The sequence below is a fragment of the Prevotella sp. P5-92 genome (assembly GCF_002251245.1).
In the GTDB taxonomy this organism is placed as follows: domain Bacteria; phylum Bacteroidota; class Bacteroidia; order Bacteroidales; family Bacteroidaceae; genus Prevotella.
Window position 1 is genome coordinate 1 of sequence record NZ_NPJG01000082.1, and the last position, 57,671, is coordinate 57,671.

A 57,671-nucleotide genomic window follows, 5' to 3' on the forward strand; every position below is an offset into this window, starting at 1 on the left:
GGTTTGTTAACATACAGTATTACAGTATTACAGTTTGATTTTAAACCCACAAAATCTCTCTAACTAAGGAAAAATATTTACGTGGTTGGAGAAATATTTCGGGGTAGTTAGAAATAGTATAATACACATAGTGTATTATAAAAAATGTTAAAGAAAAGAAGGAAATTAAGTAAACACTTGCAAAATCGAGAAAAATGTTGTACCTTTGCACTGTGTAAAAGAAAATCGGAAGCGCGCACCGTGATTCGGATACACGAGTGAGACAAATTTTTCTGTGGCGGGCAGTAAGCCTAAGACGGTTCGCCACGCAGTGTGTAACCATTAATAATTCTTAGTTATGGCAATTAGACTTAAGGCAACAGAGCGAATGCTCAAGGTAGGTCCCAACGCGGGCAAGTATGCTTACATCCTCTCAGCGGAGCTTTACTCCGCGCTGGCGGAGAGCAAGGTGATTGAAGAGGCTGCATTGCGCAGCGGCATCTCGAAGGGTGCCATCCAGGCGGCATGGGCGGCATGTGGCGATGTGATAGTGGCGTGGGCCACTGAGGGACACTCGGTGCCCGTCCCGGGTCTCGGCACGATGCGCTTCGGCGTCAACGCCCAGTCGGTGCTCGACGTGAACATGGTGGCAAGTTCGCTCATCACCTCCCGAAAGATTGTGTTCACCCCGTCGGTGGATGTGAAGGCGGCCCTCAAGGCATCGCAGGTCACCATCACCTGCTACGACCGCAACGGCAAGGAGGTGAAGCGTGTGAACTCAAGCGATCCGGGCACGGAGAGTCCTGACGAGAGCGGAAGCGGCGGCGAGAGCGGCGGCGGAAGCGGCGGCAATGAGGACGGCGGCGGCAGCTTGATCTAAGCTGAGGGCAGGGTGCGCAAGCGCCCTTGCCCTAACAAAACCGGAGAGCGTCACGCCGCAAAACCGCGACAAATCGGGGCGCGGTCTTACACGAGGTAAGACCCTACAACGGAGATTAGCGGCGGCAATTATCAATTATCAATAATCAATTATCATTAATCATCATGAGTTCTACATCTAAATCAAGCACTTGGAAGCTGGTATTGCAGCTTATTGTGGCAGCGCTGTCTGCTATTGCTACAACTCTCGGAGTGACGAGTTGTATGGGAGTGAATCAGTACGTGTGACGAGTTGGCAAGTTGAATGTGATGCGATATCGAAACGATTCAACGGAAATGAAAAGGGAGTGGCGCCACGGCGTCGCTCCCTTTTATGATGATGTGTTGCTTTCTCGGCTATTATTTCTGGCCGTATTTCTTTATTATTCCGTATGCTTTGTACAGTCCTCGCTCGCCGGCTTTGCTCAGGTCGGCGACGGCTTTTTCAGTCTCTTTCTTCCTTAGATATACAAGGCCGCGGTTGTAGTATGCTTCGGCGAGGTTGGCGTCGATGGCGATGGCCTTTGTGTAGTCGTCGATGGCGCGGCTGAGGTCGTCGCGTCGCGCGTGGGCGTTGGCGCGGTTGTAGTAGAGACCCGCACCATCGCTGAATGGATGGTGCGGTAGAGAAATTATGGATTTACTTTATTTCCCAGCCTTCGATGAGTCTGTCGCCCTTATAGACTAATACGTGCATAAACCAGGCTTCCCCCCAGACCGCACTCCAAGGTAACTGATGTTCGGTCAGTTCATAATCTTGATATCCGTTGTCCAAATCGATTTCATAGCAAAAATGACAATTTTTTTCGAACAAACGATCCTTGATGCTCCAGCGGTTAATCCATACGTTAGCCGAGCATTTATCGATGTCACATCCGGTTCTTTCCAATAAAAAATCTCGGTAGTAATCCCATCCCCGACCTCCTTTTTCTTCAGGCTTGTTGAATATGTCTTGTATGGCCTTAGCAGTCTGTTCAGAGGGAAGCAGTGAGAAAACCTGTTCCATTATGCCTTCCTTGTCATTTATAAAGAACGAAGAAGTGCAATTGAAACCCACATAATAGGCTAACTCATCATCGGAGGCATGTTTGATGCAGTAGCAATCTACTTCTCCATCCGGCCATGGAAAATGGCCAGTATTATAATTATAAGAATCAACTCTAATAGCCTTTGCCCGTTTCTTTTCACCCATGAAGTGCTTCAGTGTGCTGTTCAGGGGCCATGCGCTGCTCAGCAGGAAGTTGAGTTGCGTAATGCCTTGTGGCTGTACGGCGGCATCGAAGGTTACCTTGGCTACCTGCCCTCCGGCGTTGTCGGTGGCGGTGAAGTAGGCGTTGCCTAATGTGTTGCCCTTCTCGTCTGTCAGTGTCCAGGTCAGGTTGTCTCCCGTGGTGATGACCTGCTTGGCATCGGGCATCCAGCGCAGGAAGGTGGCTTTGGCATCGTACAGGTCATTCACGCGCACGCTCAGCACGTCGGGACGTGCCGCATCGAGTGCCTGCCCCAACAGGGGTTGCTGCTTCCCGCTCTCGTCGGTAATGAAGAGGGCCTCTTGCAGGGCTTGGAGGTCGGATGCCTTTTCCGGTTCGGGCATGGGCGATGCGGTCTTCACCTGACCTGAGGCATCCACTATGTAGATGCTCTCTGCGCTGTCGAGCAGCTTCTGCAACGAGCGCAGGCTCTTTTCTATCTGGTCAGCCGGTACACCGCTCAACTTTTTGTCCAGACTGAAGCTGTTGGCCACGACTTGCCCCTTTGCGTTGGTCAGCGATACCTTGACCGAGAGGGTGAGGTCGTAGCTCGCCTTCTGCGTGTCGGGCTCTTCCTTTGGGGCAAGGTTGAAAATGGCACCCAGCGTGCAGGGGGCTTTCCCCGTTATCTTGCTGCCGATGCCGTTGCTCACTATGAGTTCCGGCTCGGGCATCTCCTCCTGGCCCTCATAGAGCGTGTAGGCTATGTTGGCCACGTTGAGCAGGTCATCGCTAGCTTCGATTTCCCAGTTCAGCGTCAGTTCGTTGGTTTGGTTGTCATTCTCATCGTCATCGCTGCACGAGGGCAGTGCGATGCAAATCATGAGGGCCAGCAGGCCCATAGCAAGTTGTCTGCAAGTTTTCATATATGTTTCATGTTACCCGTTGGCGGAATTAAATCAGTGCGTACTTAATCCTGCCTATGGGTTTGTTGTTAATGTAATTGATGTATTGTAGGGCGGTCATCGCACTGACTTTACCCACTCTTCGGGCAAAAAGACCGCAGGTTTTCTTTGGCGGGACAGGGGACAGGTCATGAAGTGAACCTGTCCCCGATGATTCTCTCAGATATGCCGCTTTTGCAGAGCTAATAGTTCCGTGGCTGACCTCCCATTTTATTAGGTGAACAGTGGACAGGCACCCTTCAAACCAAGCAAAAAAGTTGTTAAAGAATAAAAAGTTGCCGAAAAGTTTGACAGTTTCATTTATATTCCTTACCTTTGCACCGGCATTTGCAAGTCGCTCAACTCGCTTGGGCTTCTGAGCCAATAGAGTTTGGCTCCGCATTTGTCTCTATTTATAGGAGAGCGTCTTCATGCGCTTTGTTTCTGACTTCTCGAAATCAGGTAAACCAGAACCTCGAGAAGTGGAACGGGCAAGTGTCAGGTTCCACGCTTCTTTCATTAATAGGTTCACCTTATCCATATTATAACAACCTGCCGACTCCGAGAACCTATAGGCAACAGCGAATCAAGAAACAAAAAAAAATGGAAAAGAAAGAAAAGAAAATCTATCAATCTCCTACTATGACGGTTTATGAAATCAGCAGGACACAGATTTTGGTGGGAAGTCCTAATGGAGAAACAGAAAGAATCGAAGAATATGTGTTTGAGTATTAATATTGAAAATTTAAGGATTAAGATGAAAAAGATATTCAATACATTACCGTTGGCATTAATTGTGATGTCAATATATTCTTGTACTTCCGATGACGAAACAGTACAAGACGCAAATGACAATTCTTCCGTAGTTACTACATTTACTTGTACGCAAGAAAATGATGGAACTACTACTAAGGCGGCATTGGACTCGGATTGCAAAACGATTTTATGGAAGACTGGAGATGCTATAAGCATATTTGATGGCAATAAAGCGAATAATGAGTATATATTAGATTCAGAAAGCGATGGAAAGTCAACAGGCACTTTTTCTGGAACAGGAGCAGTGACAGGTCCATACGTTGCTGTTTATCCATATACAGCAGGAGCTACACTTAGCGATGATAGAAAATCTGTCAGCAATATAGTGCTCCCTGATGAGCAAGAAGCCGTAGCTGGTGGTTTTGACCCAAAGGCAGCTCTTATGATTGCGAAAAGCGAAACAACGACTTTGACGTTTAAGAATGCCGTTGGCTTCATTAAGGTAACTCCACAGTTCGATTGCAAAAAGATTATTCTACGTGCAGCCAACAAGACCAAACCTCTTGCAGGTAAGGGAACAATAAAGTTTGATGATTCTGGCAATCCTTATATTGATTTCACCGGTTCTAAAGAACTGTCTTATTCCATAACTCTTTCTGGCACAATCACAAGTGGAAATGCTTATTACATAGCAGTTCCTGCAGTAACATTATCTGCATATTGGACACTGACATTTGTTACTGAGAACAAAAATTATATGCGTCAAGTAACAAAACCTATTACGTTTGTTCGTAGCCAAGCATTGAATCTTGGAACTTTTGCTACAGATGGAGATTATTGGGTTGGTTCAAATGGTATCGTTAGTGCAGTCAATCAGGTTGATTTGGGATTGACAATCGAACAAGGTGGTAAAACATATAAAGTATATTTTGCCAAATCCAACCTGACAACCACAGGTCTTGCAGAAAATGAATATGATTATGGTGATTACTTTGCTTGGGGAGCTATTAAGCCTTGGTATTCTTCAATAGATAAATCGAAATCTCCTTGGACAGCCACATGGGAAAAAACAGGTGGATACATTCAAGCCAATGCCCCATATTACAATAATGGCTCTTATACCAAATACACCACCGATGGAGAAATCCTTAAAGCATCTGACGATGCCGCAAACGTTATTCTCGGTGGTGACTGGTGGATACCAACCCAAGCGATATGGCAGGCTTTAGTGGATAATTCTACAAAAGGTTTGGATAGTGGATTTAAATTTACAAATAATGGTCAAACTCTCTTCTTGCCTGAAGCTGGCTACGTCAATGGGACTTTGTTCAACGCTAACTCTGACGGCTACTACTGGTCAGGCACAGCCAACCCGAGCACGGACGCATATTACCTGCAATTATACAGCAGCGGCTATGTCAGTGCGCAGCAGGTCTGGGATCGCTACTGCGGGTACTCGGTGCGCCCGGTGCGCTTGGTTGAGTTATCTGCTGCTACTACAGAGGGATATAATGTAGAAGAAGATTTTAAATGGTAATTATTAAATTAAAAGAACAATGAAGAAATATATTCTACCTTTTATGTCCATTGCAATGCTGATGGCAATGGCAAGTTGCTCATCGTCAGACGATGCAGTGGAAGAAATAAAAGAAGAAAGTAAGTTGGTTCCAATGACTTTCACTGCCACACAAGAAAGTAACGCGGAAACTCGTACGGCTCTCAGTACAGGTAATAGTGTCATTTGGAAGACAGGTGATATGATTAGTGTATTTGACGGAAATGGTGAAAAAGTCAACCATCAATTTTCATTAACAGGCGATGCTTCATTAGGTAACTTTTCTGGCATAGCTTCGTCAGAAGCAACATCTTTCACTGCTGTTTATCCATATACAGAAGGAGCTACACTTGGAGAAGATGGTAGTGTAAGTGGTATAACTCTTCCTGCAGAACAAACTGCTTACAAGGATAGCTTTGATCCAAAGGCAGCATTGATGATGGCATATACGGAGGATAAGAGTCAGTTAAATTTCAAGAATGTCGTTAGTCTTGTTAAGGTAACGACAGATTTTGCTTGCAGGAAGATTGGACTGAGTGCATATGAAGATATTGCTGGAACAGGAACTCTATCTTATAACAATGGTGAACCTTCAATCGCTTTTGACTCAAACCAATCCAAGATCGTTACTTTGATACCTGCAGATGGCGAGAGTGTAATTGCTGCTGGCACTTATTACATAGCAATTCGTCCTCACACCTCGATTCGTTTCAGTATTGTTTTTATAAATTCAGATTATAGTAAGTTCTATACACGAACAAGCACCCAAGTAAATACATTTAGTCGTAGTAGGATAAAGAACTTAGGCATATTTAGTGAATATGATAATTCATGGTCTGAGATCGAAACTGTCCAATAAAATCCATTAACAATTCTCTGAAACACGCATAAATACTAATGTTTTGAGCAAAAAAACCACTCCCTACTTTTGAAATGAGTATCTTTGCACCAAACTTACAGTTTGAAAGCAAAATACTCATGAACAAAGGTAGATATATTTTCTCGCAATTGTGTGATTTCCTCCCTACTGACCACTTCAAGTGGCTTGTCAAGAAATACGATGGCAATAAATACGGATCATGGGGACAGGTTCCTTGGTTCGTTTCCACTTAGAAAACGGATTACTTATACATAGTGGATTCATCGACAATGCGTGTTTATCAATTCCTCCCTTTTGTCTAATTCACGTTGCATGACTTCAAGCCTTGCCCCTACCCTTTCTTCCCATTCTCTTTTACGTTGCTTTGCTCTGCGAAGAATAGAAAGGAAATTTTCATTGCCTATAGTCTTGTTTTCCATTATTCTATATTTTTAAATGATTTCGACTGCAAAGATATACAAAAAATCCCGAACTGCCCAAGGAATTCGGGAGTTTTTTTGTTATGTGTATGATTGCTATATGCGGGGGCGGTCTTACACGAGGTAAGACCCTACAAGAGGACTCATGATTATTGTTTCTTCTCCATCATCCACCTTGTTTTGCAATGAGACATACGGGCGATGTCTATTTTTATTTGTGGCAAAGATAAGGGTTTATTTGCAAACTGCCAAACAAATCGCACGTTTTTTTGAAAGAATGAGAGAATTGGGCTAACGAAAGAAAAATATTCGAGTTTCTTTCTTTTCTCTCACTCAGTTATTATGTTAATATTTGACACAACAGAATTAAACCATTACTTTTTCTACGATGAAGGTGAGCGAAGTGAGGTCGTGGAAGGCGAGCGTCACTTGTCGTAGCTGTTCATTGCAAAGATGATGTGGGTGAGCTCTTCGGTAGTGAGGGTCTGGTTGCAGGGAATGGAGACTTCCTCACGGTGGATCTGCTCGGTGATGGGGAGATGGAGCGCAGCCCAGGCCTGGTAGCATGCCTGCTGATGGGGCGGAATGGGATAATGGCGCATGGTGCCGATGCCATGATCTTGAAGATGGCGCTGGAGCGTGTCGGGCGACTTTACCAGAACGGGGAAGATATGGAACACATTGTCGTGGCAGTATTCTGCCGACGGCATGGTGATGAGTGGGTTGCTTACCTCCCCTATAAGACGTTGGGCTGCATTGCGGCGAAGGGCATTGTCGGCATCGAGGTATTTCAGCTTCACGCTCAGCACAGCCGCTTGAATCTCGTCGAGACGCGAATTTCTGCCGCAATAGTCGAAGACGTATTTGCGCGACGAGCCGTAGTTGGCTATCGTACGGAAAAGCGTTGCAAGTGTCTCGTCGTCGGTGGTGATGGCTCCTCCATCGCCGAGGGCTCCGAGGTTCTTGCCTGGATAGAAACTGTGGCATACTACTGATGGCGATGGTAGTGCGGCCGAGTGAAGGGTGCCGTGTGGCAGACTGAGTCCGTGGCCTTGGGCATTGTCGATGACGAGTTGAAGGTTGTATTTAGTGCATAGTCGGATAATAGTGTCGGTCAATGCGTTACGACCATAGAGATTTACTACGAGGATAGCACGAGTGCGAGGGGTGATGGCCTGTTCTATCAGGCGGTCGTCTATCTGGAATGTGTTGAGACGAGGCTCTACCAATACGGGTGTGAGTCGGTTTTCGGTGACAGAGAGTATAGAGGCTATGTAGGTGTTGGCTGGCACAATAACCTCGTCGCCCTCCCCCATCCTACCAAGGGTGATCAGGGTGCGAAACGTGAGTGTGAGGGCATCGAGTCCGTTGGCGCAGCCCACGCAGTGTTGTGCTCCGCAATACTTGGCATATTCCGCTTCAAACGTGCCGACAGCCTCTCCCTGGAGATACCATCCGCTGTTCACCACGTGGTTCACGGCTTGTTGTATCTCGTGGGCATGCATCGCCGTGACGCGTTTCAGTTCGAGATAATTTATTTTCATGCTGAAGCTGTATTTGAAAAAGAATAAGGATAGAGATTGCTCTTTTATAGACATACGCAGCACCTACTACAGTTCGAAATGGAACTTCGGCGACGGACGGCAACCTACGCTTTCCTTAAAGTCGATGAGTCCGTAGTTGGGTATGCCGTCGGTGGTGGATGGTCCAATGTCGAGTATTTTTAACGAGGTGTGGCTATAGTACTCAAAGAGGCGGTATGCCAAGAGATTCATAGGACGGAGGCTGGCACTGTCGTTGATATTTCCCCAATAGATGAGTTGGTAGATGTCTGGCTCTACGTGAAAAACCATTGCCGACGCCACGTCGCGACCACTGTGAGAGAGTAAGAAAAAGTCAGACTCGACGAGAGCTGTAGTCTTTTTGATTTCCTCCCAAGACATTCTCAGCAGGTAGCCTTTTTCTTCGCGGTTTCGCCTAATGACTTCGTAGGCTCGTTGCTTTGCGAGTGGTGTCTCCGCCTTGGAAAATACAAAGTCTTCCCGCAGCGAATGGCGTAGCTTCTGCTTGGCCTTGACGCCAATGACGCGGTCGTAAAAGTCGAAGTCGGAGAGCTGGAAGTGATAGCTGAGGTCTGCTGGAAGTATGTGTCCTGAACGCTGGAATGCCGAGAGCTGCATTGAAATGAAAGTCTCGTCATAGACGGAAGGCGGCAGAGCTATCTCCACCTTCTTGCCTATTCGTCGGGCATAGTCGCCAAGTAGTTCAATGGCGTTGTCGATGTGTTGCAATCGCTGTGTGTGGTGCTGGCAGAATCCTCCATAGGGAGCGGAGAAAGGCGAGTGTAAGGCACTGTCAGTCTCACCAAGGATGATGCCGAGACGGGTTCGAGAATCGCTGAAGACAAGGTAGTGTATATCGTTGACTTTATGGCGGTTGAGTTCGGCGAAGGAAGCCGTGAGAAAGATGTTTCGCGGCTGTATCGTTTGTTCGTAATAAGTGGCAGATACTCTTTCTATCTTCATCATGCGTTCAGCCTTTTACATACTTCACAAATTCGTCGTAGTCATACCAATAGTCGGCCTCGTCGAAGAGTTCGGAGGCGAGCACAAGACATACCGAACCAGAGGAGAAGTCTTCAAGTGTGCGCCAGATGCCAGTGGGCACGAGCAGTCCTTCCCAGGGATGATTGAGATGAAAGTCCTGTTTGTGCCCTCTGCCATCGTCGAGCGAGACCGTGAATGAGCCACTGACGGCGATGATAAACTCCACGCACTCCTTGTGAGCATGTCCGCCGCGTCTTTCTCCAGCCGGCACATCGTAAGTCCAATATACCCGTTTCACCTCGAAAGGCACGTTTTTCATCTGCTCCGCCACCGTCAGGTTGCCCCTCGGGTCATATATCTTCGGCAGTTCAATTATTTCTCCCAACATAATTATTATCTATTAAGCCAAATAGCCAAAAACTTGTCATATACCTCATACGCTCCATTTTCAGATGTCACCAACTCTTTGTCCAACAATCCCCTAATAGCCGACTGAACACTGCTTGAGGATGAAAGACTATGCTTGCGCACAAAAGCCGTGGATGTTATGGAGGAGGCCTTCCCCTCAGCACAGATTGCCATCAGAAGAGCTTTCTGCCTGGAGGGAATCTGATAGAGCAAAGCCTCGTATGCCATTTGGTTCTCGTCCAATATATCCTCTATCGCTTTGGGGATGTAGTGAGTGTCACACGTCTCGCTTGTTGGAGTTAGCATATATAGCTTGTTCATCACACGCTGTAGATACCAAGTGACACCTTCAAACATGTCATATACCTCATCCACTACATCCGGCGACAAACCTTTCCCACCTTTCTCAAAATGACTTACGGCAAAAGCACGGTATTTTTCAATGTCGAGTTTGGGCACGCTCATTATCGTTGTTGACTGATAAAACGGACGACTGTGCTTGCTGAACATCTCAACAATCATTGTGCGCTTTGAACCTGCAAAGATAAATTGGGCATTATGGCAATGCTGAACGTATGTGCGCAACAAGGCCTCAGCCTTGACGTCAGGATACTCTGATATTGTCTGAAATTCATCTATCGCCACTATACAGGGCTTGTCGGCATTTTCAATATATCGGAATATCTCATCGAGGGAATTTTGGGGGCTCTGTATCTCTCCTACACCTATACTCCAAGAAGGATTTCCCAAGTTGTCGAATGACATCGTAGGTCTCAGGGATTGTACTATTGATGAGAATGATTGAAGAGCCTTTTCGCTACGGCTCTTCAATGTTGACAAGATTGACTTTGCCATTTGGGCAACCATTTCCTCAATAGTCTTTGTGGCATAGATGTCAATGAGAAAAGTATAATAGTTTTCCTCCACCTCTTTCTGATGAAAAAGATGTTCTATAAGCCCCGTCTTCCCCACTCTTCTGGGCGAGACAAGGGTTACGTTGACTCCATTGGATATATGTTCCAGCAACTTCTGGACCTCGTGTTCGCGGTCGCAGAAATACTCCTTGCCTATGTACCCATTTAGGACAAATGGATTTCTCAACATACCTTGACTCTTGTTTGTTTTTCGTATTATTACTTTATAATAATCGTATTATAATAATCAGAATACGGAATAGGGATCGGTGCCGAGGATGGTAGTGGCAGCAGCCTTCGCCTTCTCACGGAGAGCATCGGTGCTCTCATTTACTTCGCCGTAACACAGTACTACGCCCATGCGGCGACCAACGTGAGCCTCTGGCTTGCCGAAGATACGTATGCGTGTGCGGTCTTGTTTTAGCGCATCGACAAGGTTGTATGGCAGCGGGTCGGTTGACTCTACGGGAGAGAGTACGACGGCCGATGCTCCAGCATGCTCGAGGTGTATGCCGGCGATGGGCAGACCCATCACAGCACGGAAGTGCAGCTCAAACTCAGAGAGGTTGGTGGTGTGGCCGAGTGTGACCATGCCAGTGTCGTGAGGACGTGGCGACAGCTCGCTGAAAATAACCTCGCCCTGCTTGGTGAGGAAGAACTCTACGCCCCAGATGCCAGCACCGGTGAGGGCGCGTGTCACCTCGTCGGCCATGTGTTGTGCCTGACGTAGTGCCTCGTCGGAAATGGCATATGGCTGCCATGACTCGCGGTAGTCGCCTTTTTTCTGCACGTGGCCTATTGGCGGACAGAAGAGTGTGGGACCGTCTTTCTGTGTGACGGTGAGGAGTGTGAACTCAGAATCGAAGTCGATGAATTCCTCGATGATCACCTCTTTCACATCACCACGGCTACCTTCCATGGCGTCGGTGAAGGCTTTCTCCAGTTCGTCGTCGTTATGGACATAGCTCTGTCCGTGGCCTGACGACGACATAAGAGGCTTTACCACACAGGGGAAACCAATTTCGTCAGCTGCCTTCTTAAACTCGTCGAAGGTCTTTGCGTAGAAATACTTGGCTGTGCGCAGTCCTAACTCGCGCGAGGCAAGGTCGCGTATGGCGCGGCGGTTCATGGTGAAGTTTACCGCCCTCGCACTTGGCACCACCTGGATGCCCTGACGTTCGAAGTCGAACAGTCGTTCGGTGCGTATGGCTTCTATCTCGGGTACGATGATGTCTGGCTGGTGTTTCTTTACCACTTTGTCGAGCGCATCACCGTCGAGCATAGAAAAAACTTCACGTTCGTCTGCCACCTGCATTGCCGGTGCGTTGTCATAACGGTCGCAGGCAATTACGTATTGTCCTGCTCTCTTTGCTGCAATAACAAATTCCTTGCCCAGTTCGCCTGAGCCCAAAAGCAATATCTTTTTCATTAATAATTGATTTCCTTGTTATCTGTTGTCGTACATCTTCTCGTAATACTTCTGATAGTCGCCTGAGGTGACATTGTCGAGCCACTCCTGATTCTCGAGATACCACTTCACGGTCTTCTCGATGCCCTCCTCAAATTGGAGGCTGGGCTCCCATCCGAGTTCGCGCTGCAGCTTGGTAGAGTCGATGGCATAGCGTGCGTCATGGCCAAGACGGTCGGTGACGTATGTGATAAGATCCATATCCTCGCCTTCCTTGCGGCCAAGCAGACGGTCAACGGTGTTGATAACGACCTTGATGATGTCGATGTTCTTCCACTCGTTGAATCCACCTATATTATATGTCTCAGCTATCTTTCCCTCGTGGAAGATGACGTCGATGGCACGGGCGTGGTCTTCGACGAAGAGCCAGTCGCGCACGTTCTCGCCCTTGCCATATACCGGCAGTGGTTTGCGGTGGCGGATATTGTTGATAAACAACGGGATGAGCTTCTCGGGGAACTGATACGGACCATAGTTGTTCGAGCAGTTAGTGACGATGGTCGGCATACCGTAGGTGTCATGGAAGGCGCGAACGAAATGGTCTGAGCCAGCCTTCGATGCCGAGTATGGAGAATGAGGATTATACTTGGTGGTCTCCAGGAAGAAGTCCTCGCCGTAAGCTTCATGATGCTGTGACGACGATGCCTTAGTGGTGAAGGGCGGTTCGATACCCTCGGGATGAGTCATCGACAGGGCTCCATACACCTCGTCGGTAGAGATATGATAGAAGCGCTTGCCCTCATATTTCTCTGGCAGCGACTCCCAATAGAGCTTTGCTGCCTGCAGCAGTGAGAGCGTTCCCATCACGTTGGTGCGTGCGAAAGTAAATGGGTCTTTGATTGAGCGATCGACATGGCTTTCGGCAGCGAGATGGATGATACCGTCAATCTGCTCGTCCTGCATCAGCTGGTAGAAAGCGTCGAAGTCGCAGATGTCCATCTTGACAAACTTGTAGTTTGGTTTGTCCTCGATGTCCTTGAGGTTGGCAAGATTGCCTGCATAAGTCAACTTGTCGAGGTTGATGATGCGATACTCGGGATATTTGTTTACAAACAAGCGAACGACGTGCGAGCCGATGAAGCCAGCACCGCCAGTAATTACTATATTCTTCATAACTATATGTTTTCTTTTGTTTTCTTATTTTTCGAGTAATGCCGACGTGCGCACTCGGCTGAGAGTCTCCGGGGTCATCTGCAGGAGGTTGGCGATATATACCAATGGAGCACGCAGAACAAGCTGCGGCTGAAGTTTTACCAGTTTGGCATAGCGGTCTTGTGCCGACTCGAATCGCAGCATGTCGGCATGGATTTGGCTATCGATGAGCGACTCTTCGAGAATCTTTCTGTAGAGAATTTGTATGTTGACGCTTTTCATTGCCACTTGTTCGAGCAATACGCGTGGAATGGCATAAACCAAAGAGGGTTCGATTGCCATTATCTGTAGCCTTGTTGGTTCTTCTTTGAACAAACTCTCGATACACATGACGATATTGTTTTCTACAGCCATGTGTTCTGTAAGTTCCTTACCGTTTTTGTAGTAGAATTGTCTGAGCAGTCCCTTAGCTATCCAATAAATGTTTTCGCACACCTCTCCTTCTACCAAGATTTTCTCGTTCTTGGCGAATTTCATAGGTCGTAATATACTTTCAAGCACGTCGAGCTCGTCGTGAGTCATTGTGCTGTATCGTCTTGCCAATTCTCTTGCCACATCTCTTGTGGTGAACAATAAGTTTGCCATAGGTTTTATTTCCTCCTCAAATTTAGGTAAATAATATATATAATGTTGATAATAATTCTCTTGTGACAGATAGAGAGCAGACTTAGTCGAGCTTGAGTACGGCGAGGAAGGCCTTTTGCGGCACTTCTACATTGCCAATCTGCTTCATTCTCTTCTTGCCTTTCTTTTGTTTTTCAAGTTGCTTGCGCTTACGGCTGACATCACCGCCATAGCATTTCGCCGTCACGTCTTTTCTCACGCATTTGATGGTCTCGCGTGCTATGATTTTCGCTCCGATAGCAGCTTGGATGGCGATGTCGAACTGCTGACGCGGGATGAGTTCCTTGAGTTTCTCGCACATGCGCCTACCGAAGGTGACTGCATTGTCTTGGTGTGTCAGTGTGGAGAGAGCATCCACGGGTTCGCCGTTGAGCAGGATGTCGAGCTTTGCCAGTTTTGAAGGGCGGAAGCAATCGACGTGGTAGTCGAACGAGGCGTATCCTTTGGATATGCTTTTCAGTTTGTCGTAGAAGTCGATGACTATCTCACCGAGAGGCAGCATAAAGTGTAGTTCCACGCGGTTGCCACTGACATACTGCTGGTCGATAAGTTCTCCGCGCTTGTCAAGACATAGCGTCATGATAGGACCGATATAGTCGGTTGCGGTGATTATTGTTGCTCTGATATAAGGTTCCTCGATATGGTCTATCATGGTCTGTTCGGGCAGTCCTGATGGGTTGTGTACCTCCTTGACGTTGCCCTGTTTGTCGTAGCACATGTATGACACGTTAGGTACGGTGGTGATGACATCCATATTAAACTCACGGTCGAGTCGTTCCTGTACGATCTCCATGTGCAGAAGTCCGAGGAAACCGCAACGGAAGCCGAACCCGAGAGCTATCGACGACTCTGGCTGGAACGTGAGAGAGGCGTCGTTGAGCTGTAGTTTCTCGAGCGAGGCGCGCAGGTTCTCGTATTCAGACGGGTCGATAGGATATACACCGGCAAATACCATTGGCTTTACCTCTTGGAAGCCCGATATGGCCTTGTCGCACGGACGAGCCACGTGTGTGATGGTGTCGCCCACCTTCACCTCCTTACTGTCCTTGATGCCGCTGATGATATATCCCACGTTGCCGGTAGATAGTTCTTTTCTTGGCAGCATGTCCATCTTCAGCACGCCCACCTCATCGGCCACGTATTCCATGCCGGTATTGAAGAATTTCACCTTGTCGCCTTGTCGTATGGTTCCGTTCTCGATTTTGAAGTATGCGATGATGCCTCTGAAGGAGTTGAACACCGAGTCGAAGATGAGAGCCTGCAGCGGTTTGTCCTTGTCGCCTTCGGGATGTGGTATTCGGTTGACGACGGCGTTGAGTATCTCCTCTACTCCTTCACCGGTCTTTCCGCTTGCCTTGATTATCTCGCTTCGGTCGCATCCTATGAGGTCGATGATTTCGTCTTCCACCTCGTCGGGCATGGCGCTGGGCATGTCGATCTTGTTTATGACGGGGATAATCTCCAGATTATGGTCGATTGCCATGTAGAGGTTGGAGATGGTCTGTGCTTGTACGCCTTGTGTGGCATCCACCACGAGCAGTGCTCCCTCGCAGGCGGCAATACTTCTTGACACCTCGTATGAGAAATCCACATGCCCCGGGGTGTCTATAAGGTTGAGTGTATATTTTGTACCATTATGCAGGTATTCCATTTGTATGGCATGGCTCTTGATTGTGATGCCTCTCTCTTTTTCGAGGTCCATATCGTCAAGCATCTGTCCTTCGGTTACTTTTATCGTGTTGGTATGTTCCAACAGACGGTCGGCCAAGGTCGATTTGCCATGGTCTATATGGGCTATGATGCAAAAGTTTCTTGTATTCTCCATTTGTTGTAGCTTTTGAAGTGCAAAATTACTGAAATTTATTCATTCTACAAAATTTTTTATTGACTAATTCGGTAGTTGGTGTTAAAATGGACCATTTTGGGCGGTTAAAAATATTTAAATAGGTGTTTTTTTGTATATGAATGCTTGATTTCTGTCAATAATCTGCTTCCTTCCTATTTCATATTTGAAAAAAAGAGAGTAATTTTGCAGTCGGAAATAAACAAAAACAAATATCAAAGAAGGATGAAAAAAACATTATCATGCATGATGGCTGCAATGCTGATTGCCGTGTCATGTCAAGAGTCGCTTGAAGACCGTTGTGCGCGTGAGGCGAAGGAATATAACGACAAGAAGTGTCCGGCGAAGGTACTCGATGGTGTGACCATAGACAGTCTCGTCTTTGACCGTTCCACCCATACGCTCAATTATTACTATACGTTTAGCGGTATGTCTGACAATAAGGAGATGATGTCAAAAATCAATCCGAGGAAAATTCTTGTCGATGAGTTGCGTAACTCCACAAAGGTGCAGGCATACAAGGAAGCCGGCTATAACTTCCATTATATCTACTTCTCTGCTTCTACAAGGGAGAAACTTGCAGATATATTGGTGACTGAGAAAGATTACAAATAGGAGTTAAGGATTCTCTTCCTTAACTCCTATTACTATACTTATTCAGCTGGTTTCATATTAGTGTAAACGCTCTGCACGTCGTCGTCATCCTCGAGCAGGTCAACCATCTTCTCGATAGTCTCGCGTTGCTCTTGGGTCACTTCCTTCAGATCGTTAGGTATGCGTGTGAACTCGGCGCCAGTCACTTCGAAGCCATTGCCTTCGAGATATTTCTGAATCTCGCTGAAGCTTGTAGGTTCGCCGTAGATGGTGATCTCGCCGCTCTCCTCGTCGGTATCATACTCGTCGTCAACACCGAGGTCGATGAGTTCGAGTATCAGTTCGTCCATGTCGAGGTCGTCCTTCTTCTTAAATGTGAACACACACTTGTGGTCGAAAAGGAAAGAGAGCGAGCCCTGTGTACCCATGTTGCCTGAGAACTTGTTGAAGACTGCACGCACGTTAGCCACGGTGCGTGTGCCGTTATCGGTGGCTGCATCCACGAAGATTGCCACTCCGTGAGGTCCGTAGCCCTCGTATGTCACTTCTTTGTAGTCTTTCTGGTCCTTGCCCATGGCGTTCTTTATGGCACGCTCAACGTTGGCATTAGGCATGTTTTCGCGCTTAGCTGTCTGTATGACAGCGCGCAGGTGTGGGTTGGTGTCGGGGTCAGGTCCTCCAGCTTTCACTGCTATGGCAATCTGTTTGCCGATTTTGGTAAACGTACGGGCCATGTGTCCCCATCTCTTCAGCTTTGCTGCTTTACGATATTCAAATGCTCTTCCCATTGGATTAATATTTTTTTGTTTATAACTTTCTTATTCTCTATGACATTATCTCAGTTCTGCACCGAGCTTATTCTTTAGATTTGTGGTGAGTTTACTCATGATAGCTTCTATCTGCTTGTCGTTGAGCGTCTTTGTCTCGTCTTGTAGTATGAAGTTGACTGCATAGCTCTTCTTGCCTTCAGGCAGGTTTTTACCTTCATAGACGTCAAACAGTTCCACGCTCTTGAGAAGTTTTTTCTCTGTTTGTCGTGCTATCTGTTCGATATCGGCAAATTCCACCTTCTCATCTACGAGCAGTGCGAGGTCGCGGCTAACGGCAGGGTATTTGCTGATTTCAGAATACAGCACCTCGTTTTTGCGTACCGCCTTCATCAGCAGTGTCCAGTTGAGTTCGGCATAATATACGGGGCGGTCGATGTCAGCAGCCTTCAGCACCTTCTTTGAGAGGATACCCATTTCGATAAGTTTCTTTCCTCCGCGGTTTTCGATGGTGAGTCCGGCAGCGAAGACGTCGTTGTCGCTCTTCATGCGTACTGTAGCGGCAGGGTTGAGACCAATACGGCTGAGAATGTTCTCAACGTAAGCCATTAGCTCATAGAAGGAGCTGTCCTCGTCGGCATGTGCCCAAGAGCCTTCCACGCGTTTTCCGGTAAGCCAGAGAGCAAGATGGTTCTGCTCAAGGTATGCGTCCATTGGGTTCTCGTCGTTCTGTCGTTCGGGGGCAAAGTGATATACGTTGCCGAATTCGAAGAAGCGGAGATTGCCATTCTTTCGCTTAGCGTTATGCTCGATGCTTTCAAGACCTCCAAAGAGGAGTGTCTGTCGCATGACGCTAAGGTCGGAGCTAAGCGGGTTCATGATCTTCACTGAGTTGTCGGCAGGCCAGGCGTTATGATTGTCATAGTAGGCGCCGCGTGTCAGCGAGTTGTTGAGAATCTCGTTGAATCCGCTTCCAACGAGTTGTTCGCTTACGATGTTGGTCATCTTGTGTTTCTTGTCCTCCTCGCCCTTTATGACGAGACAGCTCTTCAGCTGAGTAGGTATCTCCACATTATTATATCCATAGATGCGCAGGATATCTTCCACCACGTCGCATGGACGGGTCACGTCAACTCGATATGCCGGCACATCGATATTGATGCCTTTGTCGTCTTCGGCCGTGATCTTCATCTCGAGCGACTCGCAGATACTCTTGATAGTCTCTGGCTCGATAGTCTTGCCGACGAGAGTGTGTACATAGTCGTAGTCGAGACGTACCTTTGCGTCTTCTATGGGGTTAGGATAAACGTCGCAAATCTCCATGGCGACCTTACCGCCAGCCAGTTGTTTGCAGAGGATGGCTGCCTGTTTGAGGGCATAGATGGTAGCGTTTGGATCTACTCCACGCTCGAAACGGAATGAGGAGTCGGTGCTGAGGCCATGTCGGCGTGCACTCTTTCTAATCCATGTGGGATGGAAATAGGCGCTCTCCAAGACCACATCGCGTGTGGTGTCGTATGTGCCGCTACCTTTGCCACCAAAGATGCCGGCGATGCACATCGGTTCTTCAGCGTTGCAGATGCTCAGGTCATGCTCGCCAAGGGTGTGTTCCACGCCATCGAGGGTTACAAACTTTGTTCCCTCAGGCTGGGTACGCACCACGATCTTCTTGCCAGTCACCATGTCGGCGTCAAAGCAGTGCATGGGTTGGCCGTAAGCCATCATTATGTAATTGGTGATATCTACGATGTTGTTGATGGGACGGAGACCGATGACGCGCAGTTTGTTTTGCAGCCATTCAGGACTCTCCTTAACCTCGCAGTCCTTGATGCTTACGCAGGCATAACGCTTACAAGCATCGGTGTTCTGTATCTCTACCTCTATGGGCAGGTCGTTACACTCAACGGCAAACTCGCTACAGTCGGGGCGATGCAGGGTTGTCTCATAGCCATTGCTCTTCTGCCACGCGTAAAGGTCGCGTGCGACACCCCAGTGTGAAAGAGCGTCAGAGCGGTTGGCTGTGATGTCAACTTCAATGAGCCAGTCGCTTTCGAGATTATAATATTCGGCAGCAGGCATGCCTACTTGGGCATCGTCTGGCAGCACGATGATTCCATCATGGCTGGTACCCACGCCTATTTCGTCTTCGGCACAGATCATACCGCAGCTCTCCACTCCACGAAGTTTAGATTTTTTGATAACAAATTCTTTGTCGCCATCGTAGAGAACGCAACCCAAGTCAGCGACAATCACTTTCTGTCCTGCTGCAACGTTAGGTGCACCGCATACGATTTGTGAAGGATTTTCATGTCCTAAATCCACAGTGGTGACATGCAAGTGGTCGGAGTTTGGGTGTACGTCGCAAGTGAGAACCTTTCCGACGTATAATCCCTTGAGACCGCCTTTAATACTTTGCACTTCCTCGAGTGCATCCACTTCGAGTCCTGTTGATGTCAGAGCATCACACACTTCTTGTGGTGAAAGGTTGAAGTCAACGTATTCTTTCAACCATTTGTATGAAATATTCATTATATATTATATTTATGTCTTCAATTTTCGGCGCAAAATTAATAATTTTTCGTCATTTATGCAAATTTTTTGCCCCTTATCTTTTAGTTATTTGGAAGTTTCGTTCTCCCATTGTTCCCATTCTTTCATAGCTTCCTTCCAGTCGGTTGCGCCGTTTTCGAGCGCTTCTTTTTCCTTTTCGGCTTCGTCACGTGCCTTGTCGCGTGCTCTTTTTTCCTTCATTGCTGCTATTGTGGCATCGTCGAGAATCTGTATGGCACCTCTGTTAATAGCCTCCATGAGTTCGGTGTCGCCGAAAGCCTTTCCCTGGACGTTGAAGTCAGAGATGTTGAATTCGAAGTTGACTCTTAGTTGATGTCTTATCTGTTTCTGTTGGAAGCGAGTGCCAGCATTTTTTTTTCTTAGCAACATCGCTATAATGTCTATCTCATGTCGTGAGAACTTGTTTCTTCCCATTATACTTTATGTTTTGGAGTTAATGATGATTATTATTACAGGATTTTCCTGATTCCCCGTGATTATTCACAAGAATCCGTCAGTCGAGCAGTTGTTGTGGGGAGGAGATTAGAGTTGTGGCCCCTTGGGCTTTGAGGAATTCGCGGTCGCGGAATCCCCATAATACACTTACGCACGGTATTCCGGCGTTGCGTGCTGTTGCAATATCCACATCGCTGTCGCCAATATATACCGCCCCAGCTTTGTCAGTGCCGAGTTGGCGTAACGCCTCGAAGACAGTATCGGGTGCAGGTTTTTTCATAATGCCTTCACGCTCACCTATTGCCACCTCTACCGTGTCGGGGAAGAAGTGGTGGCAGAGCTGTTGAGTGGCAGAGTAGAACTTGTTGCTTACTACGGCAATGCGTTTCCCTCTTCTCCTCAGTTCTCGTAACATGTCTTCGACGTGTGGGTAAGGTCTGGTATTGTCGAGCGAATGTAATGAATAGTGCTGGCGGAAGGTGGCAAGAGTGTCTTCAAAGAGAGGATTGTTCTCCCCGTCGGGAACAGCTCTTTCCATGAGTTTTCTTACTCCATTGCCAACAAAACGGCGAATGTCGTCGGTAGAATGCCTGGGCATACCATGGGCGGCCAGTGCATAGTTTGTGCTTGCGGCAAGGTCGTCGAGAGTGGCGAGAAGAGTGCCGTCAAGATCGAATATGTATGTGTCGTATTGAGTCATCGTCTGCTTCTTGTTATCATTGTCTTTATCTTACTGTTATATCGTGTTTGTTCCATTAGTTGTTCAATGGAGAGGTGCATGCGGTATTTCCAGCGGTTATAGCTGTCTCCAGGAGTGTTGATTCGTTCACCGCGGATGTTTTTTGCCCTTAGTTCGCCATCTATGGCGAGCCAGTCTTGCAGCGACAAGATACACATCATCGACGGAGAATAGAGATGTCGCGCAACGATTTCCTCGGCCAGAACGGTAGTGAGTTGTTCAGGAGCGCGTCCCTCCTTCTGCATCATGTCTGAATAATAGTGTTGCGCTTTCTGTTGGTTGTCTTGCCACCATAGGCGCATTGGAGCCATATCGTGTGTGGAAATCGTCGTTACGCTAAGGTAAGGGTTTGCCTCAAGGTGGGCGAATTCTGTATCATCGTTTTTCGGCATGGTCTGTATCTCCAGTGTTGGTATTCGCAGTTGTTCGAGCACATTGCCCACGCATGAAGGGTTGTGTCCGAGGTCTTCTGCACACGCAAGGATGTCGCAACCGTTGAATATCATCGAAAGCCTTCTGCGTCCTACGAGTTCCCAAAGAGCCTTGTGTCGTTCGAAATAGTAGTTGTTATATAGTCTCATGAAGGCATCACGGTCTTCGCCGCTGAGCATTTGGTATGCCGTGGTTGAAAAAGCGTTGACACGTGGGTGGAACATCATATCGTTGTATCTGTCTGGTACGAAGAGCACGTTAGCTGCAAGTCGGCAAAGTCCGTCACGTATCCAGATGCTATTTTCGTCGCCTCTTCCTCCGAAGAGCTCGTGAATCTTCTTCTGCGACGAGCATTCAGGCTTAAGAGCGTAAAGGTCATAGTCTTTACGGACGAGGAATTTCTCCCTGACATAGTTAGCATGAATGCCGAAGATGCGGTTTATTATCGCGTCGTTGATGATGGGATTAGTATAGCTGTCGCGATGGAATGACAGACCGTAATAGCCCATCTCGTTTTCGTTCATAGGTAATGAAGGCGCGAAGTGGCCCTTCAGTCCGTCAGTGTTCTCATCAGGAATCTCCCATATACGGAAAAATCCCAGTACATGGTCGATACGTAAGGCACCGAAGTACTGCCGTGCCACCTTTAGCCGCTGGTGCCACCACTTATAGTGTTCGGCTTCGATAGCGTCCCAGTTGTATGTTGGGAATCCCCAGTTCTGTCCTGTCCGGTTGATATTGTCGGGCATAGTTCCTGCATGGAAGTCTTTGTTGAACAGAGAAGGGTTAGCCCACATCTCGGCACTGTCGCGGCTTACGCCTACGGGCATGTCGCCCATGATGGTGATGCCGATGCTTGCAGCATATTCGGCTGCATTTTTCAGTTGGGTGTGCAGAAGATATTGGCAGTAGCTGACGAGGCGTCCCTCGTCGGTTTCGAAGATTGCCTTTGCCTTTTTCCTGTCATAGTCTGTATCGTCGTTCCAGTCGCTGAAGCGGGCGGTGTTGTAGCGGTCGCGTAGAATGGTGAATGCTACATACGGTATGAGCCAATGGCTGTTTTCATCTTCGAAGTGTCTGAACATCTCGTCTTTCTCTATCTCGTTTTTGTTTTGATAGAAGAAAGTCTTAAGATACTCATGTTTCACCTTTTCCACTGCTTCATAGTCGGTGTGGTCGAGCGAGTTTAGTTCAGTGCGCCTGCGGTTGTAGTCGGTCATGTCTGTAGCATCAGCGAGTTTTCCTACTTGTTCGAGGTCGAGGTATTGTGGATGTAAGGCGTTGACGCTTATGATGTTGTAAGGATAAGAATCCTGCCAGTTGTGTTGCATGGTCGTGTCGTTGACAGGCAGTATTTGCATTACCTTCATTCCGGTTATGGCCATCCAGTCGGCAAAGCGTTTGATGTCGCCGAAGTCGCCCACTCCGCATGAGTGTTCGCTACGCAATGAGAATACGGGGATTGCGACTCCAGCCACCCTCCATGTGTCTTCGGCGATGCGCAGGGTCCCATTGTCGAGCACCTGTACCTCCCCGTCGCGCATTTTCTCAACGCCGACATGCCGGTTGTCGCCTCCCTCCCATTCTACCAGATTGTGAGTCTTTTCGTCGATGACCACATATTTGTATTCCACCTCAGGCAATAAGGCATCGGCGTTGACTGAAAGAGTCCAGACCGTACGGCCGCAGTATATCATCTTGAGGTATCGTGACTGGCTCCAACCTCCCAGCGAAGGATGGCTGCCGCAGATAGCCATTGCCTGTCCAGGCTTTAGCTGTGGGGCTGAGATTTTGAATATGAGCGTTTTTCGGTATATAGGCAACTTCTCAGGCCGTAACATTCCTCCTGCCACCGTCACCTTATCAGATGTTGTGATTACCGCCTTAGTGTAGAGGTGTGCGGTGAGAGGAATGTCTTTCCATGAGTCGTTGAGCAGGTAGTCGTGTGCATTGTCACAAGGAAGAGCACGTGTCACCATGGTCCACTCACGTCGTAGTATGGTGTTGTCGGTGCTTCTTACTTGGTACTCATAGTCAAACGAGGAGAACACTTTATGTCTTGACTCGATTACAGCCATTTCAGTCGTCCAGTGTTCACCATCATCGGTGACAAGCATTTGGGAGTATGTTTTCCTTACACCGTCAGAAGTGGTTATTCTTGCTTCCACCCATATGCTCTCTCCCCATTTGGTGCAGTATTGAATATTAAATCTGAGTTTCATCGTCTAAAATTTTGACCCAAAGGTACAATAATTTGCGGAGAAGACAAAATATTTTAGTTTTTTTTTTGTTGTTTCGCTAATAAATACTACCTTTGCAAAACAAAGAACCACTTATATGGTGAAAAATACAAGAAAAATAGAAGAAAGTATAAGACAATAATATGATAATACAATTTACCCCACAGGTATCAGAAATCCTTGCCTACGGAAAGGAAGAGGCGCAAAGACTCAGCACCCCATATGTAGGCCCGGAACATTTGTTGCTTGGCATTCTTAGACAGAATGGACAGGAGGTGTCGAGCGTATTCAGGAAGCTGAACATTGATGCTCAGAAGATAAAGAGAGACATCGAAGAACAGCTGGTACACGACGTGCGGCCAGAGGTGGAACAAGGGGAGAAAATGAATCTCTCTAACTCAGCAAATAATATTCTTAAGCTTGCCGTGCTTGAGGCAAGGATGCAACGCACAACCAAGGCCGACGTGAAGCACGTACTGCTCGGCATACTCCACGACAAGGGAGAAAACAAAGCCAGGAAAGTGCTCGAGAATAACAATATTGACTATGACATGCTAAGGAACGCCCTGCTGAATGACGGTAACAAACCTTTGGCAAGCGTTGGCATACCCGAAGAAGATTTTGACGACGATACGGAGGCTCGTGGGGGAAGAGAACCTCAGCGTGCCACCGAAACACAGGCTAAGAAACAGTCAAAGACACCGTTGCTCGACAACTTCGGCATCGACCTTACCGACGCTGCCGCTAAGGGAATGCTTGACCCCGTGGTGGGACGTGAGAACGAGATAACACGCGTAACGGAGATACTTGCAAGGAGAAAGAAGAACAATCCGGTGCTCATTGGAGAGCCCGGCGTTGGAAAAAGCGCGATTGTGGAAGGACTGGCTCAGATGATAGCCAGTCATCGTACTTCACCTATTTTATATAATAAGAGGGTGATAAATCTCGACCTCACTGGACTTGTGGCTGGAACGAAATACCGCGGGCAGTTTGAGGAACGCATGAAAGCCTTGATGCGTGAGATAGAATCCAACAAGGACATCATCGTATTCATAGACGAGATACACACTCTTATCGGTGCCGGTTCTACACCAGGCAGCATGGATGCCGCAAATATCCTCAAGCCCTCGTTGGCAAGAGGAAAGATGCAGTGCATAGGTGCCACCACACTCGACGAGTACCGAAAGAGCATTGAGAAGGACGGAGCGTTGGAAAGACGATTTCAGAAAGTCATCGTAGAGCCGACCACTCGCGAACAGACGCTCGAGATACTCGGGAATATACGCGACAGGTATGAAGACCACCACTCGGTGTCGTACACCGACGAAGCGATCAAGGCCTGCGTGGAGCTTACCGAAAGATACGTCACCGACCGTCATTTCCCCGACAAGGCAATAGACGCACTTGACGAGACGGGTGCACACATCCACGTGAGCCGCATTGCCATGTCGCCTGAGGTGATAGAGACTCAGAAGAATATCGATATCCTGATAAAGAAGAAGCAGGATGCCGTCAACTCGCAGGACTACGAACTGGCCGCCTCTTACCGCGACAGACAAGTGGCTGAAGAGCAAAAGCTTGAAGAGTTGAAGGCAAATGCCAATGATATAGGAAACAGTTCAAGAGTAATAGTAAACGAGGATGACGTAGCTGATGTGGTGTCACGTATCACTGGCATTCCTGTACAGAGAATGTGTGAGTCGGAAAACCAAAGGCTCAGGAACATGCCCTCATTCCTTAAACAGCAAGTGGTGGCTCAGGACGCTGCCATAGACAAGATGGTGAAGGCCATACAACGCAACCGTATAGGACTACGCGACCCTAACCGCCCCATTGGCGTGTTTATGTTCCTCGGTCCAACAGGAGTGGGAAAGACATATCTTGCCAAGCAACTGGCAGAATACATGTTTGGATCAAAAGATTCTCTCATACGTATCGACATGAGCGAATTTGGCGAGAGTTTTAATGTTTCGAGACTCGTCGGCGCCCCTCCAGGATATGTGGGCTTTGACGAGGGCGGACAACTGACGGAAAAAGTACGCCGTCGTCCCTACTCCATCGTTCTGCTCGACGAGATAGAGAAGGCGCATGCCAATGTGTTTAACATGTTGCTGCAAGTGCTCGACGAAGGACGACTTACTGACGGGACGGGCAGGCTTGTTGACTTCCGCAACACGGTAATCATCATGACCAGCAATGCCGGCACTCGTCAGCTTAAGGAGTTCCAGCACGGAGTGGGATTCAACGCTGCAGGGATGATAGGCGGAACAGCCGTTGACGACAAGGGCAAGGAGTATGCTCGCGGCATCATACAAAAGGCCCTCAGCAAGCAGTTTGCCCCCGAGTTCTTGAACCGTCTCGACGAGATTGTCACTTTCGACCAATTAGACCAGAATGCCATCCGCCAAATCGTGGAGATAGAGATAAAGCCATTGGTGAAGCGTGTGGAAGAGATGGGCTATCTAATAGAGATAACCGGAAAAGCGAAAGACCTCCTCGCGAAGAAAGGATACGACATACAGTTTGGAGCACGCCCGCTGAAACGTGCGCTTCAGAACTATGTGGAAGACTGCTTGTGTGAGATGATAATCTCCGACAAATTGAAGAAAGGAGACTCTATCACTATCGACAAGGCAGACAATGAAGACAAACTCACATTTAACGTAAATCATTAATAACAATAATGAGACTCAAAGCTTTCCTAACAATGGCTATGCTGTGCCTCACTACACATGTTATGGCAGAAAAAAAGAATGTCACAATAAAGATGCTGGCAACCAGCGATGTCCACGGATATTTCTTCCCGTACGACTTCATTGAACACAAGCCCATAAGAGGCTCGTTGGCACGCGTGAGCCGATACGTGAAGGACGTGAGAAAGGAGTATGGGAAAAACATGCTTCTCTTTGACAATGGTGACATCCTCCAAGGCCAACCCACTTGCTATTACAGTAACTTTGTACGTAAGGACAGTATCAACGCAGCTGCCCTGGCAGTCAATTACATGCAGTATGATGCACAGACAATAGGTAATCATGACGTGGAGACGGGCCATGACGTGTATGACAAGTGGATAAGCGAAGTGAACTGTCCAATGCTTGGGGCAAACGTTGTTGATACCGCTACAGGCGACACATATCTCAAACCGTATGCAGTCTTTGAACGTGAGGGGGTGAGGATAGCCGTCATTGGTATGATAACCCCAGCCATTCCCTATTGGCTACATGAGAAGTTGTGGCAAGGACTACGCTTTGAGGATATGGTGAGTGCATCGAGAAAATGGGTGAGACACGTAAAAGACGTTGAAAAAGCCGATGTCGTAGTGGGTCTTTTCCATAGTGGATGGGATGGAGGAATCACCACAGATAAATATTCAGAAGATGCCTCAATGGCTGTTGCCCAACAAGTTGACGGCTTCGACGTCATCTTCTATGGTCATGACCATAAGAGAGCCATACAGAACGTGGTGAACCATAACGGAAATAAGGTGGTGTGTATCGATCCAGGATGCAATGCTACGTCAGTTGCAGACGCCACATTGACGCTGACGCTTGAAGACGGAAAGGTGGTTTCGAAAAACATTGAGAGCAGCCTTATAGATGTCAGGGATATGGATATTGATGAGGGCTTTATGGAGTGTATGGAAGATGTCGTTAACGATGTGACACGATTCGTCAGCATCAAACTTGGCCGACTGACAAGAGCCATTCGTACGCGTGACTGTTTCTTCGGTAGTTCAGATCTTAACGACCTTATCCATGACATTCAACTCACCGTCACAGGTGCAGACATATCTATCAACGCTCCATTGACATTCAACTCTACCATTGAGGCAGGCGACGTAACGATAGCCGACATGTTCAAACTTTATAAGTATGAAAATGACCTATATGTGATGAAACTGCGTGGCCATGAGATACGAAAGCATCTTGAGATGAGTTACGACCAATGGGTGAATACCATGACCTCTCCCGCCGATCATATCATGCTGCTTAGTGACGATAATACGAGTACACGACCCGGATTCAAAAACTTAACGTTCAACTTTGATTCAGCCGCAGGTATAGACTATGAGGTGGATGTGACAAAACCTGACGGACAGAAGGTGAGCATACGACGTATGTCGAATGGCGAACCATTTGTTGAAAGCAAGTGGTATAGGGTGGCAATGAACAGCTATAGGGGAAATGGCGGAGGAGAACTGCTTACCAAAGGAGCGGGCATACCAGCTGAAGAACTCGAGAGCCGTATTATTTGGAAGAGCGAACACGACCAACGATATTATATCTTGAAGGAAATTCAACGTAGGAAAATTGTGACGCCTAAGGCATTCAACAACTGGAAGTTCGTACCAGAAGAGTGGACTCGTCCAGCCCTTGAGCGCGATCGCAAATTATTGTTTAATGAATGATGAAGAAGTATTATTTCGTTTTCTGTAAAGGTGACATCATGCTTGAGCGCCTTGAGGATGGCACATACACCATTCCATATCTTGAACAAGCACCAACGGAGATAAAGCCTTGGACTAATGTGATGAACATATCGCCACTCGGCGACAGGGATGTGAGGACATACCGTATAGACAACCCAGTGACCAACGACTCGCGCTATGAGATGTGTGGCTTGCGCCCCAGCTACTATAAACTCCCTTTTGAACTATATCTCAAGGCGGGTAAATGCCAGGAGATACTCTATTGGGACCAAAACACTCGATATTGTGGCGTCTGTGGTGCACCGATGAAGATGCATACCGACATCAGCAAGCGTTGTACAGAATGTGGCAAGGAGGTATGGCCTCAACTTGCTACAGCCATTATCGTACTTGTGCACCGAGGCGATGAGGTACTTCTCGTACATGCAAAGAACTTCCGAAGCAATTTCTTCGGACTCGTTGCAGGATTCGTGGAGACTGGAGAGACACTCGAAGAGGCTGTGCATCGAGAGGTAATGGAAGAAACTGGACTGACGATAGACAATATCCGTTATTTCGGTAGTCAACCATGGCCGTACCCTTGTGGGCTCATGGTGGGTTTTGAAGCAGACTATGTTAGTGGCGAGATCAAACTGCAGCAAGAAGAATTGGCAGCGGGAGCTTGGTTTACAAAAGACAATCTTCCCACCATACCTGAGAAGCTCTCAATAGCACGAAAACTGATTGATTATTGGCTTGAGAAACAATAATTACACATTATATAATATAAAAAGGCGTTTTTTTTGATAAATAATGAAAATAAACGCTCAAATATTTGGTGGAATGAAAAAAAGTCCGTACCTTTGCACCCGCAAATGAGAGGAGGGCGCTTAGCTCAGCTGGTTTAGAGCATCTGCCTTACAAGCAGAGGGTCGGGGGTTCGAATCCCTCAGCGCCCACTAAGATAAACGGAAACGGGTGTTTTCCAGAGTGGCCAAATGGGGCAGACTGTAAATCTGCTGTCTTTCGACTTCGGTGGTTCGAATCCATCAGCACCCACAAAGAGACATGCAAGTGTTTTTACTTGCATGTCTCTCTGTTTTTAGTGGTATTTTCATATATACGACAATAATTCATTTATGATTTTTTAAGAATAAAAATTGAAAAAAACAATGAAGTTTGCCGTATTTTTTGTAACTTTGCAAGCGATTTATGCAAAATGCGCATAGTTGTTTGAATATCAGATACTTAGAATATAATAGAGGAAATTAAGCATGAGACAATTAAAAATTCAGAAGAGTATTACGAATCGTTCAAGTGAGGCTTTGGACAAGTATCTTGTCGAAATAGGTCGCGCACCATTGATTTCCATTGATGAGGAGATTGAACTGGCTCAGAAGATAAGGAAAGGTGGTCCAGAGGGCGAGCGCGCCAAGGATAAGCTTGTTACAGCCAACTTGCGTTTCGTTGTATCCGTAGCGAAGCAGTATCAGCATCAGGGACTTACTCTTACTGACTTGATTGATGAGGGTAACATTGGCCTTATTAAGGCTGCACAGAAATTTGACGAAACAAGAGGATTTAAATTCATCTCATATGCTGTATGGTGGATCAGACAGAGCATACTCCAGGCTATTGCGGAACAGAGCCGTATAGTACGTCTGCCACTGAACCAGGTGGGTTCGCTCAGCAAGATCAACCACGAGATTAATAAGTTTGAACAGGAGAACCAGCGTCATCCGTCAGTATCAGAGCTCAGCGAAGCAACTAATCTCGATGAGGAAAAGATCGGACAGAGCCTTATGGCCGATGGTCATCACGTCTCTATTGATGCGCCATTCCAGGATGGTGAGGACAACTGTATGCTCGACGTGATGGCAAGTGGTGATGACAGCCGTACAGACCGACATGTTGATCATGAGTCGATGGCTCTTGAGCTTGAGAATGTACTTAATAAAGTGCTTAAAGACCGTGAGATAACCATTATCCGCGAGTGCTTCGGCATCGGAGGTCCAGAAAAGGGACTTGAGGAGATTGGCGATCGTCTTGGACTTACCCGAGAGCGTGTGCGTCAGATTCGCGAAAAGAGCATCGCGAAGTTGCGCGACAGCGGCAATGCCAAGATCCTTATGAAATATCTTGGCTAACAGGAGTTGCTTGATATACAAAACTATCATAAGAACAACGGTAATATTGGGCATGCTCTTTGGCATGCCCAATATTGTTAAAGGGCGGCAGGTGACTGACTCCCTAATACTCGAACGTTTGTTTTCTTTCCAGCGTATTTCTGGTTGTGGCATCATAGACTCAACCACAAACGTATATAAGAAACTTTATATTGATACTCGAAGACGAAACTTTACGATGATGTGCGTGCCATCGTTGTTCCATATAGCTTATGGCGACAGACAATACATCTTGGAATCTTATGGAAAGATAAGGTTCGACAGTCTCACACACTTTACAGACAAGAAACAGATCTATGTAAGTACGGTGCCACATCGCTCGTCGATCCTCACTGTGCTCAGATCATACACAGTGCCAAACATATATGGAGTGGCGATATTTGACGGACACGTACTCTCGCCTTTCAACCGGAACAACACTATATACTACAGATATACCATAAGCGAGGTGAGCGAGGAATGCCATCTTGTCACATTTAAGCCGCGAAGCAACAATACACAACTCGTGAAAGGGTTCGCTATGGTGGAAACAGCCACTGGACGTGTCTCTTTTGCCAGGCTTCAAGGAGAGTTCGACATGTTGCATTTTGATATCGAGACACACTTCAGCCAAGAAGAAGCGAAGAAACGTTCGTCGGTACCAAAGGAATGTGTCATCAATACACGGTTCAAGTTTCTTGGAAATGATATTCAATCCTCATTTACGACAATCTACGGTTGTGATGTGGCACTGCCCGACTCCATCGAGTCGAGTGCCGACATGCGAATGCTCAATATGGTGCGTCCCGTGCCACTCGATTCTGCCGAGATTGAGGTATATAAGGATTTCTTCGGAAAGGTAATCACCGAGGACATTACCATTAAGGAAGAAGAGGCAAAAGATACACTAACGGTGGCTGAAAAGAAGAAAAACAACTTTGGAAAGATAGCGTGGGACCTGCTTGAAGACAATATGCTGAGTAGCATACGTGGAGAAAACGAAAACGGGTATTTTAAACTCTCGCCCATCATCAATCCTCAGTATCTCAGCTACAGCAACAGCCGTGGATTAGCCTACAAGATGAAACTATGGGCTCAATACAAGTTTAACGAAAAACGAAAGCTCTCTTTCGACGCACGTATAGGTTATAATTTCAAGATTAAACAATTCTATTTCGACAACTGCCTCCACTTCGACTTTAATCCCAAACGCAACGGATGGTTGGAATTACAGGTGGGAAACGGCAATAGGATTACAAACTCGTCGGTACTTGATGTACTGAAAGAGGAACACCGCGACACTCTGGACTTCTCTCAACTCGGACTACACTATTTCAACGACAACCGATATGAATTGAGATGCAATATAGCGGTCACAGACCAATTTGAAGTGATGCCCGCATTAACATATCACAACCGAACTGCCGTAAACAAAGAAGCCATGATACTCACAGGGCAACCTACGGCATATAAAGGCTTTGCCCCGTCGTTGACATTGAAATACCAGCCTTCCCCATCATGGCCAGTGATGTCGGTAAACTATGAGAGATGTATCGACAATGTGATAGAGTCGAACATGGAATATGAACGATGGGAGATTGACTGCTCATACCGACGCCGCTATAGCTCGCTGAAACGCTTCAATGCACGAGTGGGAGCAGGATTCTATACCAACAAGTCAACAACATATTTCGTCGATTACCTCAATTTCCATGAAGACTACCTGCCAGGCGGATGGGACGACGAGTGGACAGGCGAATTCCAATTGCTCAACAGCCAGTGGTATAACGCATCTAACTATTATCTGCGTACAAACCTGTCGTATGACTCTCCCTTGTTGATGATGACATGTCTGCCTATCGCTGGACGCATCATCGAATCTGAACGCCTCTATTTCAGCTTTGTGCAGCTGGAGAAGACACGTCCATATTTTGAATTTGGATATGGGTTCTCCACCCGCTTTGTATCCTTGGCATTCTTCTCCAGTTTCCTTGGAAACTCGTTTGAGAGGTTTGGAACGAAGTTTACCTTCGAATTATTTAGAAAGTGGTAACAAACAAATAATTAAACTGACATATATGACAAAACCATTGACAGTCTATAAGGCAAGTGCAGGAAGCGGAAAGACCTTTACCCTTGCCGTGGAATATATAAAACTGCTCGTGGAGAATCCGCAGCAGTACCGCAATATTCTCGCAGTGACCTTCACCAACAAGGCTACGGAAGAGATGAAGATGAGAATACTCAGCCAACTCTACGGCATCTGGAATCAGTATCCTGATTCGGATCAATACACAAAAAAGATCTGCGCTGAACTCAATTGTAGTGTGGAGTTCCTCAGAGGAAGAGTTAACACAGCCCTGAAACTATTGATTCATAACTACAGTTTCTTCCGTATAGAGACCATCGACAGCTTCTTCCAGAGTGTGTTGCGTAATCTTGCACATGAACTCGATCTCACGCCAAACCTAAGGATAGAACTCAACGACGACGAGGTGGAAGAACGTGCCGTTGACAAGATGATAGAAGAACTGACGCCAAACAAAGACATCATGGATTGGATCATGGCATATATACGTGATGCGATGCAAGACGACAAGAGTTGGAACGTGATAGGTCAGATAAAAAAGTTTGGACTCACCATCTTCAAGGACTTCTATAAGGATAACCATAAGGAACTGTCGGATGCCATAGGCGATATTGACGCATATAAAGCCTACATACGGCACTTGAAAAAAGAACGTGACGAAGCCGTAAACAGGGTGAAAAAAATATCAGCGTCTTTCTATAAGACCATTGGTGACGCAAATCTGACTGTCGATGATTTCTTATATAAAAAATCTGGAGTGGTAGGATTGTTCGAGAAAATAAAAAACGGCCCTATCCCACCCTCAGAAATCAAAGGCCGACAGATAAGTGCCGTGGGTAATCCTGACAATTGGGTTACGAATAAACATAAAAGAGCCGATGAGATTAAAGCACTTGTAAGCAGCGATCTCAACCCTCTGCTTGAACAAGTCGTAAACAATATGGCGAATGAATGGAAAACATATCAGACTGCACAGCTCACGTTACGACATCTCTACCAGCTCCGCCTCCTCGATGCTATTGAAAAAACAGTAAGGACTATGAATGAGGAAGCAGGGCAATTCCTGCTGTCAGACACACAACATCTGCTACGCTCACTCATCGACAACAGCGACTCGCCATTCATCTTCGAGAAGATTGGCTCTAGACTTGAACACATCATGATAGACGAGTTTCAGGACACCAGCGTGGTGCAGTGGAATAACTTCAACGTGCTGCTTAAAGAATGTATGAGCCATAAGGGCAGTCATAACCTCATCGTGGGTGATGTCAAGCAGAGCATCTATCGTTGGCGTTCAGGCGACTGGCGCTTGCTGAACGATATTGAGGGAAATTTCCGAAATGCCTCGAAGATGGTGGAAGTGATGCCACTGAAGACCAACTACCGTTCACAGGCAGTGATCATCAACTTCAATAATGTGTTTTTCAAGGAGGCAAAGACCATTGAATATGATAATCACAAATTGATTCTGCCTGATGATGCCGATCAACTCAGACGTGGCTATTCTGATGTGGTGCAGCGACGTCGTAGAGGCATAGACAAGAAAGGACTGGTTGAGATAACCTTGTTGCCAAAAGAAGACAGTCAGCAAGAGACACTGAAGATGGTAAGCGACACACTCAAGACACTCATTGAGGCTGGCGCCAAACAGAGCGATATAGCCATCCTCGTGCGAACCAATGCGTCGATACCGCTCATTGCTGACTATCTTGCACAGGAGTGTCCCGACATACAAGTGGTTTCTGATGAGGCGTTCAGACTGCAGTCGTCAACGGCGGTGTGTATCATCGTCGATGCACTCCACTTGCTGACACATCCCGACGATATCCTCACACGTTACTCGTTGGTGATGATGTATCAGACGATGGTCATGAAGAAAGATGCCGACATGAACGACATATTTCTCAACACAGCAGAGGAAGATTGGTTGCCGTCTGAGTTTACCGAACATCGTCAGGACTTGTTGCTCATGCCATTGTTCGACCTGGCTCAGAGACTTTGCAACATCTTCAAGGTGAATGATATTGAGGGACAGACGGCGTATATATGCGCATTCTTCGACCAACTCACCAAGTTCTCTACCGATACCACCAGCGACATCGATGCCTTTGTAAATCATTGGTACGAGTCGGTAGCAAAGAAGAACATACGTAGCGACGAGGCAAATGGAGTGAGAATACTCTCGATACACAAGAGCAAGGGACTGGAGTATGAACATGTCATTATACCCTTCTGCGACTGGGATTTGGAGCCTAAAGCAGGCAGCATGATATGGTGTAAGCCTGAGCCTATTCAGGATTATTCCCTTCCTATCGTACCAATCGACTATAGCAGTAAGGCTCTTGGAGGTACCAGATATGAAACCGATTACCACAAGGAAAACTTACAGAACACCGTGGATAATCTCAACCTTCTGTATGTGGCTTTCACACGTGCTGGACGCAGCCTCTTTGTCATAGGCACAAGAGCTTCAAAGTCAAGACGTTCGTACTTGTTGGAGGAGTGTCTTCCAATAGTATTACAAAAACTCTCAGGTTCTAATATAGAAGGTGTGGATGATAAGGAAGCGAAGCTCATTTTTAAATACGGACAACTCGATATTTGCAATAAGGAAAAGGCAGAATCTAAGAACGTGATGCTTGCAAAGTCATCACCAGTAAGGGTAACTTTTGATTGTCATGATAGTAATGTTGTATTCAAACAGAGCAATAAAAGCCGTGAGTTTATCGAGGGAGAGAGCGAACAGGCGGGCTATATCAAGTCTGGCAATGTGTTGCACTATGTCTTCTCGAAGATAAAGACAAAAGACGACATTGACCATGTCCTTAACACTCTTGATAACGAGGGAATCTTCGACAATGTCACGATGACAAAAAAGTCGGTAAGGAATATGCTCCACAAGCGACTGAACCACCCAGTGGTAAGTCAATGGTTTGCACCAGGACTCACGCTCTATAATGAATGTACAATATTACAATATGACAAAGACGAAAAGAAGGTCGTCGAGTGTCGTCCTGACCGTGTGGTGAATGACGGAAAGACAATGACCGTTATCGACTTTAAGTTTGGCAATCCTCATGACGAACATGTCAACCAGGTTCAAGGCTATATGAAAACCATGAAGGAGATGGGACATTACGACGTGAAGGGATATGTATGGTATGTATTTATGAACAATATTGTAGAAGTAAAGGCATGAAGACATTTTTGGAATATGTAGCAGAAGATATCATTAGGAAGTATGGCAGCAATCTGGCGCACACAGCCGTCATCTTCCCCAACAAGCGGGCACGCCTGTTCTTTAACGAATATCTTGCGAAGGCTGTCAACGGACCGATGTGGAGCCCGGCTTATCTTACTATCAGTGAACTGTTTCGCAAACATTCTGATAAGGTAGTTGCAGACCCAATAAAACTTGTTTGCGATCTTCATAAGACATTTGTGGAGGTGACAGGCATGACAGAGTCGCTCGACCATTTCTACTCCTGGGGACAGATTATGCTGGCCGACTTCGACGATATTGACAAGAATATGGCTGACGCATCGCTTGTGTTCAAAAACGTGAGAGATATTCACGAACTGGACGATATTACGTATCTTACAACCGAACAGAAGGAGATGCTGAAACATTTCTTTACCAATTTTTCAGACGACAAGCAGAGTGAGCTGAAGAAGCGCTTCCTGTCATTATGGCAGCATTTTCATGACATTTACCTCCGTTTCAACCAAAGGTTAGCAGACAATAATGAGGCATATGAAGGTGCTTTATACCGTGAGGTGGCATCCAATGATGATATAGACTTTGGATATGAGCGATATATCTTCGTGGGATTCAACTTGTTGCAGACAGTGGAGCAACGTGTGTTCTCACGTCTGAAAAAGGAAGGCCGAGCCGTGTTCTATTGGGATTTCGATAAATACTATATGTCTATCAATGGCATCCAGAACGAAGCCGGACATTACATATCAAAGTATCTCAGTGAATATCCTAATGCTCTCGATTCTGACAATGACTATATCTATGGTAACTTTAATAAGCCAAAGAAAATTACCTATATCTCAGCACCTACAGAAAATGTTCAGGCTTCATATTCCCGACAGTGGTTGGAACAAGACAATAGGCTCGACGGAGGACGTGAAACAGCTATTGTACTATGCAACGAACAACTGCTACAGGCTATAGTGCATAACATACCGGACAAGGCGGAGAAAGTGAATATCACCACAGGATATCCCTTGGCTCAGTCGCCTTTTTGTTCGCTACTCACCATGATCATATCACTGCGTAACGAAGGCCTTAGGAAGTCGAATGCCAGTTTCAAACTGCGTTATGTTAATAGACTGCTTAAACATCCGTATATCAGCTATATAACTGCAAATTCAAAAGAATTGCTTGAAGAGATAAACGGAGAGAATAGACAATACTTCGTTAGGCCTGATGTGCTTTCAAGAGACGAGGGGACACGCACGCTCTTCACCATCCCAGCAGATAACACCCTACCCTCCTCAGCATCGCTGCTACGCTGGCTTTCAGACATTTTGTGTATAGTGGCTTCCAATGCCAAAGAGACAGACGACAGCTTTTTCCATGAGTCTCTTTTCCGTGTGTTTACCATTGTCAATCGTCTCCTTGGCCTTGTCAATTCAGGCGACCTTACTGTCGATGTGAAAACCATGCAGCGTCTTCTTTCTCAGATTATTCAGACGTCCAGCATACCATTTCATGGAGAGCCGGCAGAAGGCATACAGTATATGGGTGTGTTAGAGACACGTAACCTTGACTTTAAGCATCTCTTGTTGCTGTCATGCAACGAAGGTAATATGCCCAAGGGTGTCAACGACACATCTTTTATACCTTATAGCATACGCAAGGCAAACGGACTCACCACTATAGACAACAAGGTGGCTATTTATGCCTATTATTTCTATCGATTGATGCAACGTGCAGAGGATATAACCATCGTTTATAACTCTACGGCTGACCTTACCTCTACGGGAGAGATGAGCCGTTTCATGCTACAGATGCTCATCGAGAGCAATCACTGCATCTGTCGTAAGACAATTGTATCAGGAACTGTGAGCATGAAGAGAAAACCTGCCGAAATAGAGAAGAATGCTAAGGTGATGGATATTCTTCGCAAAAGGTTTGACATTCATTATAACCCGAAATCAAAACGTCCGTTGTTGACCCCGACATCGATAGCCACCTACTGTCGTTGCCAGCTTAGGTACTACTATACATACGTCCTAGGATTGCGCGACATAAAGGACAAAGAAGAAGAGACGATAGACAATGTAGCATTTGGAAATGTCTTCCACCACTCGGCTGAGGAGATATACAAACGAATGTTAAATAATGGAAATGTTCTGAGTCAGCAGGCGTTCGATGAAGTGCTGAAGTCTAAGAACTATATTCTCGGCATTGTACAGAAGATGTTTGACGAAGTGGTATATAATGTGAAAAACCATCAGTATCGTCCCGAATACAATGGTCTTGAACTCATCAATATCCGCGTTATAGTGAGTTATATAGAACAACTGCTGAGGATCGATAGGGATATGGCCCCTATAAAGATAAAGTCTCTGGAGATGACTGTGAAAGAATCTATAGAAGTGAGGATGGGTGATACAGGGCAGAAATTCCAATCCACCATAGGTGGTGATATTGACCGTCTTGATGAGTTGACAGATAAGAATGGTTATCGACGGATACGAGTGGTGGATTACAAGACAGGCAGTTCAAAGATGAATGCCAGTCTGAAAGACGTTGGGGAAATCTTCGAACCGATGAAGATATCGTCCCACAGCGACTACTATATGCAGACCATCATCTATTCAAATATTGTGCGTCATTCGAGGCAGTTGAACGACAAAGACCTCCCCGTTTCGCCGGCATTATTGTTCATCCAACACGCCAACACCAATCCGATACTCTTGCTTGATAAGAAGCCTATTGCTGACGTGAAAGATATTGAGGTAGATTTCCGGAAAGGACTTTCGAATCTTCTTGCAGAGATGTTCGACCCCACTCTGACGTTTAAGCCTACAGAAGACCCGAAACGTTGTGAGAATTGTCCGTATAAGAAGATGTGCGGAAAATGAATGGGTTTGCCACAGATATTGCCAAAACGTAACGTCTGTGGCAAATCTTTTATAGTGAGTTGTACACGTCGAGGAGCTGTTCAGCTGTTTTTCTCCAAGAGAACATCTTCACTCTCTTCAGTCCTTTTTCGATGATGTCGGCACGGAACTGCGGTTCGCGTTCCATCTTTAGCATCATGCTGGCCATGTCGTCGATGTCCTCTGGATTGACAAGTGCAGCATCGGCACCTGCAATCTCTGGCATCGACGATGTGTTGCTCGTGATGACAGCGGTGCCTGATGCCATACCTTCGAGCAGTGGTATGCCGAAACTCTCGCGCAGCGAAGTGTAGAGGAAAGCGAAAGCTTTGCTGTATATAAATGGCAGGTCTTGGTTTCTGATATATCCCGAGATGACAATCTTATCGCGGATACCTGCCATGCCATTTCGCTCGAGGATATCGTCTATCTCGTCTCTTTTCAGGTCGGCCACCAGCAACGGTCGTTTCACCTGGCTCTGTTCAAGATACCGTGCATATGCCTTTATGGTACGTTCAGAGTTTTTCTTCGGGTCGGTATTGCCGAGGAAGAAGAAGTAGTCAGGATAGTCGATATATTTTGATACCACGTAATCGTGGTCTTCTACCTTCCTGAACCATTCGTTGTAGCCGTTGTATATCATTGTCACTTGTTGGTCGGGGAGGTTGAGCTTCTTTTGTATGTTGTCTTTTTCGAATGCTGACACGGTGATGATGGTCTTGCACTTGCTTATTATCCTCGGCACTACAAGACGGCGGTATAACCATCCGAGGTTCTGATATAGAGAATTATTTCTCTTGTCGCGTGGCTCAAGGAAGATGATGTCGTGCAGGGTGAGAATTAACGGGATATTGCACCATATAGGGGCAGTATTGCTGGTGCAATGCAGTAGCTCCACACCACATTCACGTGCCGCTTTTGGAAGGGCATACTGTTCCCATAAAGGATAGCTGGGGCACTTCAATGTGATGATATGGCAGTTGAAGGTGCTTTGCAGACAATGGTCGGGGCCGGGTTTGACAAAGACGAAATACTCGTTGCGGGAATCTATTTTCTGGAGTTGCTTTATCTCTTCCAACACTACATAGTCCATGCCATGTTTGTTGCGACGGAAGATGCGTTGTGCTTCTATACCTATTTTCATGTCATTAATGTCATATCGTTCGTTTTACAATAGCCGGCACTCCTGCTGCAAGGGAGTGAGGCGGAATACTTTTTGTGACTACAGCTCCCGCCGCAATCACCGAGTGATTGCCTATGGTGACGCCTGGCAGTATGACAGCGTTTGCACCAATCCATACGTCATCTTCTATAACTACTTCATTGGTACTTACTCCTTGGCTGTCAATAGTTTTATCTGTGTCGTTGAAGTTGTGGTTTAGGGCACTCACGGTGATGCCTTGTGCCAGGTTTACATGCGAGCCAATGCGTACAGGACCTATCACAGTACAATGCAGACCAATACGTGAATGGTCGCCAATGACAACGTCGCCTACAGCATTGTTTATGCAGGCATACGACTCGACGACACTCTTCTTCCCGATGACGAAACGCCGGTAAGGTGGAGTGTCCATACGCACACTTCGGTAAATTTTTGCCGACCATGCTCGTTTTTGGTAAAGAGGCATTAAGAGTCTGATATACCATCGTGGACGCGTCAACAGCTGGTTCATTATCACCCTGTCGAGCATTCTTTTTAGTCCACGGTATCGTCCAATGCGTTGTCTTGCCAGTTCCTTGTCCATAATATTTGGGTTATATTGGTGCTATCTTCTGCAAAAATACCATTATTTATTGTTATAAACAAGAGTTTTGTCCTTTTTTTTATGTTTTGTCTGAATATTTACCAAAAAATCCATATAAATAGGGATTGTGAGGAACAGAAAATAGCAATACCTTTGCACTCGAATTACAAAACACTCATAATGAAAACAAAAAGACATATCATTTTGCTGGCGGCTCTCGTTGCCCTGCCCGTCGCTGCCGGCGCAAACTGTAAAGTTGACTATACCAGTTTGGCAGAGGCACGTATAGACACCTCGCGTGTGGTCGATCTCGATGAACTCGTCGTCGTTTCCCAACCAAAGGAGTCGGCTCTTCTCAGGCAGCAGCCGTTGAGCAGTACTGTCTTCTCTGACTGTGAACTGTCGCGGTTTAACATACGAGAGATGAGTCAGCTCACGTCGTACGTCCCTACCCTTGTGATTCCGAAGTATGGTTCGCGCCTCACCTCTTCTATATATATAAGGGGTATAGGGTCGCGCACGGGAGCTTCAGCCATTGGTCTTTATTATGACAATATCCCATTGGTTGACAAGAGTTCGTTCAACCGATATTTTTATCAGACCGACCGCATCGGCGTGTTGCGTGGACCTCAGGGTTCGCTTTATGGCCTTAATGCCGAAGGAGGTATTATCCGCATGTATTCTAAGAATCCGCTAAATTACCAAGGCACAGACTTACGTTTGGGTGTAGGCACGGGTCTGACGCGTAATATTGAGGTTGCGCATTACCATCGTCCATCCGAGCGTTTCGCATTCTCTACAGCCGTGTTCTATAATGGCCAGAACGGCTTCTTCCATAATTCCAATTTGGATAGCCGTGCCGATGTAAGCAATGAGGCAGGTGGAAAGATAAGACTCGTCTGGCTTCCATCAGACAGTCTTACCCTTGATCTCACTACTGATTACCAGTATGTGAACCAAGACGGTTTCCCATATGCTGAATACGATGGCGAGGCAAATGTAATTGGCGATCCAGCTACGACCATCCTAAACTCATATCGCAGGAATATGGTAACCACTGGTCTAAATATCACTTACCGCATGCCTCGACTGATGCTCAGTTCGGTCACCAGTCATCAGTTTGTTGACGATGAGATGAATATGGACCAGGACTACCTCCCGGCAGACTATATGCGTCTGATGCAGAAGCAGAAGATGAACTCACTGACGCAGGAGTTTGCACTCCGTTCTGCTGACAATAGCTCATGGCGGCATGCTACGGGTGTTTTCTTCAGTCAGAAATGGCTGCGCACCGATGGTCCGGTATTCTTTGGCGACGACATGAACAAGTCCATACTCTCTTATCTCGGTATGCCTCAGAGTGTGGCTTCGCTGATGACCCTCAACGAGAATAGCGTTCCAGGCCTGTTCCACACTCCGTCGCAGAATATCGGAGTCTTCCATGAGTCGAACATAGACATCACAAGACACCTTCGTCTCACTCTTGGCTTGCGCTACGACTACCAGCACGTGAAGATTGACTACGACACTCGTGCGCAGTTCCGTCTTGCTTGCGATGCTCAGATGATGGGTCGCCCCATGAAGTTCGACAGCCGATATGTCTCGGCTCTCGTCGGTTCTGCAGATGAAGGTTACCAGCAGCTGTTGCCAAAATTTGCCCTGACATGGAAGTTTAATGAGGCTGACAACGTGTATGCTGTCGTCAGCAAGGGATTCCGTGCCGGTGGATATAACCTGCAGATGTTTTCCGACATCTTCCAGACCGAACAGCGCAATATGGCAAAGGGCATGGCTGCGCTCATGCAGGGAGACCTCAATGTGACTCACGATGAGAAAGACTATGAGAATATCAACAACACCATATCATATAAGCCAGAGGAGAGCTGGAGCTACGAGGCTGGAACCCATCTTAATCTTTTTGGCAAGCGTGTGCATGCCGATGTGTCGGTATTCTATATGAGGATACAAAACCAGCAGCTCTCGGTGATGGCGGGTAACTATGGCTATGGACGGATGATGGTCAATGCCGGACGCAGCGCAAGTTGCGGTGTTGACGTGACATTAAGGGGTAGCGCCTTTGACGACCGTCTGTCGTGGAACGCCATCTATGGATATACCAACTCCTCGTTCCGCAACTATTCAGACCAGACCACCATCGTAGGTGCTGACGGCAAGTCACAAACCGTAGATGTAGATTATCGTGGAAAGAAGGTGCCTTTCGTGCCTGCACATACCATGAGCGTATCGGCAGACTACCGTTTCCCTATCTCGCAGCGGACTATTCTCAAGAATATTGTCGTTGGAGCGAATGTAGTGGGCAATGGTCCTACGTATTGGGATGTGGCTAACGACTATCGTCAGGACTTCTATGCCGTGGCAGGTGCTCACCTCACCTTCGATTTTGGTGCTCTCGGAGTGGACCTCTGGGGACGCAACCTCACAGACACGGGATATAACACGTTCCTTGTAAACAGTGCCGTGGATGGCGTACGCCGCTCGTTTGCACAGCGAGGATTGCCCGTACAGGCTGGTATGGATATTAAGGTGAAGTTCTAACAATACAGAAAAGGAGTTAAGCCACTTACAGCTTAACTCCTTTTTATCTTTCTATTTTCCAATATTTCAAAATTCTATTCTTTCAATTTTAGAAATTTCTATAGACGTTTTTCAGTGCTTCAGGGTTGCCCATGTCAAACATCTGTCCGTCAATCTTCACTCCAACCATGCCATAGTTTTTCCTCACGGTTTCCAGTGCCGTGGTAAGTTCAATCTCTCGTCCGTCATCTTTGTTTTCATAAGCCTCAAGGATGTCGGCTGCAAGCTGTTCATAGACCTCTGGCGTCAGGATGTATTGTCCGAATACGGAATAGTATTCTTTCTCGCCACTCTCGTTTTCCACTCCAAGAAATTCCTCAGCATATCCTACGGTAGGTTTCTCAGCCATTTCCGACACGTTCATTATCGTGCGGCTTTTGTCTTCCCATACGCCGCAAAGCATGCCGTAACGGCTCACCTCTGCCAGGGGTATTGAATGAATGGCAAGTGTCAGTTTGTTGTGACGTTCGTAATTCTCAATCAGTTGAAGTGCGCACGTCTTGCTTGTATCGCTGCGGTAAATGGTGTCGCCAAGCATGAGCAGTACGGGTTCGTTACCAGCAAAGTCGCGTGTCTGATAAACAGCATGTCCGAAACCCCGTTTCTCGTTCTGTATCACATATCTCAGGCGTTTGCCGATATTAAGTATCGTGTTTTCGTATTCAAGGTTATGCTGGCTAAGTTTCGACTGATGGTCAGCGGGCAGAGGTGTCTCGAAATATGCGCGATACATCTCGCGTTCTTCCTCCGAACCGAGCACGAGGCATATCTCGTCGATACCGCTTTCTACCAGTTCTTCAAGGATGACGAGTATCACGGGCTTTATCATTCCGTCCTTGCAAGGTATGGGGAAGAAATCCTTTTTCATACAACGTGTGGCTGGATAGAGCCTTGTGCCGAAGCCTGCCACTGGCACTATCGCCTTGTGTACGGTATGAACGGGACAGATGGTGAGCTTGTATGCCATCATGCCGTTGCTGTTAAGGTAGTCAACCAGCTCCTGTTGTGATGCTTCATCGCGTGCCAGGAATTGCACCGAGCCGTCGCCATGAGAGCCGACACCTTTTCCGCCATATATGAGATGTTGGATATTCGGGTCTGTAAGGACATATCTTAGTTTCGGCGCTGTCAGCGCTTTCGACATTGGTGCAATCTCTTCGTTGAACAGCCGTTCGGCCTCGGTCATTAACTTTCCAAGAGCTTCTACATTGCCGTCGGCCATATATCTCACAGCCCTGTCAACGATTTCTCTGTTTTTCTCGCCCAAGGCGGCTTGCTCGCGTTTTTCCTTATCGTTTGATGCGAAGGGATATGCCCTGTTCAGGTCGCTTAGAATCTGTATGGTGTTTTTGTCGGCACAGAGGTCGGCAAACACCCAGTAGAGATGTTTCTTTATGTTGAGTGCCTTCACGTCTATCTCGTCGCCGTCGAAAGTCATGAGACTTGGTTTTACGCCGAAGGCGCAAGCCTGGTCGAGACGTCCGCAACGGGACTGTGTCCGCAGTTCGCCCAGGTAGGCGATGTTCATTTCGCCGAGAGTGTTAAGGTTGAGTTTATACAGGATGTTGAACGCGCGTGCCACGAGTACGCAGATGGCAGCTGAGCTTGACAGACCACTTTTTATAGGTAGCGTCATCTTCTTGATATGGATATGTACGCCTCCGACGTTGTACCATTCAAGCATATATGAAGCCACTCCAGCACAATAACAGAAGAAGGATCCCGATCGTGCCACATGCTTTAGGTCTTGCTCTTGCATCCGGCAGGAGAAGTCGTGCCACAGCCCTTCCATCTCAGGAGCGTCGCTTGTCAGTTTGAAGACCGGCGATTTCTCTATCTCTGCATATATGCCTTGTTCGATGCCTGTCACAATGGCGGCTCCAGCCACGATATCGGCATTCATCGTTCGGTAATGTCCTGCCCAATCCGAATGTTCGCCGAAAAGACACAAACGGCCAGGTACGAAGAGTTGTTTCATAGAAAAAATTTCAGTTTTTGTTAAGTTTGCTGCAAAGATAATGCTTTTCTATAAAAATACCAAACAAATTCTTATATTTTCTTCTATTTTGTTATTATTCCAGCTTCTCTAAGTGCCTCTTTGCGTTCAACGCAGGTGCCGCAGGTGCCGCAGGGCGTTTCTCCGCCCTTATAGCACGACCATGTCTCGTCGTAGTTTATGCCTAAGGCTTTGCCGCGTCGGGCAATGTCTGCCTTGGTGATGTTGGTGTATGGTGCGTCTATGGCGACGTCGATATATGTACCTGCCTTGGCGGCTTTGTCCATGGCGTCTATAAACTCTGGTCGGCAATCAGGATAAATGGTGTGGTCGCCTCCATGGTTGGCAATGAGGACCCGTTTCAGTCCCTTACTTTCAGCCAATCCCACGGCTATCGACAGCATGATACCATTTCGGAATGGCACTACGGTCGATTTCATGTTTTCTTCGGCATAGTGTCCGTCAGGTATGGCATCGGCTCCTTCCAGTAGCGAACTTTTGAAATAGTTATGCATGAAATCTAGAGGGATGACGATATGCGGGATGCCGAGACGCTCGCAGTGAAGACGGGCGAATGGTATTTCGCGTGCATTGTGGTTGCTGCCGTAGTCGAACGTTACAGCGAGGGCTATATAGTCTTTGCGGTCGTACAGCAGGGTGATGCTGTCCATCCCCCCACTGACGACAATAACACTGTCTTTTGTCATTGCTTATTTTGCTGCGATCATTTCTATTTCCACGAGAGCTCCCTTTGGAAGGTCGCGAACGGCAAATGCCGAGCGGCCGGGATAAGGTGCGTTGAAGAAGCTGGCATATACCTCGTTCATTGCCGCAAAGTCGGCTATGTCGGCGAGTAATACAGTTGTTTTCACCACGTTACAGAGGTCGGCTCCAGCCTCTTTGAGGATAGCCTGTGCGTTGAGTATTGACTGGCGTGTCTGCTCTTTTATTCCACCCTCAGGGAATGCTCCCGTAGCTGGGTCGATAGGCAGCTGGCCTGAACAATAGATAAATCCGTTTGCTTCGATGGCCTGGCTGTATGGTCCTATAGCTGCAGGCGCATTGTTTGTACTGATAGCTTTCATTTTTACGATTATTTAAATTAGTTGATGATTAGATGCGATAAGAGAACCTTTATTCCGATGAATACGAGTATTATTCCACCAAGTAGTTCTGGGTTGATACGGCGGCGTATGGGTGCACCGAAACGTATTCCGAGCATATTGCCCGCGATGCTGAATAAGAACGAGCCTGCACCTATAGCCATAAGGGGAATGGTGAGTTGCGAGAGGTGTATATAGCCTATACAGCCTAATGATATGCCTACGGCAAGTGCGTCAATGCTTGTGGCTACGGCCAGTATTAGCTGTGTGGTGAGTGCTGATGGTATGGCGTGATGGTCGTCGTCTTTGTTGTGATTCAGCACAGCCTCACGTATCATCCTTCCGCCGAGATATGCCAGTAGGCCAAAGGCTATCCAGTGGTCAACGGCTTCGAGATAACTGGCAAAGAAGCTTATGCCGAGCCAACCAGCGAGAGGCATGGCTGCCTGGAAGACGCCGAAGAGGATAGCCATGCGTATCATCAGTCCCGTCATCCATTTCCCGCAGCTCACTCCGCTCACTATCGACACTGCAAAACAGTCCATTGCTAACGCAGCCGAGAGGAATATTATATCTATTGCTGACATTTCGCTTTTCTGTTGTATTAATTGGACATATATTCTTTTGTTGCTCTACTGGCCTCGTCTATTCCAAGGCCAAAAAGGGCGAAGTCGCCTTTCAGCGGGTCGTCGGGAAACACCTCTAACATGGCGTCGGTGAGTCTTCTTGCAGTCGTCATGCTTGCTGAGGCTGCCTTGAGCAATCCTAACGCGTTTGACTGTCGCATCACATGTACGTCCATTGGCATTATCAGAGTGCGTCGGTCTATGAAGTCCTTCCATAGCCCGAGATCTACTGGAGACTCTGTGCGCGACATCCATCTGAGAAACATACACAGTCGTTTGCACGACGACTTGGTGTTGCGTGGTATGATGCCTTCCGAGCCTTCGTTGAGGAAATATCCCGTCAGACTCTCGCATGCTGAAAGAGCGTCGTGCGACGTCTTGTGTATAAAGTCACCTATGGAGCCATGGCTGCGCAACATAGACTGTAGAGCTGTGAGGAAGGAGTTGAACATACGGTTGTTGTATAGTCGGTAGAAACACCCGTCGTCGCGTGGGATCATGTCAATAAATGCCCCCTCAGCCACCCAAGATGCCATGTTGCCGTCTGAGGCATCGAGCAGTCGCTGTATCTTGGGCATGAACTGCTTTCTGCTTCCGTAGCTCACCGCTTGGGCGATGAATGCCGTCACCTCCTGGTTTTCCCTGCCTCTCACCTGGTGCATAAACCAGCTTGGGTCGCCCACGATGAAGTCAGGTTTTTCATACTGGTCGGCAAGGCGACGTAGTGTGTCGGCTAAATATGGGGTGATGGTGCTGCTCATGTTATCTGTTTTTGTTTCTTATAAACCAGTTGTGGGTGAATAGGATATACATTGCCATAGAGATGACCGTAAGGGTCAGGGATGTCATCAGCGTCATGTGTGGATTGCCGTAAAAGAAGGCGTATCCTATGCCTATGCCGAGGGCTAAGCCTGACTCCCACGACAGTATGTAGGTGCTCTGCGACGTGCCGCGTTGGCAGTGGCGGCTTAGTTTTATGAAAAACAGAAGGAAGCGTGCGCCTATGATGCCCATGGCAGTGCCTATCATCGTTGGTGCTGCGTAGTTTACCACTACGGCATGCCTTGTGATGAGCAGCAACAATGCTCCTATTAGTAATATCTGTCCTGTCACCACCTCGCTCTTCAGTTCGGCATTGACAAATACAAAACGCTGTGCAAGTAGCGAGAATACAAAACCCACCATCAACATTCCGTAGAAGGTGAACGACAATTCTATCGACAGTATCAGTCCGACGGCTATGGTTATGAGCAGCAGGTTGATAAACAGTGTGAAACCGTGAGGCAGGAAAAACCTGTCGAGGCTGAACACTGTCTGGTGCTCGTCTGGCGCACGGAAGGGGAAGTCAACCATTCTTATGAGCATGACTGAGATGAGGCAGAAGGCTGCCGACATGATAAGTACTGCGCTCACTCCAAAATGGTGGTTCATGACTATGGCAGCCAATGGACCGAGTGATATGGCAAATCTCGCAAACCATGAGGTACTGTGGTTGGCCTCTGTACGCTGGAACGACTCGCTGGTGTCAACGATCAACGTGCTTGACAATATCATTTGAGCAAGCCCAAAAGAGGCACCGAGCAGGAATCGTTGTGAGATGATTATCCACACATCGATCATCGTGATGTGATGGTCGTCGATGTAGTATATCGCTGTGATGAGCAACGCCATGAGCAGTATGGAATAGATACACACTACGTTGCGCCTGAATCGTTGTACGAGATAAGAGCAGAAAAAGCCGAAGCCGAACATACCAAAGGCGAATGCCCCCATCGACATACCAGTGTATAAAGGCGAGAAGTGTTCATACGTCATCAGCCATATAGGTAACACTGGCACCAAGGCATATATGCTCATGGTGAGAAAGAGATTGGCTAACAACAGTAGCCAGAATCCCTTGTGCCACAGAGTTATATGTACGGGTGTATTCTGTGTGTTCATCAGATCAGCTTTTTGTTAGCATTAATGTCAATATGACTCTTTTTCGTTGGGGAAGTCGCAGTTTTTTACGTCTTCCACGTATCTGCCGATAGCAGAAGTCATGATGTTGTTGAGGTCTGCATATCTTCGTAGGAAGCGTGGACTGAAACCTTGTGTCTTTCCTAACATGTCGTCGATGACGAGTATCTGTCCGTCGGTGCCGTTGCCGGCTCCTATGCCTATGGTGGGCACGTCGATGGCTTCAGACACTTCAGCAGCAAGTTTTGCCGGTACCTTTTCAAGCACCACGGCGAAACAACCAGCATCTGCAAGGGCCTTGGCATCTGACATGAGCTTAGCTGCCTCTACCTCGTCTTTTGCTCTCACTGAATAGGTGCCGAACTTGTTGATACTCTGAGGAGTAAGTCCGAGATGCCCCATCACTGGGATGCCGGCATCGAGAATGCGGCGTATGGTGTCAAGTATCTCAACCCCACCCTCCAACTTCAAGGCGTCACATCCGCTTTCTTTCATTATGCGTACGGCATTTTTCACGCCATCGACCACGTCAACCTGATAGCTGCCAAAAGGCATGTCGCACACCACGAGGGCACGTTTCACTCCGCGCATCACCGAGCGTGCGTGGTAAATCATCTGGTCAACGGTCATGGGTAGTGTGGTGGTGTTTCCTGCCATCACGTTTGAGGCGGAGTCGCCTACGAGGATGCCGTCGATGCCTGAGCCATCCACGATCTGTGCTGTGGTATAGTCGTAGGAGGTGAGCATGGAGATCTTCTCTCCTTTTTGTTTCATTTCAATAAAGCGGTGCGTTGTCACTTTGCGCATGTCGCTTGCTAAATATCCTGCCATAATTTCTTATGAATTTATTATTTCAATACAATTATTATAGTCAAATGTGCTGTAGTCGGCTATCACCTTGTCGGCATACTCGCTGATAGACTCAGCGCTGTTGGTGGTGGAGAGTCCTACAACCTTCATCTTTGCCGCGCAACCAGACTTCAAACCATTGAAGCTATCCTCAAAGACAATACACTCATCAGCCTTTGCATCAAAGCGTTGTGCTGCTTTCTGATAACAGTCGGGGTCGGGCTTGCTACGCTCAAAATCCTCCGATGTCAATATGGCGTCGAAGAGGTCCTTGAAGCCTTTGACTTTACTATATACGGCGTTCATCTTGTCGATATTCGAACTGGTGACAACGGCGGTCTTCACCCCTTTGTCGCGAAGTTGCCTAATAAACGTTTCAAATCCTCTGATGAACTCGAAGTTCATGTTTTTCTCAAACTCATTGAGACGTTCCACTATTAATGGCTGCATTTTTTCCAGTTCTCCGTCGAAGTGGCGGTCGAAAATCTGTACGAGAGTCTGGCCCTTTATCTCGTGCTCGAGTCCAGGGTGTTCGGGATGGAACTCCTGGCATTGACTTCCCCAAAATATGGTGTATTGCGGTTCAGTGTCAAACACCACCCCGTCGAGGTCGAACAATGCGGCCTTGAATGTTCTTTTTTCCATTGTTTTTTATTTTTGGGTGCAAAAGTAACACTTTTTTGTCATTTAACAAAAAGAACAGACAAGAAATATCATTTTATAAGCATCTTTATGACATAGATGCAGTGGAGTGAGACGATTGCCAATACGATAATAGGTGCAAAACGGCTTATTCCGCGCGACAAGCTATCTATCACTTGAACAAGATTGTTGTATGTACCTTTTATAAAGCCAAACACGACAGAACTGGATATCATCCATAGACACGTAAGAGGAAACAACGCCTCGCTGAAGGGTGATGGGAAAAGGTTTCCCGTGCTATTGAGTAAAAGAGAGCCAGGTAGGAAGGGGATGACTGAGAGCAGTGTCACGAAAAGTAGCGTCATAAAGTACAGCGAGCGCATGGCCATACGCTCGCGGAATTGTAAAGTACTATACTTGTCTTTCGATGTTAACAACAAACGTAGTGTAGCCCCCATACCGCTACATGTTATGCTGCCGTAGGTCATTGCCACGAGAAGCAAGCCGATGAGCCATTTTGATGTCACTAACGAGAGAGAGTGGCGGAACATCCATCTCAGGCTTTCTGATGAAAAGGGGTTTGAGACGGGACCGAACGGGTCTATAGCGCTCGTTATCCATGCTATGGTGATAAACACCATTTCTATAGCCACTGCCGTCAGGCAGAGGTATGCTGCCACCCTATTACCTTTCATCAGCATGCAGATTGTCGATGTCGAGAATGTTGAGTTCAAAGGCACGCACCACGAGACGTGTGGCGTTGACGCCCTTGGAGTCAGAAAACAGCTTCTGTATCAGCTCATTCTGGCGCTTTTCGAGACTCTTAACTCCAAAAGGCATTCCTCTGAGCGACGAAATCTGTTCCTTGGTGTAGCCTAAGGCGAGATGGCGCAAGAAACGCTCGTCATACTCGTCAATCTCGTATTCGAGCAGTGCCTCTTGCTTGGCGGTCTGACGGCTGATGGTGTGCTTGAACACCTCTACTATCCGTTTCTGTATAGGTTCGTTGAACACGAGAGTCTTACCGCCCATTACACTTGCCACGTCAGCTCTGGTGAGCAGTTCGCCGGTCTTGAGTATTATGCCGTCTGCCCCTGCGTCGAGCACATCTACCCATAGCTTTTCGTTTAGTATCTCGCCGGTAAATATAAGCACCTTAACCTTAGGATAAGCCTCCTTGGTATGTCGGCAAATTTCAACGCCGGCAGTGGTAGAGCCTCCTAACCCGAGGTCTAGCAACACGAGGTCGGGACACTGCTGCTTTATCAGTCTCCAATATGCGGCATCGCTATCGGCGGTGCCAATGATTTCAGCTTCGGGTATGTCGTTACGAATAATACCCTCGGTGCCTTTTAGTTCAAGAGGCACGTCTTCAACTATGATAATTTTGAAATTCTCCATTAATGTATATTCTTTTAGTGCGGGCAAAGTTACGAATAAATATCCGAACTGCCAAACAAAATATGGTATCAACTTACCTTAAAAGACAAAAAGTTTCTTAAATTATCACATACTTAGATAAGAATTAATATTTTTTAGACAGAATAATGCCGTTTTTTCCCATTTCTTGGTTAATTTTGCAGCCAAAATTAGAAAATAAGAAGATTAAAAACAATAATACACACAAATTATGGCAGAAGCTATTGACATTCGCGAATTGAATATTCGCATTGAACAACAAAGTGCGTTTGTAACAAATCTGACCTCTGGTATGGACCAAGTCATCGTGGGTCAGAAACATCTTGTAGATACATTGCTTATAGGTCTCCTCAGCGACGGACACATATTGCTTGAAGGTGTACCTGGACTTGCAAAGACACTTGCCATCAAAACACTTGCCCAGCTCATCGACGCTGACTTCAGTCGTATCCAGTTCACTCCCGACCTCTTGCCTGCCGACGTGGTAGGTACGATGATCTATTCCCAGAAAGACGAGAAGTTCAACGTGAAGAAAGGTCCTATCTTCGCCAACTTTGTATTGGCAGATGAGATAAACCGCGCCCCAGCCAAGGTGCAGAGCGCGCTCCTCGAAGGTATGCAAGAGAAACAGGTGACCATCGGCAGCCAGACATTCCAACTGCCCACTCCGTTCCTCGTGATGGCTACACAGAACCCTATCGAGCAGGAAGGTACTTATCAGTTGCCCGAAGCACAGGTCGATCGTTTCATGCTCAAGGTCATTATCGACTATCCTACCATAGAAGAGGAGAAACGCATCATACGCGAGAATATCACCGGTAAGATGCCTGAGGTGCGTGCCGTGACCTCTGCAGCAGAGATAATAAAGGCCCGCGATGTGGTGCGTGAGGTGTATATAGATGAGAAAATCGAACAGTATATAGCCGACATCGTTTTTGCCACCCGCTATCCCGACCGTTACGGACTGAAAGATATGAAGTCGATGATTTCATTCGGAGGCAGCCCTCGTGCCAGCATCAGCCTCGCCAAGGCTGCCAGAGCATACGCTTTCATCAAGCGCAGAGGATATGTGGTGCCAGAAGATGTGCGTGCTGTGGCTCACGACGTGTTGCGCCATCGTGTTGGTCTTACCTACGAGGCTGAGGCAAGCAACATTACAAGCGAGGAAATCGTCAGCAAGATAATAAATAAGGTGGAGGTTCCTTAATGGATACTCAAGAGATATTAAAGAAAGTACGCAAGGTAGAGATAAAGACGCGTCGCCTGAGTGCGAATATCTTTGCCGGACAGTACCACTCGGCTTTCAAGGGACGCGGTATGGCGTTCAGTGAGGTGAGGGAGTACCAGTTCGGCGATGACGTGCGCGACATCGACTGGAACGTCACTGCCCGCTTCCACCGCCCTTACGTCAAGGTTTTTGAGGAGGAACGCGAGCTCACCGTGATGCTCATGGTAGATGTCAGCGGTTCGCTCGACTTCGGTACCGAGGTGCAGACCAAGCGCGACATGGTGACGGAGATTGCCGCTACCCTCGCCTTCAGTGCCATCCAGAATAACGACAAGATCGGTGTCATCTTCTTCTCCGACAAGATAGAGAAATATATTCCACCCAAGAAAGGCAGGAAACATATCCTCTATATAATTCGTGAGATGCTCGACTTCAAGCCCGAGAGCCGCAAGACAGACATACGACAGGCGCTGGAGTTCCTTTCGGGAGTTAGTAAGCGACGATGTACTGCCTTCTTGCTCAGCGACTTCTATGTCCGGCAAGACTTCTCACAGTCGCTCGTCATCGGCAACAGGAAGCATGATATTGTCGCCATACAGGTTTATGACCACAGGGCAAAGGAATTACCCGACGTGGGACTGATGAAGGTGATTGACTCAGAGACAGGTTACGAACAGTATATTGACACCAGTAGCAAGAAGTTGCGTACCGCCTACACTCGTTACTGGAACAACAGACAGCAGAATCTTCAGGAGACCTTTAACAAGAGCAATGTTGACTCCATCTCTATTGCCACGAGCGACGATTATGTCAAGGCTCTGATGATGCTGTTCAAGAAAAGAAGCTAAAATGAATATTGTGAAAAGATTTCTCATCATAGTGCTTGTCGTCGTCTGCTCATTAGCGGCTATGGCACAAGTGGATGTGGAGGCAAGGATAGACTCGCTGGAGATGGTCATCGGCCAACAGACAAAGATCTCCCTCACAGTAAAGACAAAGGAAGGCTCGCAGGTGCAATTCCCCACATTCAAACCGCAACAGATGATAACACCTGGCGTGGAAGTGGTGGAGACAGGTCCTGTCGTCACCTCTGATGTCGGCAACGGACTTTGCTCCTATCAGCGCAGCTATACCATAACATCGTTTGACGGTCGTCTCTATTATCTGCCGCCTTTCGAGGTGAAGGTGGGCGGAAAGGCGTATAAGACCAAGAGTCTTGCGTTGAAGGTGCTGGACATCCCCGTTGATACTACAAATGTAGAGAAGTTCTTCGGTCCGAAGGACGTGCAAGACAATCCTTTCCTTTGGTCAGACTGGAGCGTGGTGTTCTGGTTTAGCCTGCTGATGCTGCTCACGGGAGCGGCTACTCTCTATCTCTATCTCAGGCTGAGGGACAATAAGCCTGTCGTGGCTCATATCCGGATTGTCAAGCGTCTGCTGCCTCACCAGAAGGCCATGAAACGAATAGAGGAGATAAAGGCGGAGAAGATGGTAAGCTCAGAAAATCAGAAAGAGTACTACACCCGTCTTACAGAGACCCTGCGTAAGTATATAGAGGAGCGTTACGGTTTCAGGGCAATGGAGATGACAAGTAGCGAGATCATCGACCGTCTTACCGAGACTCAGGACCGTCAGGCTCTCGACGAGTTGCGCGCCCTCTTCCAGACCGCCGACCTCGTGAAGTTTGCCAAGTATTCCACCCTTATCAATGAGAATGACATGAACCTCGTCAATGCCATCGAGTTTATCAACAAGACTAAACTTGAGAACCAGCAAGAAGAGGTTGTGGAGAAACCGCAGCTCACGGAGGAAGAAGAGCGTTCAGTAAAGGAGCGCCGCGTGCTGAAGACTACTATATGGGCTTTTGCGGCCGTGTCGGCGGCGATAATGGTATATGTGGTGTACTCACTGTATCAGCTGTTGACATGAGTCTCGTGATTTTTTTTCCGGGCTTCCGGATTTTCCAGACTTTCCGGATTTTCCAGACTTTCCAGACTTTCCGGGTTTTCCAGACTTTCCGGAATCTCTGGTCTTTCCTGAAATTCCGGAATCCTTATATTAACAAAAAGAAAACATCTTATAGAACAAAATGGAATTTGCCAATAAAGAATATCTTTTCCTACTGCTACTCATCATACCTTATATAATATGGTATGTGATGTATCGGAAGAAAAGCGAGCCTACCATGCGTATGAGCGATACGTTTGTCTTCCGTTACGCGCCAAAGAGTTTGAAGGTGAGACTCATGCCACTGCAGATGTTGCTACGTCTGACGGCTTTCACCTTCTTGGTATTGGCACTGGCAAGACCTCAGACAAGCAACTCATGGAAAAACCGCCAGACTGAGGGTATTGACATCATGCTCGCCATCGACGTATCGACTAGTATGCTTGCAGAAGACCTCAAGCCGAATCGTCTGGAGGCTGCAAAGATGGTGGCGGCCGAGTTTATCTCTGGCAGACCTGACGACAATATCGGTCTGACGATATTTGCCGGCGAGTCGTTTACACAGTGCCCTATGACCACCGATCATACCTCGCTTCTCAACCTTCTGCAGAATGTACGCGCTGACATCGCAGCACGTGGACTTATTAGCGACGGAACTGCCATCGGTATGGGACTTGCCAATGCTGTGGGACGACTGAAGGCATCTAAGGCAAAGAGTAAGGTGGTGATCCTCCTCACCGATGGTAGCAACAATATGGGCGACATATCGCCAATGACGGCTGCAGAGATAGCACAAAGTCTCGGCATCAGGGTTTATACCATCGGTGTGGGAACTAACAAGGTGGCTCCCTATCCCATGCCAGTGGCAGGAGGTGTGCAGTATGTGAATATGCCCGTAGAGATCGACACGAAGACCCTCAGCGAGATAGCACAGACTACACAAGGCGATTTCTACCGTGCCACAAACAACAACGAGCTGAAGAAAATATACAAGGAGATCGACCAGCTTGAGAAGTCGAAGATGAGTGTGAAGAAGTTTAAGAAGAAGTTCGACGCCTTCCCGCCTTTTGTCATGGCGGCAGCCCTTGCACTTCTCCTCGAACTCCTACTCCGCATTACCATATTTAGGAGAATACCATAACAGAGTGTTGACGAAAAGAAAAATAACAATATGTTCAGATTTGAAGAACCAATATATCTCTATCTGCTTGCCATCATCCCTCTATTGGCAGTGGTGAAATGGATGCTTGACAGACAGCAGAAGAAAAGACTAAGACGCTTTGGCGACCCACAGCTTCTGAAGCAACTCATGCCCGACGTGTCGAAATGGCGACCCACGGCAAAGTTCTGGTTGTTGCAGGCTGCCTTGACGCTACTCATCGTGATGTTGGCAAGGCCGCAGATGGGCACTCGTGTAAGCAATGAGAAACGTACCGGCATTGAGACCATCATCGCCATGGACATAAGCAACTCCATGCTTGCCGAAGACGTGGCGCCAAGTCGTCTCGATCGTACAAAGATGATGGTTGAGAACCTCGTGGATAACTTCACCGACGACAAGATAGGACTTATCGTGTTTGCCGGCGAGGCTTTCGTGCAGTTGCCCATCACCAGCGACTATGTGTCGGCAAAGATGTTTCTTTCTGACATCACGCCTTCGCTCATAGTATCGCAAGGCACCGATATCGCTACCGCCATCAATATGGCAGTCAACAGCTTCACCCAACAGCAGGGCGTGGGCAAGGCGATAATAGTGGTCACCGACGGTGAGGACCATGAGGGAGGAGCCGAAGAGGCGGCAAAGGCAGCACGCAAGAAGGGCATGAGGGTGTATGTGCTCGGAGTGGGCTCGCCCGACGGCTCACCCATACCGCTTGGCAACGGCGAGTATATGAAAGACAAGACTGGCAACACCGTGATGACCAAGCTCAACGAGGACATGTGCCGCACCATAGCACAGGCTGGCGGCGGAGCCTACATACATGTTAACAACAACAGCAACGCCCAGCAGCAGCTTGACAACGAACTGGCAAAACTATCCAAGAAAGAGATGCTGTCAACCGTGTATAGCGACTACGACGAGCAGTATCAAGCCTTCGGCGTCATCGTCCTCATCTTGCTCATCATCGAGATATGTCTGCTTGAGAGGAAGAATCCCTTGGCCAAGCGTATCAATATCTTCGGACGTCGGCAGCGTCAGACCACGATGGTCGTGGCATTCCTTATGATGGCTACCTTTGCTTCAGCACAGACCGACCGCCAGTATGTGAGCCAGGGCAACAAGCTCTTCCGCGGCGGACAGTACGACAAGGCCGAGGTGGCATACCGCAAGGCCATTGAGAAGAACCCGCGTAACCCTCAGGCACACTACAACCTCGGCAACTCTCTCATGGCGCAGCGCAAAGACTCTGCCGCCATTCAGAGCCTGCAGAAATCTACCGAGCTTGAGACCAGCAAGACACGTAAGGCCATGGCTTACCATAACATAGGTGTCGTGTGCCAGCAGCATAAGATGTACGGCGAGGCTATTGACGCCTACAAGAACGCCCTCCGTCTTAACCCCGCAGACGACACTACACGCTACAATCTTGAACTCTGCAAGAGGCAGCAGAAGCAGCAACAGCAACAACAGAAAAACCAGCAGCAGAACAAGGATAATAAAGACAAGAACGGCAAAGACAAGAAAGACGAAAAACAACAGAATAAAGACAATAAGCAACAGAACAAAGACAAGGAAAATAAGATGAGCAAGGAGAATGCCGAACAGATGCTCAACGCTGCCATGCAACAGGAGAAGAGCACACAGCAGCGCATAAAGAAAGCTATGCAGAAACCCCGCTCAAACAAATTAGATAAAGAATGGTAATAGATATGAAGAGACTTGTATTGACATTTTTTGCACTCGTGACCATCGCTGCCGTATATGCCCAGAAACTCGTGGGCAATGCGCCGGCACAGGTGGCTGTAGGAGAACAATTCAGACTGACATATACCATCAACACGCAGGACGTCAGCGGATTCCGTGCAGGAAACATCCCCGACGACCTTGAGGTGCTTATGGGTCCAAGACAATCATCGCAATCGAGTTTCCAGATGATCAATGGACATACCAGTTCCTCATCGTCTATTACATATACTTATATAGTGCTCGCCAACAAGGCTGGCTCTTACACCATTCCGCCTGCACAGATCTCTTACAATGGCAAGACACTGCACTCCAACGCCTTGCATATCAAAGTGTCGGGCTCGGCACAGGGCAACCATGGCTCGCAGCAGGGCCGCGGCGGCAACTCCAACGACGACTACGAGATACGCTCTGCTGGCTCACGGATCAGCGGCAGCGACCTCTTCATCAAGGTCAGCGCCAACAAGAAGAGGATACACGAGCAGGAACCTGTGCTTC

Annotated in this window: 49 protein-coding genes, 2 tRNA genes and 1 pseudogene (1 of these 52 running past the window's edge); 23 read left to right on the forward strand and 29 right to left on the reverse strand. The window is 47.4% G+C overall.

Going from position 1 to position 57,671, the window contains the following annotated elements; genetic code table 11:
• Positions 1–337 precede the first annotated feature (337 nt).
• Together CIK99_RS08400 and CIK99_RS15365 are read left to right on the forward strand one after the other, a co-directional pair.
• Positions 338–859: a DNA-binding protein gene (locus CIK99_RS08400; RefSeq protein ID WP_094381082.1), complete on the forward strand. Its 522-nt coding sequence runs from the start codon at positions 338–340 to the stop codon at positions 857–859.
• 164 nt (positions 860–1,023) lie between these two features.
• Complete coding sequence (locus tag CIK99_RS15365) at positions 1,024–1,146, forward strand: smalltalk protein (protein WP_158215874.1); 123 nt, start codon at positions 1,024–1,026, stop codon at positions 1,144–1,146.
• Positions 1,147–1,257: 111 nt separating this feature from the next.
• On the opposite strand, the gene CIK99_RS08405 is transcribed toward CIK99_RS15365, so the two are convergent.
• The 3 genes and pseudogenes from CIK99_RS08405 to CIK99_RS14940 all read right to left on the reverse strand — a co-directional run.
• Complete coding sequence (locus tag CIK99_RS08405; RefSeq protein ID WP_094381193.1) at positions 1,258–1,533, reverse strand: tetratricopeptide repeat protein; 276 nt, start codon at positions 1,531–1,533, stop codon at positions 1,258–1,260.
• A gap of 4 nt (positions 1,534–1,537) precedes the next feature.
• Positions 1,538–3,013 carry a PDC sensor domain-containing protein gene (locus CIK99_RS08410; protein WP_144007942.1) on the reverse strand — a complete coding sequence of 492 codons (1,476 nt, stop codon included), beginning with the start codon at positions 3,011–3,013 and terminating at the stop codon, positions 1,538–1,540.
• Between the two features lie 28 nt (positions 3,014–3,041).
• Positions 3,042–3,161 (reverse strand): annotated as a pseudogene (locus CIK99_RS14940) (IS982 family transposase); the annotation flags it as partial.
• A gap of 473 nt (positions 3,162–3,634) precedes the next feature.
• On the opposite strand from CIK99_RS14940, the gene CIK99_RS15900 reads away from it, so the two are divergent.
• The 4 genes from CIK99_RS15900 to CIK99_RS14945 all read left to right on the forward strand — a co-directional run bounded on the left by CIK99_RS15900 (position 3,635) and on the right by CIK99_RS14945 (position 6,455).
• Positions 3,635–3,766, forward strand: coding sequence for a hypothetical protein (locus CIK99_RS15900; RefSeq protein ID WP_256387394.1), 132 nt, complete (start codon positions 3,635–3,637; stop codon positions 3,764–3,766).
• Positions 3,767–3,788: 22 nt separating this feature from the next.
• Positions 3,789–5,324, forward strand: a complete 1,536-nt coding sequence (locus tag CIK99_RS08420) for a hypothetical protein (RefSeq protein ID WP_144007943.1) — start codon at positions 3,789–3,791, stop codon at positions 5,322–5,324.
• A gap of 19 nt (positions 5,325–5,343) precedes the next feature.
• Positions 5,344–6,201, forward strand: coding sequence for a fimbrillin family protein (locus CIK99_RS08425; RefSeq protein ID WP_094381086.1), 858 nt, complete (start codon positions 5,344–5,346; stop codon positions 6,199–6,201).
• 119 nt (positions 6,202–6,320) lie between these two features.
• Positions 6,321–6,455 carry a DUF4372 domain-containing protein gene (locus CIK99_RS14945; protein ID WP_254047761.1) on the forward strand — a complete coding sequence of 45 codons (135 nt, stop codon included), beginning with the start codon at positions 6,321–6,323 and terminating at the stop codon, positions 6,453–6,455.
• A gap of 27 nt (positions 6,456–6,482) precedes the next feature.
• Here CIK99_RS14945 and CIK99_RS15370 read toward each other — a convergent pair whose 3' ends face one another.
• The 9 genes from CIK99_RS15370 to lepA all read right to left on the reverse strand — a co-directional run bounded on the left by CIK99_RS15370 (position 6,483) and on the right by lepA (position 15,578).
• Positions 6,483–6,641: a hypothetical protein gene (locus CIK99_RS15370; RefSeq protein WP_158215943.1), complete on the reverse strand. Its 159-nt coding sequence runs from the start codon at positions 6,639–6,641 to the stop codon at positions 6,483–6,485.
• A gap of 425 nt (positions 6,642–7,066) precedes the next feature.
• Positions 7,067–8,185, reverse strand: a complete 1,119-nt coding sequence (locus CIK99_RS08435) for a DegT/DnrJ/EryC1/StrS aminotransferase family protein (RefSeq protein ID WP_094381088.1) — start codon at positions 8,183–8,185, stop codon at positions 7,067–7,069.
• Positions 8,186–8,251: 66 nt separating this feature from the next.
• Positions 8,252–9,169 carry a hypothetical protein gene (locus CIK99_RS08440; protein ID WP_094381089.1) on the reverse strand — a complete coding sequence of 306 codons (918 nt, stop codon included), beginning with the start codon at positions 9,167–9,169 and terminating at the stop codon, positions 8,252–8,254.
• Positions 9,170–9,173: 4 nt separating this feature from the next.
• Complete coding sequence (locus tag CIK99_RS08445; RefSeq protein WP_173805337.1) at positions 9,174–9,575, reverse strand: FdtA/QdtA family cupin domain-containing protein; 402 nt, start codon at positions 9,573–9,575, stop codon at positions 9,174–9,176.
• 5 nt (positions 9,576–9,580) lie between these two features.
• Entirely contained in the window at positions 9,581–10,699 is a 1,119-nt protein-coding gene (locus tag CIK99_RS08450; protein ID WP_094381091.1) for an ATP-binding protein, read from the reverse strand.
• Between the two features lie 57 nt (positions 10,700–10,756).
• The gene (gene purT, locus CIK99_RS08455; RefSeq protein WP_094381092.1) at positions 10,757–11,938 is read right to left on the reverse strand and encodes a formate-dependent phosphoribosylglycinamide formyltransferase; all 1,182 of its coding nucleotides are present in this window, start codon (positions 11,936–11,938) and stop codon (positions 10,757–10,759) included.
• Positions 11,939–11,956: 18 nt separating this feature from the next.
• The gene (locus CIK99_RS08460) at positions 11,957–13,090 is read right to left on the reverse strand and encodes a dTDP-glucose 4,6-dehydratase (RefSeq protein ID WP_094381093.1); all 1,134 of its coding nucleotides are present in this window, start codon (positions 13,088–13,090) and stop codon (positions 11,957–11,959) included.
• Positions 13,091–13,114: 24 nt separating this feature from the next.
• Positions 13,115–13,714 carry a Crp/Fnr family transcriptional regulator gene (locus CIK99_RS08465; protein WP_094381094.1) on the reverse strand — a complete coding sequence of 200 codons (600 nt, stop codon included), beginning with the start codon at positions 13,712–13,714 and terminating at the stop codon, positions 13,115–13,117.
• Between the two features lie 82 nt (positions 13,715–13,796).
• A complete protein-coding gene (gene lepA / locus CIK99_RS08470) occupies positions 13,797–15,578 on the reverse strand; it encodes a translation elongation factor 4 (protein WP_094381095.1) in 1,782 nt (593 codons plus the stop codon).
• Positions 15,579–15,821: 243 nt separating this feature from the next.
• On the opposite strand from lepA, the gene CIK99_RS08475 reads away from it, so the two are divergent.
• A complete protein-coding gene (locus tag CIK99_RS08475) occupies positions 15,822–16,211 on the forward strand; it encodes a hypothetical protein (RefSeq protein ID WP_144007944.1) in 390 nt (129 codons plus the stop codon).
• Between the two features lie 38 nt (positions 16,212–16,249).
• Here CIK99_RS08475 and CIK99_RS08480 read toward each other — a convergent pair whose 3' ends face one another.
• The 5 genes from CIK99_RS08480 to CIK99_RS08500 all read right to left on the reverse strand — a co-directional run bounded on the left by CIK99_RS08480 (position 16,250) and on the right by CIK99_RS08500 (position 23,356).
• The gene (locus tag CIK99_RS08480) at positions 16,250–16,978 is read right to left on the reverse strand and encodes a YebC/PmpR family DNA-binding transcriptional regulator (protein WP_094381097.1); all 729 of its coding nucleotides are present in this window, start codon (positions 16,976–16,978) and stop codon (positions 16,250–16,252) included.
• 45 nt (positions 16,979–17,023) lie between these two features.
• Positions 17,024–19,486: a phenylalanine--tRNA ligase subunit beta gene (gene pheT, locus CIK99_RS08485; protein ID WP_094381098.1), complete on the reverse strand. Its 2,463-nt coding sequence runs from the start codon at positions 19,484–19,486 to the stop codon at positions 17,024–17,026.
• 87 nt (positions 19,487–19,573) lie between these two features.
• Positions 19,574–19,942, reverse strand: coding sequence for a hypothetical protein (locus tag CIK99_RS08490; protein WP_094381099.1), 369 nt, complete (start codon positions 19,940–19,942; stop codon positions 19,574–19,576).
• Between the two features lie 79 nt (positions 19,943–20,021).
• Complete coding sequence (locus tag CIK99_RS08495) at positions 20,022–20,663, reverse strand: HAD family hydrolase (protein ID WP_094381100.1); 642 nt, start codon at positions 20,661–20,663, stop codon at positions 20,022–20,024.
• Positions 20,660–23,356: a 4-alpha-glucanotransferase gene (locus tag CIK99_RS08500; RefSeq protein WP_094381101.1), complete on the reverse strand. Its 2,697-nt coding sequence runs from the start codon at positions 23,354–23,356 to the stop codon at positions 20,660–20,662. Before CIK99_RS08500 ends, CIK99_RS08495 begins: the two co-directional genes overlap by 4 nt.
• A 161-nt stretch (positions 23,357–23,517) precedes the next feature.
• Here CIK99_RS08500 and CIK99_RS08505 point away from each other — a divergent pair, with 161 nt between their 5' ends.
• The 9 genes from CIK99_RS08505 to CIK99_RS08545 all read left to right on the forward strand — a co-directional run bounded on the left by CIK99_RS08505 (position 23,518) and on the right by CIK99_RS08545 (position 38,141).
• On the forward strand, positions 23,518–26,049 hold the full coding sequence (locus tag CIK99_RS08505; protein WP_094381102.1) for an ATP-dependent Clp protease ATP-binding subunit: 2,532 nt from the start codon (positions 23,518–23,520) through the stop codon (positions 26,047–26,049).
• Between the two features lie 8 nt (positions 26,050–26,057).
• On the forward strand, positions 26,058–27,785 hold the full coding sequence (locus CIK99_RS08510) for a bifunctional UDP-sugar hydrolase/5'-nucleotidase (RefSeq protein WP_094381103.1): 1,728 nt from the start codon (positions 26,058–26,060) through the stop codon (positions 27,783–27,785).
• Positions 27,785–28,555 carry an NAD(+) diphosphatase gene (gene nudC / locus CIK99_RS08515; protein ID WP_094381194.1) on the forward strand — a complete coding sequence of 257 codons (771 nt, stop codon included), beginning with the start codon at positions 27,785–27,787 and terminating at the stop codon, positions 28,553–28,555. The genes CIK99_RS08510 and nudC overlap by 1 nt, the downstream gene beginning before the upstream one ends.
• Before the next feature lie 114 nt (positions 28,556–28,669).
• Positions 28,670–28,744: transfer RNA gene (locus CIK99_RS08520), tRNA-Val, on the forward strand.
• Positions 28,745–28,761: 17 nt separating this feature from the next.
• Positions 28,762–28,844, forward strand: a tRNA-Tyr gene (locus tag CIK99_RS08525).
• A 215-nt stretch (positions 28,845–29,059) separates the two neighbouring features.
• Complete coding sequence (locus tag CIK99_RS08530) at positions 29,060–29,932, forward strand: RNA polymerase sigma factor RpoD/SigA (RefSeq protein ID WP_094381104.1); 873 nt, start codon at positions 29,060–29,062, stop codon at positions 29,930–29,932.
• Positions 29,933–30,149: 217 nt separating this feature from the next.
• Entirely contained in the window at positions 30,150–32,003 is a 1,854-nt protein-coding gene (locus tag CIK99_RS08535; RefSeq protein WP_094381105.1) for a DUF5686 family protein, read from the forward strand.
• A gap of 25 nt (positions 32,004–32,028) precedes the next feature.
• Positions 32,029–35,238, forward strand: coding sequence for a UvrD-helicase domain-containing protein (locus CIK99_RS08540; RefSeq protein ID WP_254047762.1), 3,210 nt, complete (start codon positions 32,029–32,031; stop codon positions 35,236–35,238).
• On the forward strand, positions 35,235–38,141 hold the full coding sequence (locus CIK99_RS08545) for a PD-(D/E)XK nuclease family protein (protein WP_094381107.1): 2,907 nt from the start codon (positions 35,235–35,237) through the stop codon (positions 38,139–38,141). Before CIK99_RS08540 ends, CIK99_RS08545 begins: the two co-directional genes overlap by 4 nt.
• Positions 38,142–38,190: 49 nt before the next feature.
• On the opposite strand, the gene CIK99_RS08550 is transcribed toward CIK99_RS08545, so the two are convergent.
• Positions 38,191–39,303, reverse strand: a complete 1,113-nt coding sequence (locus CIK99_RS08550) for a glycosyltransferase family 1 protein (protein WP_094381108.1) — start codon at positions 39,301–39,303, stop codon at positions 38,191–38,193.
• Positions 39,304–39,313: 10 nt separating this feature from the next.
• Positions 39,314–39,904: a DapH/DapD/GlmU-related protein gene (locus CIK99_RS08555; protein WP_094381109.1), complete on the reverse strand. Its 591-nt coding sequence runs from the start codon at positions 39,902–39,904 to the stop codon at positions 39,314–39,316.
• A 180-nt stretch (positions 39,905–40,084) separates the two neighbouring features.
• Between CIK99_RS08555 and CIK99_RS08560 the strand changes: the two genes are divergently transcribed.
• The gene (locus CIK99_RS08560) at positions 40,085–42,460 is read left to right on the forward strand and encodes a TonB-dependent receptor (protein ID WP_094381110.1); all 2,376 of its coding nucleotides are present in this window, start codon (positions 40,085–40,087) and stop codon (positions 42,458–42,460) included.
• Between the two features lie 88 nt (positions 42,461–42,548).
• Here CIK99_RS08560 and CIK99_RS08565 read toward each other — a convergent pair whose 3' ends face one another.
• The 10 genes from CIK99_RS08565 to CIK99_RS08610 form a co-directional block, all read right to left on the reverse strand.
• A complete protein-coding gene (locus tag CIK99_RS08565) occupies positions 42,549–44,477 on the reverse strand; it encodes a sugar phosphate nucleotidyltransferase (RefSeq protein ID WP_094381111.1) in 1,929 nt (642 codons plus the stop codon).
• Between the two features lie 83 nt (positions 44,478–44,560).
• Positions 44,561–45,202 carry a 7-cyano-7-deazaguanine synthase QueC gene (queC, locus tag CIK99_RS08570; RefSeq protein ID WP_094381112.1) on the reverse strand — a complete coding sequence of 214 codons (642 nt, stop codon included), beginning with the start codon at positions 45,200–45,202 and terminating at the stop codon, positions 44,561–44,563.
• 3 nt (positions 45,203–45,205) lie between these two features.
• Complete coding sequence (locus CIK99_RS08575; protein ID WP_094381113.1) at positions 45,206–45,580, reverse strand: RidA family protein; 375 nt, start codon at positions 45,578–45,580, stop codon at positions 45,206–45,208.
• A 17-nt stretch (positions 45,581–45,597) separates the two neighbouring features.
• Entirely contained in the window at positions 45,598–46,185 is a 588-nt protein-coding gene (locus CIK99_RS08580) for a manganese efflux pump MntP family protein (RefSeq protein ID WP_094381114.1), read from the reverse strand.
• A 17-nt stretch (positions 46,186–46,202) separates the two neighbouring features.
• On the reverse strand, positions 46,203–46,985 hold the full coding sequence (locus tag CIK99_RS08585; protein ID WP_094381115.1) for a TIGR02757 family protein: 783 nt from the start codon (positions 46,983–46,985) through the stop codon (positions 46,203–46,205).
• A 1-nt stretch (position 46,986) separates the two neighbouring features.
• Positions 46,987–48,165, reverse strand: coding sequence for an MFS transporter (locus CIK99_RS08590; protein WP_094381116.1), 1,179 nt, complete (start codon positions 48,163–48,165; stop codon positions 46,987–46,989).
• Between the two features lie 27 nt (positions 48,166–48,192).
• On the reverse strand, positions 48,193–49,014 hold the full coding sequence (gene panB / locus CIK99_RS08595; RefSeq protein ID WP_094381117.1) for a 3-methyl-2-oxobutanoate hydroxymethyltransferase: 822 nt from the start codon (positions 49,012–49,014) through the stop codon (positions 48,193–48,195).
• 6 nt (positions 49,015–49,020) lie between these two features.
• Entirely contained in the window at positions 49,021–49,677 is a 657-nt protein-coding gene (locus CIK99_RS08600) for an HAD family phosphatase (protein ID WP_094381118.1), read from the reverse strand.
• Positions 49,678–49,745: 68 nt separating this feature from the next.
• Positions 49,746–50,369, reverse strand: a complete 624-nt coding sequence (locus CIK99_RS08605; protein ID WP_158215944.1) for an AbgT family transporter — start codon at positions 50,367–50,369, stop codon at positions 49,746–49,748.
• Positions 50,359–51,075 carry a DUF5932 domain-containing protein gene (locus CIK99_RS08610; protein WP_094381120.1) on the reverse strand — a complete coding sequence of 239 codons (717 nt, stop codon included), beginning with the start codon at positions 51,073–51,075 and terminating at the stop codon, positions 50,359–50,361. Before CIK99_RS08610 ends, CIK99_RS08605 begins: the two co-directional genes overlap by 11 nt.
• 229 nt (positions 51,076–51,304) lie before the next feature.
• On the opposite strand from CIK99_RS08610, the gene CIK99_RS08615 reads away from it, so the two are divergent.
• The 6 genes from CIK99_RS08615 to CIK99_RS08640 all read left to right on the forward strand — a co-directional run.
• Positions 51,305–52,300, forward strand: a complete 996-nt coding sequence (locus tag CIK99_RS08615) for a MoxR family ATPase (RefSeq protein WP_094381121.1) — start codon at positions 51,305–51,307, stop codon at positions 52,298–52,300.
• A complete protein-coding gene (locus tag CIK99_RS08620; RefSeq protein ID WP_094381122.1) occupies positions 52,300–53,169 on the forward strand; it encodes a DUF58 domain-containing protein in 870 nt (289 codons plus the stop codon). The genes CIK99_RS08615 and CIK99_RS08620 overlap by 1 nt, the downstream gene beginning before the upstream one ends.
• A 1-nt stretch (position 53,170) precedes the next feature.
• Positions 53,171–54,250, forward strand: a complete 1,080-nt coding sequence (locus tag CIK99_RS08625) for a BatD family protein (RefSeq protein WP_173805339.1) — start codon at positions 53,171–53,173, stop codon at positions 54,248–54,250.
• Positions 54,251–54,410: 160 nt separating this feature from the next.
• Positions 54,411–55,409, forward strand: coding sequence for a VWA domain-containing protein (locus tag CIK99_RS08630; protein ID WP_094381123.1), 999 nt, complete (start codon positions 54,411–54,413; stop codon positions 55,407–55,409).
• A gap of 30 nt (positions 55,410–55,439) precedes the next feature.
• The gene (locus CIK99_RS08635; RefSeq protein WP_094381124.1) at positions 55,440–57,134 is read left to right on the forward strand and encodes a VWA domain-containing protein; all 1,695 of its coding nucleotides are present in this window, start codon (positions 55,440–55,442) and stop codon (positions 57,132–57,134) included.
• A 5-nt stretch (positions 57,135–57,139) separates the two neighbouring features.
• On the forward strand, positions 57,140–57,671 hold the start of the coding sequence (locus CIK99_RS08640; RefSeq protein WP_094381196.1) for a BatD family protein. It continues 2,048 nt past the right edge of the window; the window shows 532 of its 2,580 coding nt (coding positions 1–532); its start codon is at positions 57,140–57,142; the stop codon falls past the right edge of the window.

Excerpts from the sequence above, each read along its gene's own strand:
- CIK99_RS08500 (WP_094381101.1), bottom strand. The coding sequence starts at position 23,356 with ATGAAACTCAGATTTAATATTCAATACTGCACCAAATGGGGAGAGAGC.
- panB (WP_094381117.1), bottom strand. The coding sequence starts at position 49,014 with ATGGCAGGATATTTAGCAAGCGACATGCGCAAAGTGACAACGCACCGC.
- CIK99_RS08615 (WP_094381121.1), top strand. The coding sequence starts at position 51,305 with ATGGCAGAAGCTATTGACATTCGCGAATTGAATATTCGCATTGAACAA.
- CIK99_RS08440 (WP_094381089.1), bottom strand. The coding sequence starts at position 9,169 with ATGATGAAGATAGAAAGAGTATCTGCCACTTATTACGAACAAACGATA.
- CIK99_RS15370 (WP_158215943.1), bottom strand. The coding sequence starts at position 6,641 with ATGGAAAACAAGACTATAGGCAATGAAAATTTCCTTTCTATTCTTCGC.
- CIK99_RS08635 (WP_094381124.1), top strand. The coding sequence starts at position 55,440 with ATGTTCAGATTTGAAGAACCAATATATCTCTATCTGCTTGCCATCATC.
- CIK99_RS08460 (WP_094381093.1), bottom strand. The coding sequence starts at position 13,090 with ATGAAGAATATAGTAATTACTGGCGGTGCTGGCTTCATCGGCTCGCAC.
- CIK99_RS08530 (WP_094381104.1), top strand. The coding sequence starts at position 29,060 with ATGAGACAATTAAAAATTCAGAAGAGTATTACGAATCGTTCAAGTGAG.
- CIK99_RS08625 (WP_173805339.1), top strand. The coding sequence starts at position 53,171 with ATGAATATTGTGAAAAGATTTCTCATCATAGTGCTTGTCGTCGTCTGC.
- CIK99_RS08490 (WP_094381099.1), bottom strand. The coding sequence starts at position 19,942 with ATGGGAAGAAACAAGTTCTCACGACATGAGATAGACATTATAGCGATG.
- CIK99_RS08605 (WP_158215944.1), bottom strand. The coding sequence starts at position 50,369 with ATGAAAGGTAATAGGGTGGCAGCATACCTCTGCCTGACGGCAGTGGCT.
- CIK99_RS08535 (WP_094381105.1), top strand. The coding sequence starts at position 30,150 with ATGATGTGCGTGCCATCGTTGTTCCATATAGCTTATGGCGACAGACAA.
- CIK99_RS08545 (WP_094381107.1), top strand. The coding sequence starts at position 35,235 with ATGAAGACATTTTTGGAATATGTAGCAGAAGATATCATTAGGAAGTAT.
- CIK99_RS08475 (WP_144007944.1), top strand. The coding sequence starts at position 15,822 with ATGAAAAAAACATTATCATGCATGATGGCTGCAATGCTGATTGCCGTG.
- CIK99_RS08550 (WP_094381108.1), bottom strand. The coding sequence starts at position 39,303 with ATGAAAATAGGTATAGAAGCACAACGCATCTTCCGTCGCAACAAACAT.
- CIK99_RS08480 (WP_094381097.1), bottom strand. The coding sequence starts at position 16,978 with ATGGGAAGAGCATTTGAATATCGTAAAGCAGCAAAGCTGAAGAGATGG.
- CIK99_RS08610 (WP_094381120.1), bottom strand. The coding sequence starts at position 51,075 with ATGGAGAATTTCAAAATTATCATAGTTGAAGACGTGCCTCTTGAACTA.
- CIK99_RS08425 (WP_094381086.1), top strand. The coding sequence starts at position 5,344 with ATGAAGAAATATATTCTACCTTTTATGTCCATTGCAATGCTGATGGCA.
- CIK99_RS08445 (WP_173805337.1), bottom strand. The coding sequence starts at position 9,575 with ATGTTGGGAGAAATAATTGAACTGCCGAAGATATATGACCCGAGGGGC.
- purT (WP_094381092.1), bottom strand. The coding sequence starts at position 11,938 with ATGAAAAAGATATTGCTTTTGGGCTCAGGCGAACTGGGCAAGGAATTT.
- lepA (WP_094381095.1), bottom strand. The coding sequence starts at position 15,578 with ATGGAGAATACAAGAAACTTTTGCATCATAGCCCATATAGACCATGGC.
- CIK99_RS08630 (WP_094381123.1), top strand. The coding sequence starts at position 54,411 with ATGGAATTTGCCAATAAAGAATATCTTTTCCTACTGCTACTCATCATA.
- CIK99_RS08510 (WP_094381103.1), top strand. The coding sequence starts at position 26,058 with ATGAGACTCAAAGCTTTCCTAACAATGGCTATGCTGTGCCTCACTACA.
- CIK99_RS08495 (WP_094381100.1), bottom strand. The coding sequence starts at position 20,663 with ATGACTCAATACGACACATACATATTCGATCTTGACGGCACTCTTCTC.
- CIK99_RS08540 (WP_254047762.1), top strand. The coding sequence starts at position 32,029 with ATGACAAAACCATTGACAGTCTATAAGGCAAGTGCAGGAAGCGGAAAG.
- CIK99_RS08565 (WP_094381111.1), bottom strand. The coding sequence starts at position 44,477 with ATGAAACAACTCTTCGTACCTGGCCGTTTGTGTCTTTTCGGCGAACAT.
- CIK99_RS08560 (WP_094381110.1), top strand. The coding sequence starts at position 40,085 with ATGAAAACAAAAAGACATATCATTTTGCTGGCGGCTCTCGTTGCCCTG.
- CIK99_RS08420 (WP_144007943.1), top strand. The coding sequence starts at position 3,789 with ATGAAAAAGATATTCAATACATTACCGTTGGCATTAATTGTGATGTCA.
- CIK99_RS08505 (WP_094381102.1), top strand. The coding sequence starts at position 23,518 with ATGATAATACAATTTACCCCACAGGTATCAGAAATCCTTGCCTACGGA.
- nudC (WP_094381194.1), top strand. The coding sequence starts at position 27,785 with ATGAAGAAGTATTATTTCGTTTTCTGTAAAGGTGACATCATGCTTGAG.
- pheT (WP_094381098.1), bottom strand. The coding sequence starts at position 19,486 with ATGAATATTTCATACAAATGGTTGAAAGAATACGTTGACTTCAACCTT.
- CIK99_RS08600 (WP_094381118.1), bottom strand. The coding sequence starts at position 49,677 with ATGGAAAAAAGAACATTCAAGGCCGCATTGTTCGACCTCGACGGGGTG.
- CIK99_RS14945 (WP_254047761.1), top strand. The coding sequence starts at position 6,321 with ATGAACAAAGGTAGATATATTTTCTCGCAATTGTGTGATTTCCTCCCT.
- CIK99_RS08575 (WP_094381113.1), bottom strand. The coding sequence starts at position 45,580 with ATGAAAGCTATCAGTACAAACAATGCGCCTGCAGCTATAGGACCATAC.
- CIK99_RS08585 (WP_094381115.1), bottom strand. The coding sequence starts at position 46,985 with ATGAGCAGCACCATCACCCCATATTTAGCCGACACACTACGTCGCCTT.
- CIK99_RS08465 (WP_094381094.1), bottom strand. The coding sequence starts at position 13,714 with ATGGCAAACTTATTGTTCACCACAAGAGATGTGGCAAGAGAATTGGCA.
- CIK99_RS08410 (WP_144007942.1), bottom strand. The coding sequence starts at position 3,013 with ATGAAAACTTGCAGACAACTTGCTATGGGCCTGCTGGCCCTCATGATT.
- CIK99_RS08435 (WP_094381088.1), bottom strand. The coding sequence starts at position 8,185 with ATGAAAATAAATTATCTCGAACTGAAACGCGTCACGGCGATGCATGCC.
- queC (WP_094381112.1), bottom strand. The coding sequence starts at position 45,202 with ATGACAAAAGACAGTGTTATTGTCGTCAGTGGGGGGATGGACAGCATC.
- CIK99_RS08620 (WP_094381122.1), top strand. The coding sequence starts at position 52,300 with ATGGATACTCAAGAGATATTAAAGAAAGTACGCAAGGTAGAGATAAAG.
- CIK99_RS08590 (WP_094381116.1), bottom strand. The coding sequence starts at position 48,165 with ATGAACACACAGAATACACCCGTACATATAACTCTGTGGCACAAGGGA.
- CIK99_RS08555 (WP_094381109.1), bottom strand. The coding sequence starts at position 39,904 with ATGGACAAGGAACTGGCAAGACAACGCATTGGACGATACCGTGGACTA.
- CIK99_RS15365 (WP_158215874.1), top strand. The coding sequence starts at position 1,024 with ATGAGTTCTACATCTAAATCAAGCACTTGGAAGCTGGTATTGCAGCTT.
- CIK99_RS08400 (WP_094381082.1), top strand. The coding sequence starts at position 338 with ATGGCAATTAGACTTAAGGCAACAGAGCGAATGCTCAAGGTAGGTCCC.
- CIK99_RS08580 (WP_094381114.1), bottom strand. The coding sequence starts at position 46,185 with ATGTCAGCAATAGATATAATATTCCTCTCGGCTGCGTTAGCAATGGAC.
- CIK99_RS15900 (WP_256387394.1), top strand. The coding sequence starts at position 3,635 with ATGGAAAAGAAAGAAAAGAAAATCTATCAATCTCCTACTATGACGGTT.
- CIK99_RS08450 (WP_094381091.1), bottom strand. The coding sequence starts at position 10,699 with ATGTTGAGAAATCCATTTGTCCTAAATGGGTACATAGGCAAGGAGTAT.